The organism is Halomonas sp. A3H3 (genome assembly GCF_000982975.1).
GTDB lineage: Bacteria > Pseudomonadota > Gammaproteobacteria > Pseudomonadales > Halomonadaceae > Vreelandella > Vreelandella titanicae.
Genome location: NZ_HG423344.1, coordinates 30,745 through 83,715, shown reverse-complemented (window position 1 = coordinate 83,715; position 52,971 = coordinate 30,745). Strand labels below are relative to the sequence as shown.

Genomic DNA, 52,971 nt, shown 5'->3' with positions numbered 1-52,971 from the left:
GCAGATCGTGGCGTTGGCCATGCTGATGGTGCCCTCGGCGGCGCTGACCGTGCCCTGGGTGATGGCGGCCCAGGCGCTCTCGGGCATCGCCAAGGACCTCAACAAGATGAGCGCCAAGAGCGCGGTCAAGGTGCTGGTGCCGAAGGACAGCCCCAGCGCCGGCAGCGCCCTCTACCGCTGGGTGGCGATCCTCACCGGCTCAAAGAACGCGCTGAAAGGCGCCGGCTTCTTCCTGGGCGGGCTGCTGTTGACCCTGGTCGGCTTCCAGGGGGCGGTGGGTCTGATGGCGCTGATGCTGGTCGCGGTGCTGGCCATGTCGCTGGTCCGGCTCAAGGCCGACCTGGGGCGTCAGAAGCGCAAGCCGAAGTTTTCCGAGGTGTTCTCCAAGTCGCGGGCCATCAACGTGCTCTCGGCGGCGCGGCTCTGCCTGTTTGCCTCCCGGGACGTCTGGTTCGTGGTGGCCCTGCCGGTGTTCCTCTATGACCAGCATGGCTGGAGCCACTGGACGGTAGGCGGCCTGCTGGCCGTGTGGGTGATCGGCTACGGCGGCGTGCAGACCCAGGCGCCACGTCTCACCGGCCTGGTGAAGGGCGGGGCGCGGGGCGTCACCGTGTTCTGGGCCCTGGCGCTTGCCGGCCTGCCGGCGCTCCTGGCGCTGCTGCCGCTGGCCGAGGTGGGCTGGCTGGTGGTGGGGCTGCTGGCCTTCGGCGTGCTGTTCGCCATCAACTCCAGCTGGCACAGCTACCTGATCGTCCATTACGCCCGCGCCGACGGCGTCTCCATGGACGTGGGCTTCTACTATATGGCCAACGCCATGGGGCGCCTGCTAGGCACGTTGCTCTCCGGCTGGGTCTACCAAGTGTATGGGCTTTCCGCCTGCCTGTGGATCTCCGCCGCCCTGGTGGCGGCCAGTGCCTTGATGGCCCTAGCGCTGCCGCGGGAGACGGCGGGACGATGAGCCGGTGACAGGCGGGGGTTCGCGGACCGGGCTGACGCTGACCCTGGGTACCACCCAGACCCTGGCGTGGGCCTCCAGCTACTATCTGCCGGCGATCCTGGCGATCCCCATGGCCAGGACGTTGGGGGTATCGAGCGCCTGGGTCTTCGGCGCCTTCTCGCTGGCCCTGGTGATCTCGGCTCTGTTGGGCCCCTTCGTGGGTCGCTGCATCGACCGACGGGGTGGCCGCGACATGCTGGTGACCTCCAACCTGGTGCTGGCGTTGGGGCTTTTCGTCATGGCCATGGCACAGGGGCTGCCGGGCCTGCTGCTGGCCTGGGTGATCACCGGTATCGGCATGGCCATGGGGCTCTATGATGCTGCCTTCGCCACTCTTGGGCGGTTGCTGGGGCGCGAGGCCCGCGCCTCGATCACTGGTGTCACCCTGATCGCCGGCTTTGCCAGCACCATCGGCTGGCCGCTCTCGACCTGGCTGGAGCTCGAAACGGGCTGGCGGGACACCTGCCTGACCTGGGCCGGCCTGCACCTGCTGTTGGGTCTGCCCCTCAACTTGCGTCTGCCTCGGGCAGGGGCCATCGAGGCGCTGGAGGGGCACGATGATGACGCCCCGCCGCCCAAGCGGCCGCGCCTGGTCATGGGCCTGCTGGCCTACGTGTTTGCCGCCGGCTGGTTTGTCTCCACGGCCATGGCAGCGCATCTGCCTCGCGTGCTTCAGGAGACCGGCGTGTCGCTGGCGGTGGCGGTGGCAGCGGCCGCCCTGGTCGGTCCCGCCCAGGTTGCCGCTCGCCTGGGGGAATTCGTCCTGCTGCGCCATTTCCACCCATTGGCCTCGGCCCGCCTGGCAACCACCCTCCATCCGCTGGGCGCCGCCTTGTTGGCACTCTTCGGCATGCCAGCGGCGGGCTTCGCGCTGCTGCATGGCGCAGGCAACGGGATGATGACCATCGCCTCGGGAACGCTGCCACTGACCCTGTTCGGCCCCAGGGGGTTCGGTCGTCGCCAGGGCTGGATCATCGCCCCAGCCAGGGTCGCCCAGGCGGGGGCACCGCTGGCCTTCGGCCTGCTGCTGGAGAGCCGCGGCGCCGGCGCCCTGTGGCTGACATCGATGCTGATGCTGGCGGGATGCCTGGCGCTGCTGATGGTCCGACGGCCGACCTGAGGCCTTGTGTCGCTGTCGAACGCGCGGCGTTTGGCGTAAAATTCGATATTTAACTGGAACATGGTGGAAAAACCCTTGATCCCGCTCGAACCCGTTCGTCTGTTCAAGTGCCTGGGCGATGAAACGCGCCTGATGCTGACGCTGCTGATTCGCCGCGAGGGGGAGCTGTGCGTCTGCGAGATGACTCATGCCCTCGACGAGTCACAGCCCAAGGTATCGCGCCACTTGGCACAGCTTCGCACCTGCGGGCTGCTGAGCGATCGCCGCGAGGGCCAATGGGTCTACTATCGGCTTGCCGACACGGTGCCGGACTGGGTCGGCGAGGCGCTGCTGGCGGCCGACAAGGGCCAGGGCGAGCGCCTCTCGAGCCTGCAGGTTCGTCTGGCTGGCATGGGCAACCGCCCCGAACGGCAGCTGGCAATGTGCTGAGGCGAAGTGAGTGCCTGATGTCCCTTTCCCTGACCGATGCTTCCCCCGCGGTCCGAGCATTATCGACTAGCCTTGAACAATACGGCGGAATCCTTGCAGACCCAGTCGTCTGTCGGCGTGCTGCGAGATGCCTCCCATGCCATCTGCAGGGCTTTTGCAGATGGAAGTAACGCTCGAAGCTGTTCCGGCGACAGGTCTTCGGGGAGGCGCTGTGAACCCCTCCCTGGGCGCTACCGATGCCATCCCTGGTATAGGACCTCCCCTTCGACCTGTCCCCGGCGCCTCTCGCTTCGGGTAACTACGATTGCCCTGATGCCATCTGCCGGAGCTTTGACAAGTGGAATTCAAGGATTACTACCAGGTGCTCGGGGTGGCGAAGACCGCGACGGCCGAGGAGATCAAGAAGGCCTACCGCAAGTTGGCGCGCAAGTTTCATCCGGATGTCAGCAAGGAGCCGGAAGCCGCGCAGCGGATGCAGGAGATCAACGAGGCCAAGGCGGTGCTGTCCGACCCTGAGAAGCGGCTCGCCTATGACCAGCTGGCCCAGCAGTATCGGTCCGGCCAAGACTTCCAGCCGCCACCGGACTGGGATACGGGCTTCGAGTTCAGCGGTCGAGGTTTCGAGGAGGCCGATCTCGGTGAGTTCAGCGACTTCTTCGCCAACCTGTTCGGTCAAGGCGGCCGCGCGGGACGAGGGGGGCGTGGTTATCGGGTGCGTGGTGAGGATCGTCACGCCAAGATCAACATTGATCTCACCGATGCCTACCAGGGCGCGACCCGGGCGATCACCCTGCAGGTGCCCCAGGTCGATGCGCAAGGACGTGTGATCTCCCGCGAGCACACCCTCAACGTGCAGATACCCAAGGGCATCAAGGCCGGCCAGCATATCCGCCTGACGGGGCAGGGCAGCCCTGGTGTTGGCGGTGGGCCGGCGGGTGATCTGTACCTGGAGATCCACTTCACGCCGGATTCGCGCTATCGCGTCGAGGGACGGGATGTCCATCAGACGGTACCGGTGACGCCCTGGGAGGCCGCCTTGGGGGCCAGCATCGAAGTGCCGACGCCTTCGGGCGTGGTGAAGCTCAAGGTGCCCGAGGGATCACAGACCGGTCGCCGATTGCGCCTTAAGAGGCGCGGCATCCCCGGGACTGAGCCGGGCGATCTCTATGTGGAGCTCGAGGTGGTGCTGCCCCCGGCCGATACCGACAGGGCCCGGGAGCTCTATGAGACCATGGCGCAGGAACTCGCGTTCGATCCGCGCCAACGGAAGGGAGGCTAGCCCATGACGCATCAACCTATCGTCAGCGGCGAACTCATCGACGAGGCGACCCTTTCCCTCGAGGAGCTGGCGCGTGCCTGCGCCGTGGACACCGAGTGGGTCGTCGAGCGCATCGAGAGCGGCCTGCTGGCCGATGGCTCGCCCTATGTGGCGAGCTGGCGTTTCACCAGCTATGACCTGACTCGCGCCCGACGCCTGTGCCAGCTCGAACGTGACTTCGAGGCAGCACCCGAGCTCGCCGCCCTGGCGGTCGACCTGATCGAGGAGAACCAGCGCCTCAAGGAACGACTGCGGGCCGCCGGTCTGCCTGATGACCCACCCTGAGTCAGCACCGCTCACCGGTGGGGCAGCGAGCGGCATATTCCCTGGACTCCTGCTGCAGCACGCTGTGGCGTAGTGCGAAGCGCTCATGCAGCATCTCGGTCGCCTGCTCGAGCAGGGCATCACGGTCGACATCCTCGGCGTCGATGACCAGATGGGCGGTGAGCGCGTTGTCCGAAGTGCTCATGGCCCAGGCGTGCAGGTCGTGGACGTCCACCATCCCGGGCAGCGCCAGCAGGGCCTCTCGCACCGCCTCCATGTCGAGCCCTTCCGGCACACCATCGAACAGCAGGTGCAACGAGCGATGGAACAGCGACCAGGTGCCCACCACGATCACCAGGGCGATCGCCAGGCTGACCACCGGGTCGATCCAGGTCCACCCCCGCCAGAGATAGAGCCCCCCGGCCACCACGACGCCCAGCGAGACCAGGGCATCGGCGGCCATGTGCAGGAAGGCGCCGCGAATGTTCAGGTCCTGCCGGCTTCCGGCCAGAAACAGCCAGGCCGTTACTGCATTGATGACCACCCCGATCCCGGCGACCACCATCACCGTGCCGGCATCGATGCTTGCTGGGGTCTGCAGGCGCTGCACGGCCTCCCAGGCCAGGATGCCCATGGCCACCAGCAGCAGGGTGGCGTTGGTGAAGCTGGCCAGGATCGAGCCTCGCTTCCACCCGTAGGTGTGACGGGCATTCGGACGGAGGCGAGCGGCGCCGAAGGCCGCCCAGGCCAGCAGTAGGCCCCCCACGTCGCTCAGGTTGTGGCCGGCATCGGCCAGCAGGGCCAGGGAACCGGTCTTCCAGCCGTAGAAGGCCTCGACCAGCACGAAGGCCAGGTTGAGCGTGATGCCGATGGCAAACGCCTTGCCGAAGCTGACCGGGCCGTGGTCGTGGTCGTGAGTCATTGGCGTCGCATCACGCCGGTGAGCCGGGTCCCCTGGGCCACGGTGTTGAAGACGGTGCCGAACTTCCTGACGTTGTCGTGCAGCCGCTCCAGGCGCTGGTCGCTCTCGTCAGTATCGACCCGGATCTCATAGTCGATGCTTTCCATGCAGGGTGGAGCATCCTGGCGTACCCCGTGGAGGCGGACCTCCACGCCCCTCAGCTCGAACTTGAGGATGGGCGTGACGCGCTCGATGCTCTTGAGCATGCAGCCGGCGAGTGCTGCCATCAGCAGCTCCGCGGGGTTGAAGGCGTCGAGCCGGCCGGCCAGGTCGGTGTCGAGGGTCAGGGTGGCCGACTTGCAGCGGGCCTCGCTGCCGTGGGCGTCGAGGCGTCGGGCGCTGACCTCGAAGGTCATCTTGGTGGCGGGTTCGTTCATGGTGGCCTCCGGCAAGAGGGGGCGACGATGAGTGCACCCCCGGTTATCAAGACAATGACTCGATGAGGCATGGCGGGTTTCAGCCGTCACCAGGTTTTCCTGCATTCAGGCTTGCCAACGGGGGAATTCGTATCCCTCGATATACCTTACAACACGACGGCCATCTCGTGTGATGCTCGTCGATCACCAAGGTATGCCGGTGCTGGTGCCGGTTTCCGGGGTGATGGTGGGGAGAAGGTCGCCGGCACCATCACTCGGGCCGCCAGTGCATGGTCGGTGCTGTTGGAAGCCAGCTGCATCAGGTAATGATGGCCAATCATATCCCGGGTGATCATTCATCCGGCATGAGAGCTATCCTTCATGCTGCGGTAGCCTAGACTATCAGCGTGAAGTTCAGGGTCTGAGTCGGCACGCGGATAGAGAGTCGTCGATAAAATGTAGTCGAAGCCTAAAAGGAAAAACTGTCATGTATGAAACGATGCCTGGTTCGGGAATGTGGCCCTTTGGCCCGTTTGTCATGCTGATCATGGCAGTGATCATTATCATTCCGTTCTGGTTTATCTTCTCGAAGGCGGGCTATTCGAGATGGCTCAGCCTGCTGATGGTCGTCCCCATCGTCAATCTCATTGCGCTTTATTTTCTTGCCTTTTCCGCCTGGCCCAGCTTGCGAAAGCATGACTGAGCGACATCGCCGGATATCCGGCAGCCAGAGTTCAAGATGATGAAAACATGACGCGAAAACGCATGCTCCCATGGGTGCTGATGCTGTTGGTCGCCGCAGTGGCTTCCGCCGGGATCTGGTTGATATGGCTCAAGCCCGTGGAGGTGCGGGTCGCCAAGGCCGAACACGACGTGCCCATCACGGTCTTCGGCCTCGGGACGATCGAAGCAGAGGTCCGATCCGATATCGGTTTCGAGACGGGGGGAACCCTCGTCGAGCTTCTCGCCGACCATGGCGATAGCGTCAAGCGTGGCGAGGCACTTGCCCGGCTCGACAGCCGCGAGCAGGAGGCGCGTGTCGCCCAGGCCAAGGCGGCCGTCCAGCAGGCCGAGGCGGCCGTAGCACAGGCAGCGGCGAATGTGGAGCGCGCAGACGCCATACTCGATGAGAAAAGGCTGACAAATAATCGCGTGCAGGCGCTCGTTCAGCGCGGTACGACGTCGCAACAGCTGGCAGATGAAGCCCAGGCCGCGTTCGGTATCGCCACCGCCGACCTCGCCCAGGCGCGCAGCGCCGTGACCGTGGCCCAGGCCTTTGTCGAGCAGACCAGGGCGGCGCTGGCACTCGAAGAGACGCGACTCGCCAGATACCGCCTTCATGCCCCCTACGACGCCCTCGTCATCAAGCGCCATCGCCAGCTCGGCTCGTCTCTCAACGCGAACGAGACGGTCTTCACGCTCGTCGACCCTGCCACGATCTGGGCGCTCGCCTACATCGACGAGGCACGGGCGGGCGCCATCGAGGTCGGCCAGCCGGCCGAGGTGATACGCCGATCGGCATCGGATCTGCGCATGCCCGCCGAGGTCGTGCGCATCGAGATCGAGAGCGACCGCGTCAACGAGGAGTACCGGGTCTACGTCCGCTGCCGCGGCTGTCCACTGCCGTTTCATCTGGGCGAGCAGGCCGAGATTCGGATCACCGCCGCGACCCTGCCGATTGCCCATCTCGTCAGGATGAACGCCCTCGCCAATATCAGGGGTAACAGCGCGACCGCCTGGACCGTCGAGGATGGCCGGCTCCATCAGCGCCAGGTGAGGCTCGGCCACCGCACGCTCGATGGCCGGGTCGAGATCGTCAGCGGCGTGCCGGAGGGCGCGAGGCTCGTCGATGGTCCCACCCAGGAGCTCCAGGCGGGGCGCAAGGTCACGATCGTCGACGGAAGGGAAGCGGAATGAACCTCGCCTGGCGCGATATCCGCCACAACCTGGGACGCTTCCTGCTGACGTGCCTCGGCTTGAGCCTGCTGCTTGCCGTGGTGATCACCATGGCGGGTATCTATCGGGGCCAGACCGCCGATGCCCTTGCGCTCACCCAGGCCGTTGACGCCGACATCTGGGTGGTCGAGGCAGGGACGAACGGGCCGTTCGCGGAAGCGTCGCGCATCCCCGGTGACACGCGGGAGGTTGTGTCGCGGATCAATGGCGTTGCCGAGGCTGGGGCCATCACCTTTCAGAACGTGCAGATGGAACATGCCGGTCGCAAGCTGCGCCTTCAGATCATCGGCTATGAGCCGAGCCGGCCGGGTGGACCCCCGCGTATCGTCGCGGGCCGCGACATGACACGAAGCCATTATGAGCTGATCGCCGACCGCAAGACTGGCCTTGCCGTGGGCGAGGTGCTGCAGCTGGGACGAAGAGGCCATGACTACACCGTCGTCGGCTTGACCTCGGGCGTTGTCAACCTCTCGGGGGATGCGATTGTCTATGCAACGTTGAGGGACGCCCAGGAGCTGCAGTTCGAGCAGGCGCCGGCGGCAGTGCGGCGGGAATCGTCTCGCGGGCCGCAGCGCACGCCCAGCGATCTGGTCAATGCCGTGGTCGTCAGGCTTGAGCCCAACTTCGCCGCCGCCGAGGTGGCTGATACGATCCGCCGCTGGAAGCATCTCTCGGCCCTGACGGACACGCAACAGGCGGAGCTTTTGACCCGCACGGTCATCGAGCGTGCGCGTCGCCAGCTCGGGCTTTTCATGGGGGTGCTCACGGCGGTGTCCGCCGTGATCATTGCCCTCATCATCTATACCCTGACCATGGACAAGATCAGGGCGATCGCGATGCTGAAGCTGATCGGTGCGCCCGATCGCACCATCGTCGGCCTCATCCTGCAACAGGCCCTGTTGATGGGCGGCGTGGGATTCATGGTGGGCACCCTGCTGGTCTACGCGTTCAACGGCTTTTTTCCCAAGAACATCGCCATGCTCCCCGAGGACCTGGCCATGCTGTTCGGGGTCGTCGTGCTGGTCTGCCTGCTGGCGAGCCTGCTCGGCGTGCGTGCGGCACTGCGCGTCGATCCCTCCCAAGCGCTGACGGGCTGATGGCATGACGGAGACACTCAAGCCTCACCCGCTGGTGGAACTCAGGGGCATAACGAAGCATTTCGGCGAAGGCCAGACTCGTGTTTATGCGCTGCGTGGCATCTCCATGACGGTGTTATCGGGTGAGGTCGTTGGCCTGCTGGGGCCATCGGGTTCAGGCAAGACCACTCTGCTCAATGTCATCGGTGCGATCATTGCTCCGAATGAGGGCTGGATGAGGCTGGACGGTGAGGTGGCGTACGACAACCGCTGGCTGAGGCGGGACCTGCGCCGCCTGCGACTGGAAAAGATCGGTTTCATCTTCCAGAACCACAACCTGCTCTCCTTCCTCAACGCGATCGACAATGTCGCCTTGGTGCTGCAACTTGCCGGCCTGCCTCGCGAGGAGTGCACCCGACGCGCCATGGAGTTGCTGGACTATCTCGAGGTCGGGCATCGCAAGCATGCCATGCCCTCACAGCTCTCTGGCGGCGAGGCACAGCGCGTCGCCATTGCCCGTGCGCTCGCCAACCGGCCGCGCATCATCCTCGCCGACGAGCCGACCGCGGCGCTCGATTCGGTGCGCGCCGGCATCGTCATGGACCTGCTGCGGAAAGTTGCCGTCGAGCAGCAAGCCGCCATTGTGGCAGTGACCCATGATGAGAAGATCTTCGATCGATTCGACCGAATCTTCAGGTTGCGAGACGGGGTGCTGGCTGGCGCCGAGGAGCAGGCCTGACACCGGACGCTCCAGGCGCTGCGCCACCGGGAATCATATCCGCCGCTCGGCGACCAGCTCGCCATCACGCACCGCGATGACACTGCCCCGTGGCAGCGGCTGCCAGCCACCCTCCGACAGCGGCACGCTGGAGAGCAGCATGGCACGCTGGGACTGGTCGGACTGTGGCGACCGGGGCCTCTCCAGCAGCTCGCTGGCCGACTGCCTGGGACAGGCCAGCCGATAGAGCCCGGGGGGCTCGACGCGCCCGGTGTCGGGATGAAGGCGGCGGTCGGCATGGGCGAACAGGGTGTCGCCATCCGCATAGAGGAAGTTGGCGGGGCCGAGGCGGCGCAGGGTGGCGGCCATCTCGGCGACCACTTCCAGCCGAGCCTCCAGGGAGGGCAGGGCGTGAGGCGGTGTGGAAAGCCTCTCCATGCCCGACAGCAGTCGGCAGAAGGCCAGTTCGGAGTCGGTGGCGCCCACCGGTCGATAGTGTCCCGTCGGGGCCTCGGCCTCTTCGAACAGGCGCGTCAGGTTGCCGTTGTGGGCGAAGCCGTGGATCCGACCGTTGAGCTCGCGAAGGTAGGGGCCGGTATTGGCCAGCTCGATCTGCCCCTGGGTGGCGTGCCGGATGTAGCCCAGCGAGAGCCGCGTCGGGGGGCCGTTCGCCTCCAGCCAGCGGACCATGGCGCTGGCATCGGCGGCCTCGGTGCCGCGATAGAGGGCCACATCCCGGCCCTGGTAGAAGGCCAGCCCCCAGCCGTCCCGGTTGCGGCTCTCCCCCCGGGCATGGGAGGCCAGCGCGGTCAGCGAGGAGGTCAGCCGCGTCGGAAGGCGGCATGACAGGGCGAGCAGTTCACACATCGCGATTGACCCTCTGCAATGCCATGGACGGCGGCGGGCCTTGTCGCTGGCCTCACTCGTCGAGGTTGACCCAGCGGATCGGCTGGTAGTCCAGCTCTCCCTGGGGCGGCTGCCTGCCGGGGTGGACCTCCAGGATACGCAGTTCCCAGGTCACCGTCCTGCCCGCCAGCGGGTGGTTGCCGTCGAGCATGGCGCCGCGCTCGGTGAGGCCGACCACCTTCAGCGAGAACTTGCCGCGCTGGCCGCCCGGGGTCAGCGTCATGCCGACGCGGATCTCCCGGCCCGGCGGCAGGTTGTCGCGCACCGCCTCGAAGACCAGCTCCGGCCGGTGGGGGCCGTAGGCCTGCTCCGGCGTCAGCGTCACGCGAAGCGCGTCGCCCGCCCGGCAACCCTCCAGTGCCGCCTCCAGCGCCGGCAGCATCTGCCCCGTGCCGTGCACGTAGCGCATCGGTGCCTCGGGCGTCGAGGCCGCCAGGCGTTCGCCATCCTCGCCGGTCAGCACGAATTCGGCGGTGATCTCGCACATTGGGCCGATGCGTGTCATCGCGGTCTCCTCTCGGGTCATCTCTGCCTCGCCTTCAGGCCGGCCCCGGGCGGGCGCATGACCGCGGCGTCATCCCGGCCGTCGCGACAGCGCGGACACACGGCGAGGTGGTCGGCGCTGACGCCGGCCGCGGCAAGCCGCCGGCGTATCTCCGCCATGACCGGGTCGCTCTCGAAGGCCTCGCCGCAGGCCCGGCAGATGAGCGTCTCCCGCGGGGCCTCGCTGGCCTCGAAACGCGCCATCGCGACGCTGGCATCCGGGCGTTCCGGGGCGGGAGAAGCTGCCTCGACCGGGCCGGGCACCCGGGGCTCCAGACGGGCGAGCTGCCATTGCAGGTGGGATTGGGTGAGTTCGACCAGCAGGCGCCAGGGCCGGGTGGTGGTATCGCCGTCGGCCTGGACCACCTTGCGGCGGATGCCCGCCAGAGCGGGCAGGGTGACGTCGCGCAGCATGGCGACGGCGTCCGTCAGGGCGGGGGTGGCGTTCGCCCCGGCTTCCCGGGCCTCCAGGGCGGCGCTGTAGACCCAGGCCAGCCACTGCAGGTTGAGGGAAAGGTGGTCGGGCAGGTCGCGGAAGGCCGGGTCGCGCTCCAGGCCGTGACGTCGATACAGCGTTTCCATGTGCGTCACGCTGCGCGCCATCAGGCCGCCGTCCAGGTAGGCGCCAAGGTTGAGCGGGGCCGGGGCCGGCGGCGTCAGGAACAGCCGGCTGTAGCCGAGGATCAGCTGCTGGGTGTCGGTCAGGGCCGCAAGCGCTATATCCAGTGCCGCCAGGTGCTCGTCATCGAGCTCCGGCAGCGCCTCGGTCAGGTTGTGCAGGTCATCGAGCAGGGGGCCGCGGGTCTCCTCCAGGGTCACGCCCGTGTGATGGGCGAGGAAGGCCCGGGCGAGGCACAGGTTGAGCTCGGCGGCCGGCAGCAGTTCAGGGTGTGGCGAATCGTGTGTCATCTGGCTGACGGGGCGGCCTGCCGGCTCGACAGGCCGCCCCTGCTCCTTGGGATGCGGCGGAAGGGAGGTCAGGCGGGGCTTGCCGCGGTCTTGTCGGCGGCTTCGGCCAGCCTTGGCGGCATGTCGCCGAGGTTCAGGAATCGCTCACCGAGCACGAACAGCACCAGGCACAGCGCGGCGCCAAACAGCGTCAGGGCCCATTCGGTGGCGGAGGGCGCATATTCGATCAGGTTGGGTACCCAGCTGCCCTTGAACAGCGGCACCACCTGACCGCCGACCACGAAGAAGACCCGTTCGGTGAACATCGCCAGGGTCACCAGCAGTGCCGCCAGCACCTGGACGCCGGGGCGCTGGCGTAACCCGGTCAGCAGCAGCGCGAAGGGCAGCAGCAGGCCGATGACCAGCGCGGTCAGGTAGAGGCCGGAGTCCAGCAGGTAGTCGGTCCAGACCACCCGGATCTCGGGGTTGTTGCTGTAGAGCCCGGTGATGGCGCGTACCAGGATCAGCACCAGGGTGGCGCCGATCAGCGCGGCGAAGAGCCTAGGCAGCGCCCCGGTGAGCAACGCCTGCAGGGCGGCGGGCATGCGCCGACGATCGAAACCGTAGGCCAGGTAGGTCAGCACGATCAGCACGGCCAGGCCGCTGGTGATGCCGGTGGCGTAGAAGTAGACCGGCATCAGGGCATCGAACCAGAAGGGCCGCATGCTCATCATGCCAAAGATCAGCGCCAGGTTGCCGCTGGCCAGCAGCACACCGATGAAAGAGGCGATGCCCACCTGCCTGGCGGTACTGCTGTCCCAGTGCCCGCCCTGCAGCTTGCCGAACTTCCACAGCAGGAACAGCAGGTCCAGGGAGTAGAAGACGCCCATCCAGAACATCGCCGACTGCACCTGCAGGTTCGCCGGGATCACCCACAGCATGCGGAAGGGGTGACCCAGTTCCAGGGCCAGCACTGCCATGCCCGAGACCAGCAGGGCGAAGGCCAGGAAGATGCAGCGCTTGGCCAGCGGGTAGTAGGCCTTGAAGCCGAATACCAGCGGCAGCGCGGCGACCAGCCCCAGCCCCGAGGAGGCCAGCGCGAAGTAGACATAGGTGGCGATGGGCTGCCCCCAGGGCAACACCGAACTGGTATTGAAGGAGGTGTGGCCATGGGTCGCGAGCTGGGCGAAGGCGAAGCCCAGGCTGCCCAGCAGGACCACGCCAGCGATCACCAGCAGGCCCCAGCCCAGCGGCCCCTGGAGGGCGTTGTCATGAGTGCGAGTGGTCATGCGTCATTCTCCCTGTCGGCGGGGGTGAATGCGGGAACGCCGGCGCCGGCGCCGAGGTAGTAGACCTGGGGCCGGTTGCCGGTATGGTCCTTGAGGCGTACGCCATGCTTGTCGCCGATCAGCTGGTTGACCTGGCTGTCGGGGTTGTCCAGGTCGCCGAAGTAGCGCGCCTTGGGGGCGCAGGTGCGCACGCAGGCCGGCACGTACTCCTTGACCTCGGGGTTGTCCTCGTCGAGGTCGGCGACCCCTTCCGGGGCATGGCGCACCTTGTGGTAGCAGAAGGTACACTTGGAGACCACCCCCGCCGGCTGGATGCCGATCCCGCGGCGCCAGTCCTCCTCCGGGTTCTGGTAGGGCGGGCTCCACAGCTGGCCGTTCTCGCCGGGGAACACCTCGCGGATGTCGGGCTCGATCAGCGGCTTCTCGTCGGCGTAGAAGCGCACGCCGTAGGGGCAGGCGATCATGCAGTACTTGCAGCCGATGCACTTGTTCCAGTCGACGAAGACGATGCCGCCGGCCTCCGGGTCCTTGTAGGTAGCCCGGGTCGGGCAGACGTGCACGCAGGAGGGGTTCTCGCACTGCATGCAGGGGCGCGGCAGCCACTTCATCTGGCCGCTGGGGTTGTCGCCCTCCGTGTAGTAGAGCACGTCCTGCCAGGTCTCCCCCGGCAAGGTGTTGTTCTCCATCGAGCAGGCGGTGGTGCATGCCTGGCAGCCGGTGCACTTGTCCAGGTCGATGACCATTCCCCACTTAGCCATAGTCGTTGTCCTCCAGCCGTGTTCGGTCAGGGTGAGCGGGATCAGGCGCGTTCCAGCCTGACCTTGCCGGTGTAGTAGCTCGCCAGACCCGAGATCGGGTCTGACACGTTGGCGGTGATCTCGCTGGAGTTGCCCGGCCCGCGCCCCTTGGCCCAGCGTCCCTGGGCCCAATGGCCGAACTCGAAGGGCAGCACCAGGGTGTCGCGGCGGTGCGAGGCGACGAAGCGGCACTCCGCCTCGATGCTGGCCACGTCGGAGATGATCCGGACCCGGTCGCCGTTGCGGATGCCGCGCTCCCTGGCCGTGTCGGGGTGCACCTCCAGGTAGACGGTATTGCGGCCGCCGACGATCGGCTGGTGCACCATCATCTGCTGGGGAATGTTGGCGCCGCGCCCCTCGGCGTGCAGCGGGGTCTTGGGCGTCACGAAGTGCAGGTCGCCGTCGCCGCCGGTGTAGACGGGCGCGACCCACTGCACCAGGCCGACGCGCTCGCGTGGGATGCCCAGTTCGCGCTCGATGTAGTCGGCATGCTGTTCCAGGTAGCCGGAGCGCACCTCGAACTTGCCGGAAGGCGTCTTGAACAGGTGCTCCTTGACCTCCTCGGGGCTCATCTGGCGAGCGTAGCGCTGGCCATCCCACTCGTAGAACTCGCCGCGGATCTGGCGCCAGCGATAGGGCTTCTTGTACCAGACGCCCTTCTCCTTCCAGCTCTCGAAGCCGTCGACGCCGTTGTCGCCCGGGTCGTTGGCGAAGCCCGCCGCCAGGTGGCGGATGTAGTTCTCGACGCTGCCGAGCTCGCGGTAGTAGTCGCCCGTGGGTCCCTCGATGCGCTTGCCCAACTCGATGATCACGTCGCCGTACATCCTGGTGTCGTGGATGGGCTCCACCGCCGGGGTGCGCAGCTCGGCCATGGGCCAGCCCTCGAAGGGGTAGGTCGGCACGTCCTGGGTGCGCTCCAGATAGGTGCAGTCGGGCAGCACGATGTCGGCGTACATGGCCGTCTCGCCGGGGAAGGGCGAGGTGTCGATGATGAAGACGTTCTTCAGCGCTTCCTCCCAGACCTGGGGGTTGGGCGCCGACCAGATAGGATTGGTGTAGTAGAACATCGCCGTGTCGATGGAGTAGGGATCGGCGTCGAGATGGTTGCGGGCACACTCCTGCATCATGTTGCCGACCATCGGCCAGCGCTCGGTGCCCTTCATGTCGAGGCGTGGCTGCTCCTTCCAGGCGCCGTTGCGGGCGTAGTCGTCCTGGTAGTCCTCCACCTCCACCGGCAGCTTGCCGTAGGAGGGGCCCACCTGATAGCCCAGGCCGCCCTCGGCGAACAGCGATCCGACCAGGGCGTTGAGGCTGTGGATCGCCATGCCATTGTAGGTACCGTTGGAGTGGCCGGTGGCGCCACGCTCGAATAGCGCCACGGCGGGGCGGGTCGAGCCGAACTCCATTCCGGTGCGGCGGATGTCTGCGACGGGAATGCCGGTGACCTCCTCGGCCCACTCGGGGGTGCGGTCCTTGAGTTCCTCGTTCCACCAGTCGGCCAGACCGTGCACCCACTTCTCGGAGAAGGTGACGGACGAGATGCGCTGGCCGGCCAGGAACCTCAGCCGGGGGTTGGTGAAGTCGCCGACAAACTCGCGGTCCCAGAGCCCCTCGGTGAGAATCACGTGGGCCACCGCCAGCGCGAAGGCACCGTCGGTGCCGGGCTTGATGTAGAGGGCCCGATCCGAAGCGGCCATGGTCGGGCTCATGCGCACGTCCACCGTGGTCACGCGTGTCTTGGGGCTCTTGGTACGCATGTGGCCCCACATCTGCATGACGTTGTTGTAGGGACGGAAGGCCTCCAGGAAGCTGGCGCCGATGATCAGCAGGTAGTTGACGTTACGGTAGTCGTAGGAGCTGTAGGAGTTGTTGCCGTCGGTGGCCTGCTTGGCCTTCTTGGAGCCGTCGGCACACATCGAGGAGTGGCCGATGGCGGCGTTGGGCGTGCCGTAGAGCTGCCCGAAGGGCCCCTGGATGCCGGCATCCGAGGCCCCCCAGCCGCGGCCGTAGAACATGGCGAAGCGGTGGGACTCCTCGCGGCGACGCAGGTCGTTCAGCCGCTCGGCCACGGTATCCAGGGCCTCCTCCCAGGAGATCGGCACGAAGCCGGGGTCCTCGTCGCGCCCCTTGTTGGGGTTGGTGCGCTTCATCGGTCCCTTGAAACGGTCCGGGTCGTAGAGGAAGTAGCTGCCCAGGTGCCCCTTGGGGCAGAGCTTGCCGTTGGAGATGGGGTTGTCGCTGGTGCCGTAGATGGCATGCACCCGGCCGTCGGTGGTATAGACGTCGATGCCGCAGCGCGCCGGGCACTGGGCGCAGACGTTCTTGGTGATCGTCGTCTCTCCGCGCACGGGCTGGGCATGGGCCTCCCGCGCCGGCATCAGGCCATGCAGGCCGGTGAGGCCGGCGCTGACGGCGCCAGCCGAGGCGCCGACGGCAGCCGACGACTGCAGGAAGCGGCGCCGGTTGATCAGGGTCTGGAACAGTTTCATCGGGTCTCCCTCGAGGTGCTCGTCCTGTTGTTCGAATCGTGCGGGTGTCGCGGGTGCTTGAGTGGCGAGAACGCCTCGCCACCGGTCGTCGTCTGTTGTTGGGCCCGTTGGCCCGTGTCAGCCGAAGAGGTCATCGAAGCTCTCCTGCATCAGTGCAGACTCGCGCCGGCAGGCCGGACAGGTGGTGGTGCTCTCGGTACCGTCCCGGGCGCTGTCGTCACCGGTCGGCATGAAGGGGCGCCCGCACTGAAAGCACGCGATGCGCCGTGCCTGTCGCAGCGTCACCGCCGCCCCGTCGCTCGTCGGGCTTGCCTCCAGGGCCCCCTCCGGGCAGGCACTCAGGCAGTGGCCGCAGTCGAGGCAGGCCTCGGGAGTGAAGGCCAGTTCGCCCTCCCGTGACTCCTGAAGCGCCTCGGTGGGGCAGACCCGCGCGCAGACGCCGTGAGCCCGGCAGGCATCGAGAGCCAGGCCGAGCCCCGGCATTGCCGGCGCCGCCTGCGGCTTGCCCAGCGCCTCGGCGGCGGCCCGCTGGCGTGCCGGACGACGCGCCCGGGGGGCGGCGTCCTCGGCGGCGATGGTCGGCAGGCGAGGCGCCGGGCGGCCGCGCAGCAGGTCGCGGCGGCTCACCGCGGCCCGGGCGGCGCGGAAATCACGGTCGGCCGGCACCTCGCCGACCGTGGCCAGTTCCTGGGCGTGCTCTCGCCAGCGGTCCTTCCCGTCGGCCGGGGCGGCCGGGCAGTCGCGGCAGCCCTCGGGCAGGGTGAGCGTGAGCGCCGCGGGAGCAGCGCGTGCCGCCAGCCAGGCCAGCAGGTCGGGGCCCAGGGCACGCAGGCAGTGCAGGCGGACCCGTTCGGAGGCCTCCTGGGCGCGGTGGCAGGCCAAGTTAAGTGACTCGCCCTGGGCCTGGCCTGTCAGCAGGGTGTCGATCTCGGCGCTTACCAGGGCCTCGCTGGGGCAGGCCGGAACGCACTGGCCGCAGCCGTGGCAGGCATCGCTGGCCTGCAGGGCAACGCCGCCGTCGCCATCTTCTTGGAAGGCGAGGGCCGCGACCGGGCAGGCGTCGGCGCAGCGCGTGCAGGCCAGCGGATGGGGCGGCGCCTGCAGGCAGCGCGACGCCACCCATCCCAGGGCGCCGTTGCCGGGCGCAAGGGGGGCGGGAGTGAGCGGGGCATGAGTGTCACGGTGCGACATGTGGGATCGCCAGCTGTGGCTGTTATGGTTATATATGTATTGACGTATATATAGGCTGAGCGTGGCAGAGGGCGCCTCTCGTTTCCATGCCGATTAGCCCAAAGTCAGAGAGCTCAGGCAGGAAAGGTTGTCCTGGATCAATTTATCTTCACGCTCAACGGGAGACGGTGGAGAGAGCATCACGCGAGGAGATGGGATGGCAGTACTGGTGGAAGCAACCGCGGTGATCGTGCGTGCGGCAGCGGTGGAGCAGCGCATTTCGGGAGGCTGGGAAGCGCTGGGTGATTGCCTTCCCGAGCAGGGCGTCTGCTCCGACGACGAACTGGTCAGCATCAGCCTGGTGGACCCTGCGGAGGTACGCAGGCTGGTGGATCGCCTGGTGGCACTGGGCTTGCGCTTCGACTGGGAGGGCAACCTGGAGGACATCGCCTTCGCGGACCAGAAGCGCGGCCTGATCACCCCCTGCGACTGGCTGACCTTCGAGACGGTCAACATCGGCATCGGCGGCACGCCGCCCGGCGTGGCGATCTGCCGCCTGGCCGGCAGCCACAGCCACGAGCTGCGGGTGCCGGACGGCTGGCGCTACCAGGGCTCGCTCAGCGAGGCGTTCGGTACGGAGGGCTCCGCAAGGTCCTGATCCCCGGGGAGTTGGCGCTGCTCAGACGGCGAAGGAATCCACATGCACGGTGCGCCTGTCGATACCCTGCCGATCGAGGAAACGGGTCAGCTCGCGCAGCATGGGCGTCGGACCGGCGGCATAGATATCACGCTGCTGTGCCAGCCAGTCCTTCCGATTGAGCACCTCCACCACATTGCCCCGGGTGACGGCGAGGCGCTCCAGCGCCGGGGGCGTCTCCTCGGGTTCGGTCGAGGCCAGCACGATGGTCAGCCCCGGTGCCTTCTCGGCAAGGGACTGCAGGGTATCGAGGGCGTAGAAGTCCGCCACGCGACCCATGCCCCAGAGCAGCACCATGTCGCGATCGGGGAACAGCTCGACCTGCTGCTCCAGCAGCGCCAGGATCGGCGCCAGCCCGGTGCCCCCGGCAATCAACAGCAGGGGAGCGTCGGGGGCGGAGCGCATGGTGAAATCACCCAGCGGGCCGCGCGCCTGCAGGACGTCGCCGACCCGCATGTCGGCAAAGGCCCAGGCCGTGAAGCGTCCCCCCTCGACGCGGCGCAGGTGCAGGCTGATGCGGCCACCGTCATGGGGCGCGTTGGCGATCGAGTAGGCGCGGGATAGGTAGGCCGAGCCCGGCTGCCATACCTCAAGGTACTGTCCGGGCACGAATTCGCAGAAACACTCGCCGGCGGTGACCGGGGCCAGGGTCAGGCGAATGACGTCCTGTGTCGCCGGGTCGATCGCCTCGACGCGCAGCTCGATGATGCGGTCAGGGTGGGGAATGGCCAGCGGCGAGGCCAGGATGTCATGGCGCGCCAGCAGGTCATCCTCGATGGCATGACGCACCTCGGCTCGGCCCTCCAGCGCCAGCACGCTGCCCAGGGGCGGGAACTCGATGGCGTTGGCGGGGCAGGTATTGGCACAGGTAGTGCAGCCGACCATGCAGTTGAGCGGGTCGACGACCACGGGTTTCTTGCGCTCGAAGTCGTAGCGATACACCAGGCGGCTGCAGCCGGTGACACAGGTGCCGCAGCCGATGCAGGCGTCCTCGATGACGGTGGGATTCCAGTGGATCTCCTCGCGTGGTACGCCGTGCCAGGGCTTGGTGAACTTGGGATCGGGCATGTTGGGGCCTCCTGAAACTGCCACTGACAGCTGCGTGGCCGTGAGTTGGACAAGCGAATGCCGGGGCAGGGTGTTGAAGCATCAGGGGCGGGAGTCTCCACTCCCGCCCCTGATGGGTGAGACATTGCCGGTGTCAGGAATAGCGCCGACGCTTGAACGAGACGTCTCGCAGGTAGGCAGGGTTGGAGCCGATGCGGCGCAGGTTGGCCCAGGTCCCCTTGTAGTAGGGAATGATGTTGCGGTCCGTCCATTCGCTGATCACGTCGCCCTGGACCCCGTTGGGGTAGCCGAACATTATGAAGACCTGTCCCCGCTTCAGGTCGGGTTCCAGGTAGGCCATGGCCATGGTCGCACCGTAGTCGTTGTAGACCTCGACGATATCGCCGTTGGCGATCCCCAGGGCCTCGGCATCCTGTGGGTGGATCTCGATCGGAGCCATGGGGTAGCGGCCCTTGCGGAAGGCCAAGTGCTGATCGTGATAGGCCGACTGCCAGATGTGGTTGGTGCGACCGTTGTTGATCCAGAAGTCGAACCTCTCCTTCTGCTTCTGGACCACCTCGGGAAGCCCGTTCCAGGGCGACGGCTGGAAGTGCGCCCTGCCATCCTCGGTATCGAACTTGCTGTCGGTATACAGCATCTCGGTGCCGATCAGCTTGCCGTCCTGGTACTCCTTGATGGGCAACTGGACGCCGTTGTTGCCGGCCTCGCGCAGGCGCTCGTAAGTGGCCAGGTGTCCCGTCGGCCCGCCCTGGCTGTCGATCTCCTTCTCATGGGCCATGCGGAAGCCGTCGTTGAAGGCGTCCTCCTCGGTCGTCCAGTCGAACCCGGCGAAACGCTCGGCCATCGCCGCGTTGCCTGCCGCTTCGTAGCGCTGCTTGAGGGCGTTGGCCATGTCGGCGGCGATCAGGCAATCCGGCTTGGCGATGCCGGGAGGGTCCATGAAGCGCTCGGACAACCGCAGCCGCCGCTCGCCGTTCATGGAGGTCAGGTTCATCTCGCCGGGATGGGTCGCCGGCAGTACCAGGTGGGAGGACTCGGCGAACTTGGTGCGGTAGAGGTCGATATCGACGATGAACAGGCCGCCCTTGTTCTTGACGGCGTCATAGACGATATCGATCAGTTCCTCGGTGGTGGCGCCCCGCGCCTCGGCTAGCGCCTGGTTGACGATGGCGGCTCGCCGCTTGATCACCTGGCGATAGGTCTCGGCATTGACGGTGGTCTGGAAGGCATTGCAGGCCCAGACCGTCAGCATCATGCCGTTGCCCTTGATCAGCTCCTGGTCGATGTAGGGCGCCGGGCGCCCGCCGGGATAGGGCGGGCGCGTATAGCCCTCCTGGTGGCCACCCATGCGCACGACGCCGGTGCCGCGGCGGCCGACGTTACGGGTGGCCACCACTAGGTTGACGATGGAAGACTGGATTCGATAGTTGTCGTTGCCCCAGATCACGCCCTTCTCGTAGGCGTGCATGGTGCGCGGGGCATGGCCGCTCTCCTTGGGCTTGTAGGCCCACTCGGCGGCCTTGATGATATCGGCTCGATCCAGCCCGGTGATCCTTGCGCACTCGTCCAGCTCCAGGCGGTTGGCGGCGAGCATCTCCTCGAAGCCGCTGGTGTGCTCGTCGATGAAGGTCTGGTCGTGCCAGCCCTGGTCCAACACGTAGGTCAGCAGCCCATTGAACAGCGCGGTATCGGTGCCCGGCTGAATCGCCAGGTGCAGGACATTGTCCTTGCCGGCGATGGTCTCGCAGATCGCCACGGTAGGTGTGCGTCGCGGGTCGACCAGGATGACCCTGCCCTTGCCCACGCTCTCGTCGGGGAACCATTCCCGCTTCTTGCCGACGTTGGCGCCCCTGAGGTTCGGCTCCCAGTGGGCCAGGAACCAGTTCGACTGCGTCTCGTAGGAGTTGCCGCCGATGGAGAAGATGACGTCGGATATCTCGGCATCCTCGTAGCTGTTGTTGAGCTCGCCGATGCCCATGTCGCGGGTCGCGTGGCACTCCGAGTTGTAGGCGGGACGGTTGTGGATGCGCACCATCTTCGTCTGCAGGCCGCTGAAGATCAGCTTGCCGGTGCCCCAAGTGTTCTCGAAACCGCCGCCGGCGCCGCCATGGTCGAAGAGGTTGAAGAACAGCTGGTCCGGGCCGTCGTTGTCGAGGATGCGCTGGGTCAGGCCGGCATAGAGGGCCATCGACTGTTCCCAGTTGCTCTCGACCCAGTCGTCACCGGTGTACACCAGGGGGTACTTAAGCCGTCGCTCGCCGATCGGGGTCGCTTCCGAATACATCACGCTGGCCATCTGGCCGCCCCGCGTCGAGGACAGCCCCTGGTTCACGCTGCACTCCTTGTCGGGAAGGATCATGATGTTGTATTCGCGACCGTCGTGATCCTTGATCCGGTTGACCATGGCCGGCGTCATGGTGAGCTGCATGGCAGGAAGCTGGCGGGTGAAGTCGAGCCCCAGCGCATTCTGGTCAGCAGCCCTGCCACCTTCCCGGTTGGCGGGCCACTTGTAGACATGGTAGCCGCAGCCGACGATGCAGAAGTGGCACGCCATGTTGGTCTTCTGGGCATCTGCCGGCGGCAGGGGGATGCGGTCCTTGAACTGCGTCATTGTTGTTCTCCCGATTCAGATGATGTTGGCCTGACGACCATAGATCAGCCCATCGACCGACACGGCAAGCAGGGCGTCTTCTGCCTCGTCATACTCCAGAATGATCCGAGGCAGGCTCTCGGTGGCATGGCCGATCACCATCTGGCCGGCGTTGTCGGGATCGAAGACGCTGTAGTGACAGGGGCACTTGAAGGTCTCGGCCTCCTGGTCGTAGTTGACCGGGCAGCCCATGTGCGTGCACTGGGTACTGTAGGCCACCACGTCCCTGTCCGGCCCCACCCCGCCCTTGACCTCACGGCCCTTGCGAATCAGCACGCAGGGCGAGCGAGTGTCGGGATAGTTGAAGTGGACGGGCTGATTGACGGCGACGTCTCCCAGCCTGGCGACCACCTCTCGCGGGTAGGGGAGGGTCGTGCTGCCGGTGGCGCCTGGGCTCTGGTCCTGCTGGGCCTTCGCAAGCGGTGACAGGGAGAGGGTGCCGACGGCAGCGCTGCTGCCGGTCAGCTTGAGGAAGTTGCGGCGGCTCAGTCGTGACATCGTTTAGGGTTCCAGGGTGTTGTTGTAGGGAAGCCGGTATCGGGCAGGTGCTTCAGAGTTATATGGATATTTGAATCATCAGATCCATTTCTCAGATTAGTTACGCCCCGGCAGGTGTGCAAGGAGGGTTGATGCCGTCGGCGCACTACTTCCACCAACAGCATTGCCATTCAGAGGGTTGGGCCAAGGCGGAGGCATCGCCCTGGGCGGGGCTTGATGGAGATCAAGATAGTCCGGTGGGGGCATCTCGGAAGAGGGCCCGTGTGAGGTATCCTCCCGGGCCCGGTATGCCGTGTTCAGCCTTTCAGCAGGCTCTCGATCCTTTCCCGGTTCGGTACGCTGCCGCTGTGAACGAGGGTGCCGTCGATGGCCACGGCGGGTGTCGACATGACCTTGTAGCCCATGATGGCCGCCGGATCCGTGACCTTTTCCACCTCGACCTCGATGCCCAACTCGCCGGCCACGGCCTCGATCTGCTCGGCGGTGGTGACGCACTTCTTGCAGCCGGTACCCAGTACTTCGATCTTCTTCATGGTCTTGCTCCTTTGCGCTTAGAGAAGTCCGCTGAACAGCCAGGGGCTCAGCAGGTTGATCAGCCAGCCAACGATCATGAAGTTGACCAGCAGGATGACGAAGATGGTGGCCAGCAGGCGCCACTGCATGACCTGCTTGAGCATGATGAACTCGGGGAAGCTGGCCGCCACGGTGCTCATGCAGAAGGCCAGGGTGGTGCCCACCGGCAGCCCCTTGAGGATCAGGCTCTCCATCACCGGGATGACACCGGTGGCGTTGGAGTAGAGCGGAAGCCCCGCCAGCACGGCGACGGGCACGTTCCACCACTGGCCGCTGCCCAGGTTCTCGGCGAACCAGCCGTCCGGCACGAAGCCATGCAGGCCGGCGCCCAGGCCGACACCGATGATCACCCACTTCCAGATTCGCCCGACGATCTCCTTGAGCTCGTCCCGGGCAAACTCATGGCGATCCTTCAGGGTGAGGGAGGGCGCCTCGGGGGCAGGCTCGTCGTCCTGGGGTGTCGCGGCGGCCTGCTGGTAGGCCTTGGCCGCGAAGTCCTTCAGCCAGCGCTCGCCCTTCATGGCATCGAGGAGCATGCCGCCGCCGATGCCCACGCCCATGCCGATGGCGATGTAGACCAGGGTGAACTCCCAGCCCAGCAAGCTCCACAGCATGATCACCGCCACCTCGTTGATGATCGGCGAGGTGAACAGGAAGGCCATGGTGATGCCCAGCGGAATCCCGGCGCTGGTGAAGCCCAGGAACAGCGGGATGCTCGAGCAGGAGCAGAAGGGGGTGATGGCGCCGAAGCCGGCGCCCAGGCCGTAGCCTGCCAGGCGATGCTTCTGCTGGATGTAGTGGCGCACCCGTTCCAGGTTCAGCGAGGCGCGCATCAGGGCGATGACGTAGATCATCACCACCAGCAGCGCGAAGATCTTGGTGGTGTCTTCGACGAAGAAGTGCAGCGAGTCGCCGAGCTTGCTCTCGGGGTCCAGGCCCGCGACGCCATAGATCAGCCAGTCGGCCAGCCAGGTAAAGACCTCCAGCATGTCATCCTCTCCCTGTGTGTTCGGTCGGTGTCACCCAGGAAGACGCAGCAGGCGGCAAAAGGATACCGGCGCGATGCAAAAAATCTCGCTTATCCTTGGTGGGCGCGATGGCAGCAGATGCCGCCCTGATCGTCGAAGACGATGCCGCACTGGGCGATGAGACGCTTACGCAGCCGCTGTCGGGCGCGGCGCAGGCGCGCCTTGGTGGCCGGCAGGCCCAGGCCATGGTCGTCGGCGTAGTCCGCCTGGCGACGCCCCTCCAGGTCGCAGCGACGCAGGATATCGCGATCCTCCGCTCCGAGATGGGGCAGCGCACGTTCGATGCAGTCGATCAGGCTCTCCACGGGGGAGGCCGTCGGCGACTCCGTGGCGATCTCGGGGGGTGCCTCGTCCGTCCAGTGTTTCGCGCGCCGCTGCTGATCGATCCACTGGTGCCGTGCCACGCGGAACAGCCAGGCACGGGGAGAATCCAGTTCGCAGAACTGCCGGCGGTGGGTCAGCGCCTTGGCATAGACGGTCTGCAGGAGGTCGTCGGCGGCATCACGATCGCCGCTGTGTCGGATCAGGAAGCCACGGAGCTCATTACGGTGAGCTTGCCAGGCGGACTCGATGCAGGCGTGTGGGTGCGGCTCGGCCGTCATCGTTGCTCTCTGTGGGTATCAGTGGGAGGTGAGGGTAGCCGCGGGTGCGCCCAGGCGCACCCGCGGCCGGCCATCAGAGGATTTCCAGCGCCAGGGCGATGCCCTGACCACCGCCGATGCACAGGGTGACGATGCCGCGGCGCTCGCCGTTGCGCTGCATGGCATGCAGCAGGCGGGTGGTCAGCACCGCGCCGCTCGCCCCGATGGGATGCCCGTGGGCGATGGCGCCCCCCTCCACGTTGACGATCTCCTGCGGCAGGCCGAGCTCGCGCTGGCAGGCCAGGGCGATGGCGGCGAAGGCCTCGTTGATCTCCACCCGGTCCAGGTCGCCCACCGACCAGCCGGCACGCTCCATCGCCTGCTTGACCGCCGGCACCGGGCCGATGCCGAAGTAGCCCGGTTCCACGGCGCCGACGCCGAAGGAAACCAGCCGGGCCATGGGCGCGAGGCCCTGTTTCTCGGCCCAGTCGCGTTCGGCGACGATCATCGCCGCCGCACCGCTGTTGAGCCCCGGGGCATTGCCGGCGGTGATGGTGCCCTCCTTGCGGAAGGCCGGTTTCAGCCGGGCCAGGGATTCCGCGGTAGTATCGCCACGGTTGTGCTCGTCGCGGGCGAAGGTGGTGGTGCCCTTGCGGGTGGTGAGCTCCACGCCGGCGATCTCGGCGTCGAAGTGGCCGGCCTCCTGGGCCTTGGAGAAGTTCAGCTGGGAGCGCAGTGCCCAGGCGTCCTGGTCGTCACGGGAGATGCCGTAGCGGGTGACCAGATCCTCGGTGTGCCAGCCGGAATGCTTGCCGCTGAAGGCGTCGTTGAGGCCGTCGAGCAGCATGGTGTCGAACATGGTCACGTCGCCCATGCGCGCGCCCCAGCGGCCCTGGGGCAGCACATAGGGCGCGCGGTCCATGTTCTCCATGCCACCGGCGATGGTGCAGTCGGCCATGCCGCTCCAGATCTCCATGGCGGCATTGGCTACGGCTTGGGCGCCGGAGCCGCAGACCCGGTTGACGGTTAGCGCCGGGACCTCCACCGGCAGCCCGCCGCCGATGCCGGCCTGGCGGCCGGAGTTCATGCGGCAGCCGGCCTGGATCACGTGGCCCATGATCAGCGACTGTACCTTGTCGGCGGCGAGCCCGGAGCGGGAGAGGGTCTCCTGAATGACCCGCGCACCGAGGTCGGTCGCGGGTGTGTCCTTGAGGCTGCCGCCGTAAGTGCCGATGGCGGTGCGCACGGGGTGGCAGATGACGACATCGCGAGATGACATGGTGTTCTCCTCATTTCGTTCGGGCAGGTGGCGGAATTGGCCGCCGGTCAGGACATCTCACCTATAGCACGCAGTTGGTGGCGAGTCCCTGACAGGTATCACTCAATGGTGATCGCCGCTGCTACGCCCTCGCCTTGGGGACGATCAATACTGGGCAGTGGGCACCGCGGGCGATGGCCTCGGCGGTGCTGCCGAGCAGGAGCTCCTGGATGCGGTTGCGCCCGCGCTTGCCGATCACGATCAGGTCGGCGTGTTCGCGCCTGGCTTCCTCGATGATGGCACGCCGCGGGTCACCGTCCAGGACTCGAGTCTCGAGGCCCTCTATGCGCTGGCCGATCTCATCGAGATGGCGTTGGGCATCGGCGATCTCGCGGTCGCACCCTTCGGAGGCACAGGTGGCCGTTACCGCCAAGCAGCGCTGGAAGCTTGGGGCGAGTCGCTCGGCCAGGGCCTCGGCGCCGCTCACCGCTTCGGAGCCATCGGTGGCCAGCATCAGCAGGCGCGAGTCGGCGCCGACCAGCGTCTCGGCCACCGGCTCCAGCCATAGCGGCAGCGCGGTCAGGCGGGCCGCATCCAGGGCCGTGCTGCCGAGGAAGAACTCGTGCAGGCGGTTGTGGCCGCGACAGCCCAGCAGCAGCAGGTCGGCACCGAGTTCGCCTGCGGCCTCGGCGAGCACGGCACCAGGCTCACCGCTGCGCACCTCGGTGTCGATCGTCAGTCCCGGGGCGGCGAGGTCGCCGGCGAGTTCCTTCAACTTGGCCTGGTAGTGCGAGCGATGGGTCTCCTCCGGGGTGGCGGGATAGCGCGAGCTGAGCACGTGGACCAGCGTCACCCGCTCGGTGGCCCAGGCGGTTAGCGTCTTCAGGCGCGCCTGCAGCAGCGGCCAGGCGGGGGAGAAATCCACGGCGACCAGGATGTGCTTGAACATGGTGGCTTCCTTTCATGTCTGGAGTATGGCGCCAATCGTGACGTTCGATTGGCGGAAGGCTTCTGGACGAATCATTCGGTGGAACTTGTCTTAGTGCTCACTCCGACCTCTGAGGCGGCCCCTGCCTCATCAAGGTGCGCGGCGGTGTGGCCTGTCAGTGCCATCAGTCGCTCGGGTCCAATGGGTTCCTCTTCGAGCAGAGGAACGAGTGCATAGCGTTGTGCATGCCGAGTGGCGACTTGCTCGATCTGGCTGACTTCATGGTGCGCACGCTGCAGCAGCAAGGGTGATTCAGGATGGCTGGCAGCAACGCTGTTGTTGATGATCCAGGCCCAGGGCTCGATATTGGCGCGACGCAGGTCGTTCTGCAGGTTGACTGCCTCGAGAACCGGCGTTGTCTCGGCTAGCGTGACCAGCAGTACCTTGGTCTGCCGGGGATCCTGGAGCTGCATCATCGGCGTCGAGAAGTGCATGCCGGTGTTGCCCAGCTGACGCGCGATCTCGCGATGGTAGGCACCCGTGGCGTCGAGCAGCAGCAGGGTATGCCCCGTGGGCGCCGTGTCCATGACGACGAATTTCTTGCTTGCCTCGCGAATGGTGCGAGAGAACGCCTGGAATACGGCGATCTCTTCTGTGCACGGTGAGCGAAGATCTTCCTCGAGCAGTGCCCGGCCTTGATCATCCAGGGCTGCGCCCTTGGTGGTGAGCACGTGCTGGCGATAACGCTCGGTTTCGGCGCTGGGGTCGATCCTGCCGACCGTCAGGTTGGGCAAGACGCCATCCAGGGTTTCGCTCAGGTGAGCGGCGGGATCGGAGGTCGTCAGATGGACCGGAAGGCCACGTTGGGCCAGTTCCACGGCGATGGCTGCCGCCATGGTCGTCTTGCCGACGCCCCCTTTGCCCATCAGCATCACCAGCCCATGACCATCCACGGCGATCTCATCCACCAGGTGAGCGAGTGTGGCTTGCCCGATCTCGGGCAATGCCTCCCGCGAGTCGGTGGCCTGTGGGTCCTGGGCTGGGCAATCGGTCAGCATCTGGCGCAGGGCATCGAGTCCGATCAGGTTGAAGGGCTTCAAGGGCAGCCGATCACAGGGCAGGGCGTCGAGCGCGCTCGGCATGGCGGCCAGGGCTGCGTTTTCGCGTTCGTGGATGGCGGCCGCCAAGGAGTCCTGCTGTGCCTCCTGGGGAGGGAGAACTCCATTGATGACCAGATACTGCTGCGACAGACCCAGTGCGGCGAACTCTTCCCGGGTACGGGCGACTTCACGCAGGGTCGATTGTTGCGGTCGGGCGACGAGTACCAGTCGCGTGCGCATCGGATCGGCCAGGGCGTCGACGGCGGCCTGGTACTGGTTGCGCTGCTTTTCCAGGCCGGCCAAGGGCCCAAGGCAGGAGGCATCGCCCTTGCCGGCTTCCAGGAAGCCGCTCCACGCGCCGGGAAGCTGCAGGAGACGAATGGTGTGCCCGGTGGGTGCCGTGTCGAACAGGATATGGTCGAAATCGGCCGTCAGCGATTCATCGGTCAACAGGGCGGTGAATTCGTCGAAGGCGGCGATCTCGGTGGTACAGGCGCCCGAGAGCGACTCCTCGATGCCCTTCACAACCTCGTCAGGCAGCTCGCCGCGGACAGGCTCGATCAGGCGGTCGCGATAGGCCTGGGCGGCAGCCTGCGGATCGATCTCCAGAGCCGACAGGCGGGGCACCGCAGTAATCGGTGTGATCCGGTTGCCGATGGTGGCACCAAAGACGTGGCCGACATTCGAAGCCGGGTCGGTACTGACCAGCAGTACGCGTTTGCCCTCGTCGGCCAGTCGAATGGCCGCGGCACAAGCGAGGGAGGTCTTGCCCACGCCCCCCTTGCCGGTGAAGAAAAAGAAGCGGGGGGACTTTTCCAGAAACTGCATGACGAATCCTCCAGGGTCAGCTAGCAGCGGTTTCCTGCACAGCAGCCCTTGCTGGGTGTTGGCTGCGCCAAGGACTCGCCCAGGCCAGTCCAGCGAGCGAGCTCGCCGCGATTCGGGTAGCGTCCCGCCAAGGCGATCTGGCCGTCGATCAGGATCAACGGCAGTGCCTCCTGTCCCGAACGGGCGAGAAAATCCTTCACCACACCATGGTTGGCAAATGCCAGGGGGTCCCTGGCGAGATTGAAGCGCTCGATGGCGATTCCATTTTGCTTGGCCCACTCCAGATCGGCGGCAAAGTCGACCAGCGCCTGGTCGACATCGACGCCACAGACGCCGGAGCTGCAGCAGAGGCTGGGGTCGTATACCTGAATGGTTTGCATCACGTCACTCCTTGGAACGGGTGGGGGAGGCGCCCCCCACGAAGAGATGCCTGAGGCCCAGGAAGCCCGCGACGTCGAGCCTCAGGCCCTGGTCGAGCAGCGTCGGGTCGATATGCACGGTCACGCCGTCGAGGTCGAGGCGGGTGAAGTGCTCCGGCGCCTTCGGTGCACTGGCCTCGGCCACCGCGATATCGGCCCCGCCGCCGCAGCAGCCGTGACGGGGCGAGAGGCGCACCGTGGCCACACCGCCCTTGGTCTTCAGCCACTCGCGGGCGCGGGCGCTGATCTCGATGGCCATGGCTCAGCCCCTGGCCTCGGCGGCAGCTGGTTCTTCACCCTCGGGAAAGTGGTGACGCGTCTTGTTGGCGATTCGTACCAGGGCCAGCATGATAGGCACCTCCACCAGCACGCCCACCACCGTGGCCAGCGCCGCACCCGACTGCAGGCCGAAGAGGGCGATGGCGGCGGCTACGGCCAGCTCGAAGAAGTTGCTGGCACCAACCATCGCCCCGGGGGCGGCCACGTTGTGGGGGACCTTCCACGCCTTGGCCCAGCCGTAGGCGATGAAGAAGATCAGGAAGGTCTGGATGATCAGCGGGATGGCGATCAGCACGATATGCAGCGGATTGGCGATGATCACGTCGCCCTGGAAGGCGAACAGCAGCACCAGGGTGATGATCAGCCCGACGGGGGTGATCGGCCCCACCTTCTTCATGAAGACGTTGTCGTACCACTCGATGCCGCGGCGGGCGATCAGGATCCGCCGGGTCAGGTAGCCGGCGGCGAGCGGGATGACGATGTAGAGCACCACCGAAAGTGCCACGGTGTCGTAGGGTACCTGGATGTTCGACACGCCGAGCAGCAGTATCACGATGGGTGCAAAGGCGAACAGCATGATCAGGTCGTTGAGGGCAACTTGCACCAGGGTGTAGGCGGCGTCGCCGCGGGTCAGGTAGCTCCATACGAAGACCATGGCAGTACAGGGGGCGGCCCCCAGCAGGATGGCACCGGCCAGGTACTGGCTGGCCAGGTGTTCCGGGATCAGCGGCTGGAACACCACCATCAGGAAGAACCAGGCGATGGCGAACATGGTGAAGGGCTTGATCAGCCAGTTCACCGTGGTGGTGATGACCAGTCCCTTGGGCTGGCGGCGTACGCCGAGCACGGCGGTAAAATCGATCTGCGCCATCATCGGGAAGATCATCGCCCAGATCAGGATCGCCACCGGGATGGAGACCTGGGCGTACTCGAAGCGCGAGAGCGTCTCGGGCACCGCCGGGGCGAACTGGCCCAGCAGCACCCCGGCGACGATGGCTAGCGCCACCCACAGAGAGAGGAAGCGCTCGAAGAGCCCCATGCCCTCCGTGGTGCTGGGTGATTGGGATTCCTGATGTTTGGTCATGGTATGGCTCCTGTCAGATGGCGCGCTGGTTGACCCGGGCAGAGAGCTGATCGGCCGACTCCTTGCGCTCGGAGTAGCGGTCGGTGAGCACTTCGCTGCGCCCGCGCACCAGCAGCGTGAATTTCACCAGCTCCTCCATGACGTCGACGATGCGGTCATAGAAGGGTGAGGGCTTCATGCGGTCGTTGTCGTCGAACTCCATGAAGGCCCTGGGCACCGAGGACTGGTTGGGGATGGTGATCATGCGCATCCAGCGCCCCAGAACGCGCAGCTGGTTGACCGTGTTGAACGACTGGGAACCGCCGCACACCTGCATCACCGCCAGGGTCTTCCCCTGGGTGGGGCGCACCGCGCCCAGCGCCAGGGGAATCCAGTCGATCTGCGCCTTCATGATGCCGGTCATGGCGCCGTGGCGCTCCGGCGAGCACCACACCATGCCTTCGGCCCATTCGGCCAGCTCTCGCAGCTCTGCCACCTTGGGGTGGGTCGCCTCCTCGGCGTCGGGCAGCGGCAGGCCCCGCGGGTCGAAGATGCGGGTCTCGGCGCCCATGGCGCGCAGCAGCCGGGCGGCCTCCTCCACCGCCAGGCGGCTGAAGGATCGGCTTCGCAGCGAGCCGTAGAGCAGCAGGATGCGCGGTGCATGGTCGCGGTTCATGGGGATGCCCAGACTAGCGGCATCGGGTGCCCGGAACAGCTCGCGGTCGATATTGGGCAGGTCGTCCAGGGGATGGGTCGTCATGGGGTGTCTCCTTGAGGGGCCTCTTCCCGGGAGGCGCGCTGGTGGATCTCCTCCAGGGCCTGCTGCAGTGCGTCGGAAGGTAGTTCATCCAGCGGCAGGGCGAGCATGGCCTCGATGCGCCGGCGCAGGGCGCCGAAGGCGCTGGCGAAGGCGGCCTCGATCTCGGCCTCGCTGCCCTCGGCCTTGGAGGGGTCCGGCACGCCCCAGTGGACGCGCACGGCCCTGCCGAGGAACAGCGGGCAGGCCTCGCCGGCGGCATCATCGCAGACGGTGATGACGACATCCGGCGTCACCTCGAGATCGTCCCAGGACTTGCTGGTGAGTCCACGGGTGGAAATGCCCGCCTTCTCCAGCCAGATCAGCGTCAGCGGATTGACCTCGCCGACGGGATGGCTGCCACCGCTCCAGGCGCGATGCCGGGTCTCGGTCAGGTGGTTGAACAGGGCCTCGGCGTAGATGGACCGGCAGGAGTTGCCGGTGCACAGAAACAGTACGTTCATGGTGTCTCCATCGAGACAGGCGTTGAGGTCAGGGGGTCAGGCTGTGTTGTTGCTTAGCATATATGGAGAAGAATATATGGAAAAGCATATATGTTCAATATCAGTCTCCGGATGACGGCGCGTTGCGCTGGTCCGGGGCGCGCTGAAAGGCCGGCGAGACCTCGTGGGGGTCCCGGATGTCGCGCTGCCTGGCGGCGGCCTCGGCCCACCACCCGAGCTGGCCCAGGGTGCGACCGAAGTAGCCGGCCCAGCGGTCCGGGTCCTCGCGGAAGCATCCGTCCTCGTCGAGGGCTTCCTGGGCCTTCGGCACATGGATCATCGCTGAGACCGGCAGGCAGCCCAACTCGGCGAGGAAGGTGCGCATGTTGACCGCGGCCCGGGCGCCGCCCCACTGGCCCGCCGAGTAGGTAACGATGGCGCTGGGCTTGAAGGCGTAGAGGGAACTGCCGAAGTGGTTGAGCAGGTGGGCGAGCGCCGGGCTCATGGAGTGGTTGTACTCGGGGCTGACCATCACGTAGCCGTCGGCCGCCGCGATCTTGTCGGCCAGGCTCGCCAGGGCCTCGGGCACCTTCGACTTCGCGTAGGCGAAATGGGGCTTGAACACAGCGCTGAGCTCGATCGCAAGCGGGTCGATCAACTCCACGCTGGCTCCGTCGGCCTCGAGCAGTTCCACGCAGGCGCGGGCCACGCGCAGGCCGAGCCGGGCGGGGGCGGGCGGGGTGCTGTCACGGGCCGAGCCCAAAAAGACCAGAAAGCGGGACATGGGAATCTCCTGCAGAGTGGGAGTGCCGCCACGATAGCAGCCCCACAGATAAGATAACGTGGCGGCTACCTGATACCTTGGCTCACCATAGTTGTTGGCTTTCAGGTCCCGTGTGATTGACCACCCGATTAGTAACAACCTCAGGGCATCTGGCCCCCCATTCCCTTACCCTGCGTCTTCCACGCCTTCCGATAGATCAAAGGCGCTGACATCGAGCTCAAGCAGCTCAACAGGGCGGCTCTTTCGGATACTGATCTTACCCAGCATTGGTGGAAACCGATCTAAGCGATCATTCGGGCCTCGAAGGCCTCTGGGCTGATCATCCCGATCGCACTGTGCCGGCGGTGCCGGTTGTAGTCCAACTCAATGTACTCGCACACCTTCCGTCGCATGGATTCTCGGGTCGCGAATCGCTCGCCGTGAATGGCTTCGACCTTGAGATTGTGAAAGAAGCTCTCGGCTCAGGCATTGTCGTAGCAGTTGCCCTTGGCACTCATGCTGCACCGGAGGTCGTGCCGGGTCAGCAACGACTGGTATAGGGACGAACAATACTGGCTACCACGTCGCTATGCACGATGACTCCCTTGGGCATCTTGCGGCTCCACAGCGACATCTGGAGGGCATCGCCGACAAGGCCCGCCGTCAAGCGCTCGCTCATCGCCCAGCCGACCACCTTGCGTGAGTACAGATCAATCAGCACCGCCAGGTAGAGCCAGCCCTCACCGTGTAGTGGTCAAGTGATGTCGCCGACCCATTTCTGGTTCGGCGCTGTAGCGCTGAAGACCTGCTCCAGCAGCTTCGGTGCGACTGGCAGGCCATGCCGTGAGTTCGTCGTGGCCTTGAACTTACGCGCGGCTTTCGCCCGCAGGTTTTGCCGACGGAGGCTGGCGGCCACGGTATTGCGGCAGATGACCACGCCGGCATCGTTCAGGTCATGGGTCAGCCTGGGGGCACCTGAGCGCCCCTTGCCCTGTTTGAAGGCCTGAGCTACGCGCTGATCGGTAAGCGCTTGCCGGCGGCGGCGGGGAGACGGTTCACCTCCCCGCTGTCGCCAGGCGTAGTAGCCGCTGCGGGCGACACCAAGAAACGCACACATTTGTTGAATGCTGAAGGCCTGACGATGCTGCTCAATGAAGGCGTACTTCACTTCAGGCTTTTCGCGAAGTACACCGCGGCTTTTTTGCAATTTCAAGCTCTTCCGACTTCTCAGCCAGCTGACGCTTGAGCCTCGCGTTCTCTTCCGCCAAGGCCTGCTCGCGAGCCGAAGCACTCTGCTGCTGCTGAGCCTTGGCTCACCATTGGTAGAGCTGGCTGGGTTGAAGACCCAGCTCGCGGGCGGCGGCACTGGCACCAACACTGTCCGCGAGTGCCAGGGCTTCGTCCTTGTAGGCCTGGGAGTAACGGGTACGGGTCCTCTTCATCGACGTTGCTTGCCTTGGCATGAGGGTCACCTCGTTCAGTGTACTGCCTTAACGGGGTGCCCACTGTTGGTGGGCAAGATCAACCAAACGGGACCCGACATCTACGGATAAAGTCAGGGTGCGAGAGGACGCTACCCCAATCGATACCGGGATGCCCATGCAGCGCTGAACCTGCTGACGCAGATCGCGGGAGTGCGATTGCAGAACCTCGGGGGTAAGAACCAACATCTCGAAGAACAGCTCATCGATTGGGTACGGCTCAACGGGGGCGGTGAATGCCTGCATGATGGATACCACACGCCGTGAGCACTCCCCGAACAGCGGGTAGGCCGAACTCAGCAACACGGTCTGCCGGCGCACCTAATGAGGCAGATTGAATACCGGTCTGCCGTTGGTCACCCCCATCGCCTTCAGCTCGTTCGAGCGGGCTACGAGGCAGCCATCCCCTGAAGAGAGACCCCCCACCGGGCGACCCAGCAGCTCCGCCATGAACACCCGGAAGCAGCTGACGTAGAAGTTGTTGCAGTCGCAGTACCCGATCATCACCGGCCTCGGCGACGATGGGAATGGATGTTGTGGGTGACCACGCCCCAAGTCTCACACTCCACGCCACGCAGCGCGATGGGCGGATACTCGGGGTTCCCCGACAGCAACGCCGGCTGGCCATGCCACCGGCCCATCTGCTTGCAAGTCAGCTCCCCGTCGAGGGCGACTACAATGATGTCACCCGTCACAGGCGCCAGCAATCGGTCCACGATGAGTAGATCCCCGTCATATCCCCAGCCATCAGCGGCAGGGCATGGCGGGAATCGCAGGCCGATTGGCCCAGGATCTCAAGGCCCCAGGCGGTAACGTCATCATGCTGAAGGGGTGGCATGGCTCTCTCTCATAACTGTACATATGCACAGTATCGGAGAGACAGCAGGATTGCTGCAAGCCAGCCTTACATCCCAAGGGGCGCCGGGCGCCAGCAACCTACCCCCCCCCAGTAACGCCTATGGCTACACGTATAGACATGAGCGTTACAGAGTGCTATCTTAACCTTGTCACTGGACCAAGCCAGCTGACCTCGATGACGAAGAGCCTGGCTACTTCGCACGATATAAACCAAAAGGAGAAAGACATGTGTAAATCAAATATCGCCATGGACAAGCTGCGGATATGCAAATCGCGGCGGATGTAAACCGGCCCGCCAGGGTCAAAGGAGAGCTTATAGCCCATCCACTGAGCAGGTAAATATTATGAGCCAAGTTGCAGAGGCGCGAGACAAGTTGTTGCCTCTCAATATGCGCGTTGAGAGTCGTAAACGCGCCCTTATTGATAGGGCTGTCGCCGAGTTGGGTGGAGATCGAACCAGTTTCGTTCTCGAAGCAGCATGCCGCCGTGCCGAAGATATTTTGCTGGATCGGCAGGTATTTATGCTGGATGACGACTCGTTTGAAGCCTTCGAAAGGGCGCTGGAAACCCCTATCGAGGATAACCCATGTGTAGTGAAGCTGATGAACCGAAAGAAACGCTGGACGTAAAGATTAAGGCTCCCGAAAAACTCGGGGAGCATCATGATATATCTGAGTTTGACTGTGGCCGCCCCTCGCTCAATGACTTCCTGAAGTTGAGAGCATTGAAAAACGCCAGGCGTCGGGCGACCGTTACCTATGTGGTCTGTTATGAAAGCGGGGATCAGGTGGCTGGCTATATATCGCTGGCCACGGGGGCAGTGATGCGCCAAAGCGCCCCCAAGAGGATGCAGCGCAACATGCCCACGGAAATACCCGTGGTAGTGCTGGGCAGGCTGGCGGTAGACCAGCGCTGCCAAGGGATTGGGCTCGGTGCCGACCTTCTGGCCGAAGCGGTCGATCGCGCCCTCGCTGCTGCTGAGCATGTTGCGGTGCGTGCATTGCTGGTCCACGCGCTTGATGAAGAGGCGGCGGCGTTTTACAAACGTCACGGATTCATCGAGACGCCATTCGACCCCATGGTGTTGATGCTGTCCTTGTCGGGGTAGAGCCCCCGAAATGACAGATGGGAGGCTCCTGCCTCCCATGGCTAAGGCAGGCGGCTAGTAGTAGAAGGCCGCTTTGCCCTAGCTGCCGCTTAACCAGTCCTCCCACACACCCTGGCCAAGAAGGAATTGCCGGCTTTGCTGGCGCCAGCTGCCCATGGCTTACGACGCCAAAATCCCCTATGGCCTGCGAGATGATCGCCTTGTCCATGTCAGCCAGTTATCTCGAGGCGAACGCGGGAGCCGTTGCGGCTGCGTCTGCCCTGAGTGCAAGTCGCCACTGACGGCTCGTATGGGAGAGGTGAACCGGCACCACTTCGCCCATTCAGGCGGGAACCGGCCCTGCGCCGGAGGCGCAGAAACCGGCATTCACCTCGCAGCAAAGCAGATGATTGCCGATAACCTGGCGATTCCAGTTCCTCTTTTGCAAGCATCACTCGAGGGTAAGGACAGCCTGGGATACTCGGTCAGGGAGTCCAAGGTCATCTTCAAGGGGTGCGATCGTCAGCCGGTCGACAGGGCCAAACTGGAGCACCACCTGGGCGACATACGCCCAGACCTCATTGTGACCCTGGCAGGAAACGAGATCCTGATCGAGGTCGCCGTAACGCACTACATCGATGATGAGAAGCTGCGTCGTCTGGAAGCGAGAGGACTACGGTGCATCGAGATCGATTTAGGCGACATCCCCCGGACAGTGACACCGGCCGAGCTGGAGTCTTACGTTTATGACCGGGGACGCGCCTACTGGATCGTGAACCCCAAGCTCGCTGCGGCCGAAGCCGCTCTACAGCCCAGACTCCAGCAAGCCATCGACCGAGAAAACGCTCGCATCGAGAAAGCTCGCCAGGAGCGCGAGGAGGAGGGTCGCCGTCTCCGCGAACACTATGCCCGCATGGAGGCGCACTACCAGAAGCTGGAGGAGGCGGCCGAAAAGCGCCGTCAGGAGGACGAGAAGAAGCGCCGCCAGGAGGAAGAAGAGAGGCGCCAGCGAACACAAAGGGAACTTCAACAAGCGGCAGAGGCCAGGCAGCGCCGGGAGGCCGAGGAGAAGCAGCGCCAGCAACTCGCCTGGGAAGAGGAGCGCAGCCAGTTGGACCTTGACGGCATGCGCGGGAAAGCACAGCACCTCCTCAATGCTTGCCAGGATCTGGAGGCGCAATGGCGTCATGCCTCTGTGCCGGAGCGATTGGCGCTACCGATGGCACGTCGCCATGTGCCCCGCGCTATGGCGAAGATGGAGGTCACCGAGACCCCACGCGCCCTGGCGACTTCCATTGCCTATGACTGGATGTTCAACGTGTCGCCTCAGGAGTGGAAGCTGGTTGCCTTCTTCGAGGAAGTCTATACCCATAGTCACCTCCGCAAGCAGGAGTGGGTGTCCATTCTCGACGTTGAGCGCTGCATCAAGGAATTCGGCTATCGACCCGCGAGACCTCTCCTGGCTGCCGAAGAGCTGCTGAATACTGCCCAGTATTACCGGGTGCTCTCCGATGACCCTGGAATACTGGCGCTGGCACAACTCCCCAGGCCTCTCGGCGCGGTCGCTGAGTTCCTGGGCGAGCTAGCCAGTCATGGCATGATCCAGCTGCGACCTGGGCCGATTGACCAGCTGGCGCTGATCCCAGAGCTACCACATCGCTGGCGCTGAGCCACAGCAGGGTGAGGCGTTGATCAGCCGAGGCGTCTCGCCTCGACTCCGCCCTGTGTGGCTAACCGCTGCCGCAACCGTTCGTTCGCATCCAGTTCGTGCTCGCGCTCTCTGAACCAGTGGTCCCGGCGCTCAATGGCCTGGGCCTTCTCGTCTTCCAGGCGGGCTACACGTCTTGCCAGGCGAATGCACTCGCACCGCAGCTCTTGCTCCGACATGACGTGGTAATGTGCGATCGCAGCTCCCATCTCAACACCTCCTTGCCTTCTCAGCCCCTCCCCATCACGACTTCGGCTTGGGGATCTTCACACCTTCCAGGTTGTAGTGCTCGCCCAGCTCGATAGCCCGACGCACAGATTCCAGTACCGGCTTACGCACCGTGCGATAGCGGGTCGACTCCGGTGAGGCAAACCAGCCCTTCACCGTCTCGACGCTGTAGCCCGTCAGGGTCGCGACATGCTCTTGCTTCAGCCCATGGCGCTCCATGAGCTGGCGCAAGGCCTCGTTGTTCGATGTGGTCGATGTCTCCGATTTGCTCATCTACGTCTCTCACTCAGGGCCGCCCACCTCGGCGAGTGGCCAGGTTCATGGAGGCGCCTGCGACATTCTGCTGGCGCCAGGGAAGGGTCACGCCTCAAGCCCCCAGCGCTGGCGGGCACGATCCAGCGCCGACCCGGGCGCGGGCTCCTGGGCCTCCTCAGCGTTGAAGTGCGCCAGCAGTTCGCCGAATAGTTCTCGGTCGTTCAGATCGAGGTCGATCCCTACGAGGCGGTCGACAGCCTGATGAATCTCGATAGTCGTCCAAGGATCGAGCTGAGCGACCTCCTCGTTGTCGCGGATGAGGCGCTGAATTTCGGCGTGGCCCTTGATCGTCGCCAGCTGGCGGTCACGCATCTCTTCACCCGACATATAGCCTCCGGTTGCACGGCTTGAACATAACGCGAATGTTATATGTGCAATGCACACCTTTGCAAGTGTGCCCCATCCCCACGATAGCGCCTGATAGATATTTATGAACATCGGAAACCTATCTTCTTTCCGGCAAAAAAAGTGTGCGCCCTCCTTGAAAAAGTGTGCATTGCACACTAGAATAACAGTCATCAGGTGGAGGCCAGGGCCTCCCGAATAGCGCCAACACAGGACGAGCATCGATGACGACCTACTTCATCCCCCTGTTCTCTCTTCCCACCATCGTGGTCGAGCCCGGCCACTACCTGACCCGGGCCGGAGAGCGCGTCCTGGTCGAGCGGGTTTCCAGCCGGCACGACTTCAACTGCACTGGGCGCTATGCCAGCTGCGGCACCGCCGAGCGGTGGCACAAGACCGGAAGAATCATGGCCACCTCTGAGACGCCCAACGACATCGTGAAACGCCTGTAACCAGCTACCAACATCCAAACGTGAGGAAGCCCCATGAAGCTCAACATCATGCACCCGCTCTATGTCGTCGCCGGCCTCTCCAGCCAGAGCGAGCCCGGGAACCAGTGGATGCCGATCTCAACGCAGACCTACCCGGTGCAGGAAGTCGCCGAGCGCGAGGCCGAGAAGATGGCCCGCCGTGCTCGTCCTCACGAGCAAGTCGGCGTCATCGAATACAGCGCCGATGGGGCGCGGCTGGTCGGCCAGGTCCATCAAGGCGCCAGCGCCTGAAGCACGACCACGCATCGCACGAGCCGAACAACGACAAGGGAAGGGAGTAGACCATGAACCTGGCGATCAACCTGGACACCGAAACCGCAGCACCGACCACTTTCGAGCCGGCCGCGGCGCCGCTGCCCCAGCGGGCGCGTCAGGCTATCGACCTCCTCAAGGCGATCGTCACCGAGCAACCCACCTCACTGCTGATCGCCTATTCGGGCGGCAAGGACTCCACCGTGGTCACCAGCCTCGCGCTGGCGGCCCTGGCCGAGCTGGCGCAGGAAGGGAAGCTGAGTGCAGACATCGAGCACATGGCCGTGACCTCCAACACCGGCATCGAGAACCCCGTGATCGAGCGCCATGTCGGCAGCCATCTGCGAGCCATGCGGACGTTCTGCGCCGAGCACGCCATCCCCCTGAAGGCACAGTGGGCCTTGCCGAGCCTGGCCGAGAGCTGGCAGGTGAGCGTCCTGGGTGGCCGCCGCCAAATGGCCTGGCCCAGCGAAGGGCAGAGCCAATACTGCTCTGTCGACTGGAAGATCAAGCCGATCGACACGCTCAAGCGCCAGCATGCCAAGTCCCTTCCCAAGGGAGTGCGTCAGGTGACTCTGCTGGGCAGCCGGTTCGAGGAGTCCGCTCGCCGTGCGGCGAACATGGCCGACCAGGGCGCCGGGAGCGGCGTGGTGGATCACCAGGGGCGCCTGCTGGCTTACCCCATTGCCGATTGGACGACCAGCGACGTGTGGGACTACATCCTGTTCGCCCAGCCCTTTGGACAGGGAGGGCCTTTCCCGAGCTACGCCACCTCTCTGGCGGACGTGCTGGAGGTCTACAACAGCGCCAACGGCGAGTGCTCCATCGTCGGCGACAGCGGCAAGCGGACCCCGTGCGGCGCTCGCACCGGCTGCTGGGCGTGCCCGTATGCCGGCAAGTCTGACGAAAGCCTCACCAACATGGCCAAGGACAACCCGGAGATGGCGCCGCTGCTGGCGCTGCGCCAGTACATCGTCTCACTGCGTCATGACGTGGGCGCCCGGAACTTCATCGGCACCGACATCAAAGACGGTGGCGACATCAATATCAGCGCTGCTGGCTATAGCGGCCGAGTCTTGCTGGACCTGCTGCGGGCCTGCCTGACCCTCGACGCCGAGGAGATGGAGCGCTCTGACAACCCGGCCTTCCAGATCATCACCCCGCAGGAGCTGGTCGCGATCGAGTGGAACTGGGCAATCCGTGGCATCCAGGTGCGCCCGTGGGAGGCCACCCGCGCCTGGGTCGAAGTCCACCACCAGGGCAAGCGCTTCCCCATTCCCAGCGCCAGCACCGCAGCCCCGGCTCAGGCAGGCGGCCAATCACTGCACCCCTTGGAAGGGGAGACCCTGGGCTCTGTCACCACCCCGCTCATGGCCCATGCTGGCGTCACGGTGGCCACCGGCTCTCGCCTCGAGGTTGACCCCGAGGGCGCCATGGAGATGCTGAGCATCGAGGGCGACATGCTGGCGGCCGACACCGAGAAGGCCCCGGAGAGCGTGGCCAACTCGCTGCTCATGCGTGGCGTGGTCAGCATCCCGGCCAGCCGCCGTGGCGAGCTGGATCGCCGCCTCACCGCGGTCGCCCGGCTGCGCGAGGAAGGCGTCATGCAGTGGGCCTTCCACGGTGGCCGCCCTGAGCTGGCCAGCAATGAATTCCAGCTGGCGATGGTGGGATAACCCACCAACTGGCCCCGGGGCAGCCCGGGGCCTCAGTTTCGCATGCGAAATCGTCACTGAGCGGTGACCTGGCGCCAGCAGGTAAACTCCAGGCACACGGATCAAGCGACCAACCGGAGACAATCCCATGAGCTGGACTATCGACTCAGCCTCCCTCGAGGCTCAGGCCCGGCTGTTCACTCGCGGCGCCTATGCCGGATCAGAGATTCGCCCCAATCTGGCGGGCCTCGAGGAGAACTCCCATCCCAGGGCAGTGCTTCGGCTGCTCGAGCAGGCCAACCTGTCCTCGCCTGAGACCCGGGCCGCGGCCTGGCTGCTGCCCGCTGTCGAGCGCACAGCCACCATGATCGAGGACATTCGCGAGGTATTCGGTAGCGAGGTCGCGGATCTGGTCCGGGCCGCCGTCCCGGAGAAAGAGCCCAGCGAGGCAACGACCGTGGAGGAGATGCTGGCGCAGGAGCGGGCGATCGTGGCCGGCAGCAGCTCCCTGGCTCAGACGCTGGCGGTTTGCTCGATCATCGCCGACATCGAGACAGACGCTGACGGGGCGGTGGACATGCTCGACCACTATGCCGCCTGGCTCGAGGGTGCCACTCAGGCGCAGCCCTTCCTTCGGCGCCGCGCCCAGCGCAGCATCGAGGCTGGCTTGGCCACCGCTGAGGAGTGATCGACGCCAGCGAGAGGGCTCCGCGTCAGCAGGCGCTTGCGTCCTCATGAAAGTAGGTATGATCGGATCACTGGCCTGGACAAGAACACGGGACACTCGCCATGGAACTCATCATCAAGCTCCTCCTCTGCGCAGCCGGTTTCGGCGGCCTCTCCTGGGCCTCTTGGGGCTTCGCTTCGAGCCACGATACGGGCATGACGTTGATGGCGCTGGTTCTCGGGGTCGCCGCGTTCATCTGCGGCTTTTTGGCCATCGCCAAGGTCATTCACTACAGCAAGTGGGCGGCCACCCTCTTCTGGATCGCCATGCTGGGCACGCTGACATACACCTTCCCGCCGCTTGGCCTCACCCAGCTAGGCTGGCTTGGCTGGGGGATCATCGCCTTCCTCGCTGTCTGGTCTCTCATCGTCGTCGCCTACAAGCCGGCTGCTGGCGCCAGCAAGAAGTCCTATCTCGGCAACTATGACGTGTATAGCGGTGATGGCTCCCCGACAGGGATCGACTACAGCGGTTACCCATCGGCAAGGGCTATCCGCCATGGCACCTACAGATCGACAAACGACCTATGAAAAAGGCCCCCGGGAGTGATCCTGGGGGCCTTTCAGCTTGTGGGGTGGAGCCTGCGGCTTACCAGCCCCAGGGGGATTGCAGCTCGCTGGAGACCGCCAGAAGCTCGCGTAGCCCGGTAATCTCGTCAGTAACGGCGATCTTGTAGGAGATCCGCTGGTTCATCTCCAGGGTCTCATCGGGCTCGCCTTCGGTGTGGAAGTCGACGCGGGTATCCTTCATCTCGTACTCACCCTCGTTGTGGAACCACTCCACGATATGGGTGGCGCCACTCAGCAGAGACAGCTCCTCCTCGGGCAGGCTGCTCTCTGCGACGAACTGCTCATTGAAGCCGTCGACCCCCTCGAGGTCGCACTCGTACCGCACCACCTCACGACCACGGCTGTCCTCGATCACCTCCCAGCTCGTGCTGGCGCACACGGCCCGGCGATCCAGAGCCTGCTCATAGGTCAGCGAGGAGCCCACCGGAAAGGTCTTCTCCTTGAGGTCAGAGATCACGGCGCTGTCACCGCCACAGCCGGCGAGGGTCAGCATCGCCGCGGCCGGCAGCAGGGCAATCAGGTTCCGCTTTCGCACAGTGTCATCCCTTCTATTCAGGTTGTGTGGGCGCCTCACGCCCTTCTGTTATCCGAGGGTGGGTCACCCTCAGCTGTCACCCGGGGAAGCTCCGGGCACGTCACAGAGGCCTCTCCGGTAGGGGCTCCATGATTCGTTCTACCCATCCACCACCAGGGTCCGGCCGTTATCACCACCACCGATGGCACCTTGCATGGCCGCGTAGATGCGCTTGATCCCCCGGTCGGACTTGAGACGCCTGAGCGCCTTCGGGGCGAAACGCCAGAGCCCCATCATCTCGTCGGGCAGGTCACCGGCTACCCAGGCCTCCTCCACGGTCTCCTCGTCCAGCTTGAAGCCCACAATCTTGAGATGGTGATCGGTGCCGGCCGCGACGAGACTCCGGTAGTAGGCTCCCGGCTCCTCCAGGGGGTCAGCGTGCTTGTACTGGTCCCAGGGCTGGTGGTAGAGCACATTGGGCTTGGGCACGGTTTGCCAGGTCGACAGCACCTCCTCGGGGCCATCCCACTCGACCACCAGGGCCGCGCCAGCTGCCTCCACCTGCTGGCCATCCGGGGCCTGGGCGGCGGGCTTGCCGCGCACCACCGTGGCATACAGGTTCAGGCAGGCATCCGTGTTCATCGGGTCAACCGAGAACGGGACATACCGGCCCGCCTTCGCGATCTGGTAGGCCTGCACCGGCCCGGTCACATGGAACAAGCATGTCGCCATGGGTTCTCCTCAAGTAGTGGTGGGCGGCCGGGTCACTCCATCTCTTCCCGAAGCTCGGCCAGTAACGTCTCGCGTTCCTTTTGTGCTGCCTGGAGGTCAGCATCATCGAAGGGGAAACCCCGACGCTCGGCTGCCGCCATCAATGCGTCTCGATCTGCGGGATCACCCAACATGTCGTGCCAGCGGCGAAGCTGCGTCACGACCTCGGAGTGATAAAGCTCGTAGTGAAGTCCGCAGCCAGACCCAGCCCCTTCCTCGGCCATTTCGACAAGTCGGCGAGGCTTGATGAGGCAGCCAGGTTGGCTCTGCCTGGGGTTCGCAATGAATCCGTCAGGGGTCACGTCTATCCTCCTCCATCCCTCAATGGCTGGCGTCAGAGGGTCAGTCATCGTCCTGCTGCGCCTGGAGCAGGGCGGTGATCTCCCGTTCGACCGATGCCACGGCTGGCGCCAGCGTCTCGTCCACTTCCTCCCTGCCCAAGCGGGCGACTTCTTTCCAGCGCTCCAGGGCATCCCGGGACACGAGGTAGGTTCGGGCACAGTCGCCCTCGGGCACCTGCATCTGAAGCGACTCCAGCAGCTCGAGGTCGCGCATGGAGAAGACCTGGACGGCCGGCACCAGCAGCCCTGCCTCTTCTGCCTGGCGGCCTGTGGAGGCCTTGTCCCAGTCGCGCTCGGCGCTCTCGAAGGCAGGGTGGGTGGCGGTCTGGTAGCCACAGCGCTGGCAGGACAGCCAGTGGGCATGGAACCAGTCGGTCACTCGCCGCAGGTAGTCCGGGCTGTCCTCGCAGCCGCAGACAGGGCAGGGCGCTCGCTCTGCCATGACACCTCCCGGTGCTTGCTGGGTGATGGGTTCTTGAGACCGGACATTCATGCGAAGCCCCCGGAGAGCTGGCTCAGTGACTGAGCCCGCGCATTGGCGCTCTCGCGCACGATGTCGGGAGAGAAGCCGGCACCACAGTGGACCTCATCGATCATCACCAGCTGGAGGTAGCCGCGGTTGATCAGGTAGTTGCCAAAGCCCTGATCGGAAATATCGCGGTGCGAGAAAGCCCCGGAAGCCTCCATCTCGTTGATCTGCTCGATGGTCACCAGCCCCTTGTTGAGGGCGTCGAGCGTCCCCTGGCGATAGGGCGCCTGGCGGCAATACTGCTCGGCCAGCTCGCCCAGGTTGAGATCCACGAGCGCCCGGTACAGGCCGCTGCACTGGTAGTAGGTGGTCCCACCACTGGAGAGCGCCAACAGCTCTCCCTTACGGTGACTCGGCTTCGCCATCATTCGGTCCCCCTTGGTGTTCTTGTGCCCCTCTCTCGAGGCCGGCATGCGCCATGCGGTGAGCGCTGACCATGCAGGCATAGGCGGAATGCAGCGCATCGCCGATGATGCGATCCGCAAGCTCGAGAGGGGTGGTATCGGTAATGCCGGCCCGCCGAAGATCCTGTTCGATGACGGCGCGGTGGCGCTGGTACTCCTGGAGACGACCGGCCAGAGACTCGTCCGGGGCCTGCTCCGGTGACGGGTTCACGGTATGCAGTGAAGTGCCCATCTCTACCTCCTACGTTGCAGCACGGCTCATCGGTTGCGCGTCGATGATGGAGGCCAGTCGCTCCAGGGCCGTGATGGAGATCGTCCTCTCGCCTGCCGCGCTACGCGCCTCATGGCGGCGCAGCAGGGAGAGATCCCGTGGCGAAACCCCGTGGTCTCGGCAAAACGCCGCCTGGGTGGTCCCGCGCTCTTCCAGCAGCTGCTCCAGGGCCTGTCGCAGCGCGACAATATCGGCGTACTCGAAGTGGCCCTTGCTCAGCTCGCTCTCATCGTTGGTCTCACTCATGCTGGGCTTGCCCAGCCTGGGCTCGAGGTTGAAGGTCACGGCCTCGGGAGATGGGGTGCTCGGCACGGCCACATCCTCTCCGAGGCCAGCAGTGCCCTCGGCCAACCTGTCGCCTGAAGAGGTAGGGCCACCGCTGACAGCTGGCGCGGGCACCGGCCGCCCCATGCGCGACAGAGACGTGATCGCCAGCACGGCCGACAGCTGGAAGATGATCAGCGCCAGCGCCTGCATCACGACCAGCGCCTGCTGGCGCCAGGTCATGGCCTCGGCCGGGGGCGTCGACAGCAGCTCGGCCAGCTCGGCATCGACCTCGGTGAGCCGCGCCTGGGCCTCCTGGATGGGCGTGAGCCAGCCTGCCCGGGCCTCGCTGTTCTCCCGGAAGGTCACCAGGCTCTCCTCCAACCGCGCTGCCTCCTGGGTCAGCCGCTCGATCCGCAGCTCACGGCCGGCGTCGACATGCGAGGCCGCCTGCCACTCCTCCACCAGAGGCTCACAGACGGTGTAGACCGGGCCGGTGAGCGCGAGCACGCTGGTCACCAGCGCCAGCGCTCGTCGCGCCAGCTGGCGCTGATACCAGAGCCACAGGGCGACGACCTCGAGGAGCACCGCCCAAGCCCAGCCCATCGGGCCGACGAACTCGGTCCAGAACTGGATGGCGTGCAGCTGAAGCAGGGCGATCGCGCCGGTCAGCACCAGCAGCGCCGGCAGCTTTTCCAGGTATCGGGTTGTCGTTGTCTTGTCTCGCACAGGCTCACTCCCACACACGAATCTCACACCAGCCGACGAGGCCACCTCCCCTTGCCAAGGAAGGGGCCGAGGTCGTTCACAGCGAAAACGTCACCACGCCGTTGCGCATGACCGGCTGCATGGCCATGTCCACCGGCTCTCCCAGCCGCGGCGCCGGGGGCGGCTCGGGTGTCTCGGGCTCGGGGGCGGTCATCCGAATCGCGGTCGACAGCGCCAGCATGGCGGCCCAGGCCACCATCCAGCGGATCAGGAACGGGCGATCGGTCAGGCGGGCTCGCCGGGTGACCAGCTTCGCCGTCAGGAACAGGGCATAGAGGAGGGCGGCTACCCACACCAGAACCAGGAGGCGCGTCATAGGCCACCTCCTGCCACGGCAGCATCCGGGCCGATTTCGCATGCGAAATCCCGGTACTGGCCACCGGCCGCCTTGTGCTGGCGCAGCTTGGCCGTCAGCGCCAGCCCCGCCTCACTGAAGGTCAGGGTGGTGCCGGGCTCGACCTGCACGGGGCCGACCGTGAACAGTCCCTCGGCGGCGAAGTCCTGCACGCAGCTCCAGTCGTCGTGCCACGGGTCCGGCTGGGTGCCGTCCGCCAGCGTCGTGGCATGCTCCGGCCGCATCACCATGCCCGGGCGAACCGGGTGACTCGGGCGCTTGGGGCGCGGGCACTGCTCGGCCAGGACGCGGTAGTGTCTACGATTGGCGGTCATGCGCGGATCAGCGCCCACCTGGAAGCCGGCCATCTCCACCATCACGGCTTCGACGTAGGCCAGGCAGCGCCAGTGGTCTCGGCCCCACCGGGCCATCGGAACGTAGGCTTGCTCCATCTGGATTCTCCATCTTGGTCAGGGGCGAGGGTCGCCGTTGTCTGTGGCGGCTGGCGCCAGCGCCAGCTCGCGATCTCGGTCTTCCCAGCCGTGCAGCCAGGCATTGCGGAAGGCCCGCGAAAAGGTCAGTCGGCCGCAGTCCTTCCGGTAGTCGTTGTAGGGGCAGGCATGCCGGGGGTCGCCACGGTCGCGTGCTTCCCACCCCTTCCTCTCGGCGCCATCAAGCGCTCGGTTGGCCATGGGGCTCTCCTTCTTCTATTGCAGGGGTGGGCTGGCGCAGCCACAGCGGCAGGGAGGTCAGCCGCCGCTGCCCGGTGACGTGCCGGGCCGCTCGCTCGATGGCCGAGGGGTGGCCCACGAGCACCACGCGGCGCTTCCCCCGGGTGATGCTGGTGTAGAGCCACTGCCGCTCGAGCATGTGCCAGTGCGATCGCGCCAGCGGGATCACCACGGCGGGGAACTCCGACCCCTGGGCCTTGTGGCCGGTCATGGCGTAGGCGAGCTGCAACTTGCCGAGGGCATCGCTGGTGAACAGCACCTCCCGGTCCTCGAATCGCGCCAGCACCGTCTTTTCCTCGGGGTCGGCCGCCACCACGAACCCGAGGTCGCCATTGAAGACCTCCCGGTTGTAGTCGTTCTCGGTCTGCACGATCTTGTCGCCGGCCGCCCAGCGCCGGCCATTGATCGTCACCGAGCCCCGGTCGCCGGGGATGTGATAGGCCCGCAGCGCGTCATTGAGCGATCGGGTGCCCACCGGGCCGCCGTGCATGGGCGTCAACACCTGCACCTCATGCAGAGTGTCGAAGCCATGCGCCAGCATCTCGGTCGTGGCCACGCGGAACGCCTCCTGGAGGACCAGCTCCGGGTCACTGCCCTCGGGCACCGCGACAATCTCGAAGTCGCTACCCGGGACAGACTGGGGCGGGTGTCCCTGATTGACGGCGTGCGCCTGGACGATGATCTGGGAGCCTTCCCCCTGGCGGCGGATCTTCTGCAACCGGGCGACAGGCACTCGCCCCGAGGCGATCACATCCCGCAGGACGTTCCCCGGGCCAACCGAGGCCAGCTGATCTTGGTCACCGATGATGTAGAGCCGGCAGTGGTCGGGCAGGGCGACGACGAGGGCGCGGAACAGCTGCACGTCCACCATCGAGGCCTCATCGATGATCACCACGTCCGCCTCGATCGGGTTGTCCGCATTGAACTCGAAGCCGTTGGCGCCAGCCCCCAGCAGCCGGTGAATGGTCGTCGCGGGTCGCCCGGTCGCCTCGCTCATCCGGCGTGCGGCTCGCCCGGTAGGCGCACACAGCGCCAGCTCATAGCGACTGTCATCCAGGGTCTGCGCCAGCACCTCGGTCACCGTGGTCTTGCCGACCCCCGGGCCGCCCGTGAGCACCGCCACGCCATAGGCCAGACAGGTCACCAGGGCTTCACGCTGCTCGTCGCTGAGCACGCGCCCATCGGATAGCTCGCCATCGACACTGGCCAGCCCGCTGTCCTCCCAGGGGACCGATCGCGCCAGCAGGGCAGCGGCGACCGTGCGCTCTGCATTGATCAGCGCCGGCAATCCCACCAGCCCGCCATCCACCTGCTCCAGCTTCTCGTGCGCCAGCAGCAGCTCAACCACCGAGGTCGTGCGTGCCACATCCACCTCGAGGAGCTTCGCGCCTTCCGAGGCCAACTCCCCCGAGGTTGCCAACGTGTGGCCCGAGGCTGAGCGGGCATCCACGACATGACGCAGGCCGGCGATGATGCGATCCCGGTGCGTCAGCTCGAAGCCCATCGACCGCGCCATGGTGTCGGCGATGCGAAACCCGATGCCGCGAGTCTTGAGCAAGGTGCGGTAGGGGTTGGCCGACACCTTCGCGATGGTGTCCTGGCCCAGCTGGCGGAATACCGACATGGCCCGCGAGGCGCCGAGGCCGTGCCCCTGGAGGAAGATCAGGGCTTCCCGGGCTTCCTCATACTCGTTCCAGCTGCCGGCGATCCGTGCGGCCTTCTTCTTGCCGATACCGGGCACCGCTCGCAGGGCTTTCTCGTCGCCCAGGACATCCCGCAGGCCGTCACCGAAGTGCGCGACCAGCCGCTTGGCGAAGGTCGGGCCGACACCGGCCACCTTGCCGCTGGCCAGGTAGGCGCCCAGGGCCTTCGACCCCCGGGGCACCTGGGTCACCAGCCTCTCGGCCTTGAACTGCTGCCCGAAGCGGGGATGGGTCGTCCAGGCGCCATGAGCCTCTACCGACTCCCCCTCGTTGAGCGGCTGGCACACCGCCACGAGGGTCACCTCGCGTTCCGCCTCATCGCGCACGGTCAGGATCTGGAATCCCTCCTCGCCCACGAAACGGACATCGGCAACCACTCCGCTCAACTGCTCCAGGTTGTCCATGGTGCTACCTCACAAAAAAAAGCCCGGCTGGGGAGAGCCGGGCAAATGCAGGGTGGGAGTCAATAGGCTCTGGCAGAGCGGCGCGGCCTATTAGCACGCCCGGGACACGCCCGACTGAAGCGCTGGTTCTACTACGGGGGAGCCCACTAAGCGGTGTGAGAGAGAGAAGCCGGATCAGGGCTGCTCAGTGGGCTCTCCGGTAGCCCCGGTGACCGGGACGACCAGGCGGCTGATGCGCATCCCCAAAGCCGCGTCAGGGGAGAGAGAGGAGTCACGGGCGCACTCCGCGTAATTCGATCGGCAGGGGTTTCGCTGTTTCCTCTGCCTATGTGTTGCTATACTAGACGACGATTTATAGGAATGCAACACACCCAGGGAATGGAAGACATCGTATTGTCGGCATGCTCCCGAGCGGGGCGATATTCCGCTCGACAATCCCTACCGAAGGACAACCAACAGGATGACATCACGAGCACTCATTCTGTGTGAGAAGCACTCGGATCAGGCAGACAAGATAGCCCCTGCCCTGGGGCTGACACGCAACGGCTCTTCCTATACCGGCACCTGGAATGGGGTCTCCCTGACGCTGGTATGGGCGGCTGGCCACCTGCTGGCGCCGGTCGAGCCTGCCGTTGTGAGCCCTGAGGCCAACTGGCGTGATCCACGCAGCCTGCTGCCGCTGCCTACCGCTTTTCCGCAGACCCCGACAGACCGGGGGAAGAAGTACCTGGGCAACCTGAAGAAGGCCCTTTCCCAGGCCAGTGAGGTGTGGCTGGCGACCGACCCCGACCGTGAGGGGGAGGCGATCGGCTACGAGGTTCTGCAACACGCGAAATACCGGGGCACGGTGAAGCGCATGTGGCTCACCGGCTCCATGGAAGCGTCAGACGTGCAGGCCGCGGCCAAGCGCCTCCGGGAAGGTGGGGAGACCATCTCCTACTGGCGAGCCCAGCAGGCCCGCGCCAACGCCGATGGGTTCTGGCAGTACCTCGTTCGGGCCTACACCGCGTCCGCCCGCATCGGGCTCATGGGCAAGGATCTGGGCAAGGGGAAGGGCAAGGCCGGCGTCGTTTCTGCCGGCCGTGTGCAGTCCGCCACCCTGGGGCTGGTGGTCGATCGCGATCGCACGATTGAGGGCTTCATCCCGGTCGACCACTACCAGGCGAAGATCACCCTGGGCGGTGGCGAATTGAGCTATGCCCCGGTCGATCCGCCTGCTGGCGCCAGCGGCATCAAGCTCCAGGACGATGGCAAGCCGCTGTTCCTGGACCGGGACGCCATGGAGGCCTTCACACAACGCCTCGAGGGCGCCGACACGGCCGACATTCTGGCCGCGGACACCAAGCAAACCGCCAAGCACCCGCCGCTTCCCTACAGCCTCACCGCGCTCCAGCGGGACATGTCCAAACAGCACGGGATGACGGCCACGCAGACCCTCAAGGCGGCCGACGCCATGCGTAGCGATGGCTACCTGACCTACCCCCGGACAGAGCACGGGGAGCTGCCCGCCAGCCTCTACAACCGGGATGACCTGCTGGCGATCCTGGGCGGCGCTGCCAAGGCCGATGACGGGCTCATGGCGCCAGCACGCCTGGCGGGTCGCCGGCACTGCTTGGAAGGGGCCGATGTGCCGCGCCCACGGTGCTTCACCGACAAGCCAATGAACCACCACGGGATCATTCCCACGCACAAGACGCCGGACCTGTCGGCACGCTCAGACGCCGAGCGAAAGGTCTACCTGGCGTGTGCCCAGCAGTTCATCCAAGCGCTGCTTCCACCGGCCACAGTAGAGTCTCTGAAGGTCAGCGCCAGCGTCGATGTGGAAGACGTGCTGGAGCGCCAGCCAGCGCTGTTCGCCGGCACCTTCAAGCGCGTCGTTGACCCGGGCTGGATGACCGCGTTCCAGGCGCCGAAAGCGCAGAAGGATCTCCCCCCGCTGGTATCCGGCGCCAGCCTGCCCATCGAGGCCGTGAGGCTTCACGAGGCCCGCACGGAGCCTCCCAAGCACTTCACGCTGGACACCCTGCTGAGCGCCATGCTCAACGCTGGACGACAGGTAGAAGGCGAGGATGCAGCGGCCCTCAAGAAGGCCGAGGGGATCGGCACCCCGGCCACCCGCGACACGGTGATTCAGACGCTCTTCGATCGCGAGTACATCGCCACACAGCGCAAGGGTAAACAGCAGCTGATCGTGTCCACTCCCCGAGGCCTCGCCTTCATCGATAACACCCCGCGCATGCTCTCCGATGTCCGCGTGACGGCCGCCTGGGAGCGCGAACTCGACGTGATCCAGAACGCCTCCAGCGATGCCGAGGCCAAGCGGCTGCGCGACACCTTTATCACTCAGCAACGCGACTTCATCACCACCCGCATCAACGAGGTTATCGAGACCATGGACAACGCCCCCGAGGCCGTTCGTGAGGCCACCAACGCACCGACCGAGAACATGATTGCCGCTGCCCGGAAGATCGCTGCCTCGCGTGATCTGGAGCTACCTGAGGGCATTGAGCACAGCTTCGACACCTGCCGCGCATTCCTGGATGAAGTGATGCAGCAGACGCCCCCGCCCACCGACAAGATGAAGGCGTTGGCGATGCGCCTGGCGGACGAGAACGGCGTCACCTTGAATGGTGAGCTGACCTCCTTCAGGGAGTGCAAGGCGTTCATCGACAAGCACCTCCAGAACGGGGAGCCGACCCCCAAGATGCTGGCCGCCGCTGAAGCCGCCGCCAAGCGCTACGGGGTCAAGATTCCCGAGGCCGCCCGCACCTGCGTCAAGGAGTGCCGCCTGTTCCTGAGCGAGCACCCCCGATAGCCGCGCACGAGGCCCGCCCGGGCACCCCCTGGGCGGGGATAGACACACCAGATCGACAACCTGCATGCCGCTCGAATAGGCCCTTCCCCTCGCCAAGGAAGGGCGCGAAAGAACACAGCTTGAACCCTCTCTCACTGGGGGGAGAGGAACCAGCTCTGGACATGGTAGGTGACACAGGAATGACGCATGACCGATAGCGTATCCAGCAACACAGAGGGGGCTTCCCCGACACAGCGCAAGTCGCGTTATAGACGCACGGTAGACAGGCAAACCTACCTGGACGAGTCCGCCCAGATGATAGGCGCCCTGAGTCATGACATCACGGCCATCATGGGGGAGTACAACCGCCAGCTAGTAGACCTCCATGAGCGGTTGCGTGACGCTCAGCCGCGCTCACACGGCGCCGTTCTTATGGACCTCAACCGCTGCGGGTACGGGTGCCTTGGGTGCCCCCATCCGGTGTGGGTGAAGTGGATGGACAAGCAGAAGAATAACCGCCAGTCCGCCTCCAAGTGGATTGCCGTTCGACTGTCTCGCCCAGGCACCGCCGCACGCTCGAAAAGCATCCCCGATGAGGCCCGCGAACTGATTGCTGAAGCACAGTCGCTGATCGAGCGTAGAGCCCGTTTTATCGATCACCTGAAGCGCATCAACAAGGCCATCGGTGCAGCTCGCAGCACACGTCCCGACCTAGGGTTTCAGCACACAGGGGAGGGTGGGTAGAGCACCCTGATACGGTATCGCTGACAAGTGACGAACAGGCTCCCGGGGCATCTCGTGGAGCCTTTTTTGTGGCTGTCTGATTGAGCGATAGGACACCGCCAGAGCGTCCCATAGAGCGCTTGCCGGTATGGCTTATACCAGCACTACAGGCGTCATGGGTGTGCGATCTCCTGGCAGCATCCTTGGGGGTACGAGCGCCCCACGGGAGAGTATTCCCAACGGGCAGTGGTGACGACAGTGCGAACGCCTATTCGGCGCGTGAGCGACCACGGCGAGTGTGTGCCTGTCGGGGTGTGGGGAAGCGTTACCACCGTGCCTGCGGCTGGCGCTTTCGGTGCGTGAGCAGCCACGGCGAGTGTGTGCCGTTCGGGGCGTTGCCACCGAGCCTGCGGCTGGCGCCTTCGGTGCGTGAGCGACCACGATGAGCGTGTGCC

Annotated in this window: 60 protein-coding genes and 3 pseudogenes; 21 read left to right on the top strand and 42 right to left on the bottom strand. The window is 65.5% G+C overall.

Features of this window, described 5'->3' with window-relative positions; genetic code table 11:
• From arsJ to HALA3H3_RS25375, 5 genes are all read left to right on the top strand, one after another.
• A partial coding sequence (gene arsJ / locus HALA3H3_RS25395) for an organoarsenical effux MFS transporter ArsJ (RefSeq protein WP_238326136.1) occupies window positions 1–958 on the top strand: 958 nt, incomplete at its 5' end.
• A gap of 109 nt (window positions 959–1,067) precedes the next feature.
• Window positions 1,068–2,117: an MFS transporter gene (locus tag HALA3H3_RS25390; RefSeq protein ID WP_370657683.1), complete on the top strand. Its 1,050-nt coding sequence runs from the start codon at window positions 1,068–1,070 to the stop codon at window positions 2,115–2,117.
• Between the two features lie 132 nt (window positions 2,118–2,249).
• Window positions 2,250–2,546, top strand: a complete 297-nt coding sequence (locus tag HALA3H3_RS25385; protein WP_238326140.1) for a metalloregulator ArsR/SmtB family transcription factor — start codon at window positions 2,250–2,252, stop codon at window positions 2,544–2,546.
• A 337-nt stretch (window positions 2,547–2,883) separates the two neighbouring features.
• Window positions 2,884–3,825 carry a DnaJ C-terminal domain-containing protein gene (locus HALA3H3_RS25380; protein ID WP_022524240.1) on the top strand — a complete coding sequence of 314 codons (942 nt, stop codon included), beginning with the start codon at window positions 2,884–2,886 and terminating at the stop codon, window positions 3,823–3,825.
• 3 nt (window positions 3,826–3,828) lie between these two features.
• Window positions 3,829–4,149: a chaperone modulator CbpM gene (locus HALA3H3_RS25375; protein WP_022524239.1), complete on the top strand. Its 321-nt coding sequence runs from the start codon at window positions 3,829–3,831 to the stop codon at window positions 4,147–4,149.
• 1 nt (window position 4,150) lies between these two features.
• On the opposite strand, the gene HALA3H3_RS25370 is transcribed toward HALA3H3_RS25375, so the two are convergent.
• Window positions 4,151–5,050, bottom strand: a complete 900-nt coding sequence (locus HALA3H3_RS25370) for a cation diffusion facilitator family transporter (protein WP_022524238.1) — start codon at window positions 5,048–5,050, stop codon at window positions 4,151–4,153.
• A complete protein-coding gene (locus tag HALA3H3_RS25365) occupies window positions 5,047–5,466 on the bottom strand; it encodes an OsmC family protein (protein WP_022524237.1) in 420 nt (139 codons plus the stop codon). Before HALA3H3_RS25365 ends, HALA3H3_RS25370 begins: the two co-directional genes overlap by 4 nt.
• Before the next feature lie 466 nt (window positions 5,467–5,932).
• Between HALA3H3_RS25365 and HALA3H3_RS25355 the strand changes: the two genes are divergently transcribed.
• Genes HALA3H3_RS25355 through HALA3H3_RS25340 form a run of 4 tightly spaced genes read left to right on the top strand, consistent with a single transcriptional unit; the run spans window position 5,933 to window position 9,216 of the window.
• Window positions 5,933–6,148, top strand: a complete 216-nt coding sequence (locus HALA3H3_RS25355) for a hypothetical protein (protein ID WP_022524235.1) — start codon at window positions 5,933–5,935, stop codon at window positions 6,146–6,148.
• A 47-nt stretch (window positions 6,149–6,195) separates the two neighbouring features.
• On the top strand, window positions 6,196–7,362 hold the full coding sequence (locus HALA3H3_RS25350; RefSeq protein WP_022524234.1) for an efflux RND transporter periplasmic adaptor subunit: 1,167 nt from the start codon (window positions 6,196–6,198) through the stop codon (window positions 7,360–7,362).
• Window positions 7,359–8,498 (top strand): ABC transporter permease, encoded by a 1,140-nt coding sequence (locus HALA3H3_RS25345; RefSeq protein WP_022524233.1) that lies wholly within the window; start codon window positions 7,359–7,361, stop codon window positions 8,496–8,498. Before HALA3H3_RS25350 ends, HALA3H3_RS25345 begins: the two co-directional genes overlap by 4 nt.
• Before the next feature lie 4 nt (window positions 8,499–8,502).
• Window positions 8,503–9,216, top strand: coding sequence for an ABC transporter ATP-binding protein (locus tag HALA3H3_RS25340; RefSeq protein WP_022524231.1), 714 nt, complete (start codon window positions 8,503–8,505; stop codon window positions 9,214–9,216).
• Window positions 9,217–9,249: 33 nt separating this feature from the next.
• Here HALA3H3_RS25340 and HALA3H3_RS25335 read toward each other — a convergent pair whose 3' ends face one another.
• From HALA3H3_RS25335 to HALA3H3_RS25305, 7 genes are all read right to left on the bottom strand, one after another.
• Window positions 9,250–10,062, bottom strand: a complete 813-nt coding sequence (locus HALA3H3_RS25335) for a class II glutamine amidotransferase (protein ID WP_022524230.1) — start codon at window positions 10,060–10,062, stop codon at window positions 9,250–9,252.
• A gap of 52 nt (window positions 10,063–10,114) precedes the next feature.
• On the bottom strand, window positions 10,115–10,606 hold the full coding sequence (locus tag HALA3H3_RS25330) for an FKBP-type peptidyl-prolyl cis-trans isomerase (RefSeq protein WP_158414257.1): 492 nt from the start codon (window positions 10,604–10,606) through the stop codon (window positions 10,115–10,117).
• 17 nt (window positions 10,607–10,623) lie between these two features.
• The gene (locus tag HALA3H3_RS25325) at window positions 10,624–11,553 is read right to left on the bottom strand and encodes a molecular chaperone TorD family protein (RefSeq protein ID WP_022524228.1); all 930 of its coding nucleotides are present in this window, start codon (window positions 11,551–11,553) and stop codon (window positions 10,624–10,626) included.
• Between the two features lie 68 nt (window positions 11,554–11,621).
• Entirely contained in the window at window positions 11,622–12,821 is a 1,200-nt protein-coding gene (nrfD, locus tag HALA3H3_RS25320; RefSeq protein ID WP_022524227.1) for an NrfD/PsrC family molybdoenzyme membrane anchor subunit, read from the bottom strand.
• The gene (locus HALA3H3_RS25315) at window positions 12,818–13,579 is read right to left on the bottom strand and encodes a 4Fe-4S dicluster domain-containing protein (protein WP_022524226.1); all 762 of its coding nucleotides are present in this window, start codon (window positions 13,577–13,579) and stop codon (window positions 12,818–12,820) included. The genes nrfD and HALA3H3_RS25315 overlap by 4 nt, the downstream gene beginning before the upstream one ends.
• Before the next feature lie 41 nt (window positions 13,580–13,620).
• Complete coding sequence (locus tag HALA3H3_RS25310; RefSeq protein WP_022524225.1) at window positions 13,621–16,107, bottom strand: molybdopterin-dependent oxidoreductase; 2,487 nt, start codon at window positions 16,105–16,107, stop codon at window positions 13,621–13,623.
• A gap of 117 nt (window positions 16,108–16,224) precedes the next feature.
• Window positions 16,225–17,298: a 4Fe-4S dicluster domain-containing protein gene (locus HALA3H3_RS25305; RefSeq protein WP_022524224.1), complete on the bottom strand. Its 1,074-nt coding sequence runs from the start codon at window positions 17,296–17,298 to the stop codon at window positions 16,225–16,227.
• Window positions 17,299–17,494: 196 nt separating this feature from the next.
• Here HALA3H3_RS25305 and HALA3H3_RS25300 point away from each other — a divergent pair, with 196 nt between their 5' ends.
• A complete protein-coding gene (locus HALA3H3_RS25300; RefSeq protein ID WP_022524222.1) occupies window positions 17,495–17,935 on the top strand; it encodes a hypothetical protein in 441 nt (146 codons plus the stop codon).
• 21 nt (window positions 17,936–17,956) lie between these two features.
• Here HALA3H3_RS25300 and HALA3H3_RS25295 read toward each other — a convergent pair whose 3' ends face one another.
• From HALA3H3_RS25295 to HALA3H3_RS27565, 19 genes and pseudogenes are all read right to left on the bottom strand, one after another.
• The gene (locus HALA3H3_RS25295; protein WP_022524221.1) at window positions 17,957–19,042 is read right to left on the bottom strand and encodes an FAD-binding oxidoreductase; all 1,086 of its coding nucleotides are present in this window, start codon (window positions 19,040–19,042) and stop codon (window positions 17,957–17,959) included.
• 133 nt (window positions 19,043–19,175) lie between these two features.
• A complete protein-coding gene (locus HALA3H3_RS25290) occupies window positions 19,176–21,653 on the bottom strand; it encodes an arsenate reductase (azurin) large subunit (RefSeq protein WP_022524220.1) in 2,478 nt (825 codons plus the stop codon).
• 15 nt (window positions 21,654–21,668) lie between these two features.
• Window positions 21,669–22,190, bottom strand: a complete 522-nt coding sequence (locus HALA3H3_RS25285) for an arsenate reductase (azurin) small subunit (protein WP_022524219.1) — start codon at window positions 22,188–22,190, stop codon at window positions 21,669–21,671.
• Window positions 22,191–22,486: 296 nt separating this feature from the next.
• The gene (locus tag HALA3H3_RS25280) at window positions 22,487–22,723 is read right to left on the bottom strand and encodes a thioredoxin family protein (RefSeq protein ID WP_022524218.1); all 237 of its coding nucleotides are present in this window, start codon (window positions 22,721–22,723) and stop codon (window positions 22,487–22,489) included.
• 18 nt (window positions 22,724–22,741) lie between these two features.
• On the bottom strand, window positions 22,742–23,752 hold the full coding sequence (locus HALA3H3_RS25275) for a permease (protein WP_022524217.1): 1,011 nt from the start codon (window positions 23,750–23,752) through the stop codon (window positions 22,742–22,744).
• Window positions 23,753–23,841: 89 nt separating this feature from the next.
• On the bottom strand, window positions 23,842–24,393 hold the full coding sequence (locus HALA3H3_RS25270; protein WP_022524215.1) for an RNA polymerase sigma factor: 552 nt from the start codon (window positions 24,391–24,393) through the stop codon (window positions 23,842–23,844).
• A 73-nt stretch (window positions 24,394–24,466) separates the two neighbouring features.
• Window positions 24,467–25,651: a thiolase family protein gene (locus HALA3H3_RS25265; RefSeq protein ID WP_022524213.1), complete on the bottom strand. Its 1,185-nt coding sequence runs from the start codon at window positions 25,649–25,651 to the stop codon at window positions 24,467–24,469.
• A 121-nt stretch (window positions 25,652–25,772) separates the two neighbouring features.
• On the bottom strand, window positions 25,773–26,579 hold the full coding sequence (locus HALA3H3_RS25260; protein ID WP_022524212.1) for a universal stress protein: 807 nt from the start codon (window positions 26,577–26,579) through the stop codon (window positions 25,773–25,775).
• A 71-nt stretch (window positions 26,580–26,650) separates the two neighbouring features.
• The gene (gene arsA, locus HALA3H3_RS25255) at window positions 26,651–28,486 is read right to left on the bottom strand and encodes an arsenical pump-driving ATPase (RefSeq protein WP_022524211.1); all 1,836 of its coding nucleotides are present in this window, start codon (window positions 28,484–28,486) and stop codon (window positions 26,651–26,653) included.
• Between the two features lie 20 nt (window positions 28,487–28,506).
• Window positions 28,507–28,866 carry an arsenite efflux transporter metallochaperone ArsD gene (gene arsD, locus HALA3H3_RS25250; protein WP_022524210.1) on the bottom strand — a complete coding sequence of 120 codons (360 nt, stop codon included), beginning with the start codon at window positions 28,864–28,866 and terminating at the stop codon, window positions 28,507–28,509.
• Between the two features lie 4 nt (window positions 28,867–28,870).
• Window positions 28,871–29,164: a CC/Se motif family (seleno)protein gene (locus tag HALA3H3_RS25245; protein ID WP_022524209.1), complete on the bottom strand. Its 294-nt coding sequence runs from the start codon at window positions 29,162–29,164 to the stop codon at window positions 28,871–28,873.
• A gap of 3 nt (window positions 29,165–29,167) precedes the next feature.
• On the bottom strand, window positions 29,168–30,268 hold the full coding sequence (gene arsB, locus HALA3H3_RS25240; protein WP_022524208.1) for an ACR3 family arsenite efflux transporter: 1,101 nt from the start codon (window positions 30,266–30,268) through the stop codon (window positions 29,168–29,170).
• Between the two features lie 13 nt (window positions 30,269–30,281).
• The gene (gene arsH / locus HALA3H3_RS25235; RefSeq protein ID WP_022524207.1) at window positions 30,282–31,007 is read right to left on the bottom strand and encodes an arsenical resistance protein ArsH; all 726 of its coding nucleotides are present in this window, start codon (window positions 31,005–31,007) and stop codon (window positions 30,282–30,284) included.
• Complete coding sequence (locus HALA3H3_RS25230; protein ID WP_022524206.1) at window positions 31,004–31,507, bottom strand: arsenate reductase ArsC; 504 nt, start codon at window positions 31,505–31,507, stop codon at window positions 31,004–31,006. Before HALA3H3_RS25230 ends, arsH begins: the two co-directional genes overlap by 4 nt.
• A 100-nt stretch (window positions 31,508–31,607) precedes the next feature.
• A complete protein-coding gene (locus tag HALA3H3_RS25225) occupies window positions 31,608–32,270 on the bottom strand; it encodes an NADPH-dependent FMN reductase (RefSeq protein WP_022524205.1) in 663 nt (220 codons plus the stop codon).
• Window positions 32,271–32,551: 281 nt separating this feature from the next.
• Window positions 32,552–33,712: pseudogene (locus HALA3H3_RS25220) on the bottom strand (IS3 family transposase).
• A gap of 27 nt (window positions 33,713–33,739) precedes the next feature.
• Window positions 33,740–34,234, bottom strand: a pseudogene (locus HALA3H3_RS27770) (Y-family DNA polymerase).
• Window positions 34,234–34,425 carry a LexA family protein gene (locus HALA3H3_RS26485; RefSeq protein WP_238326139.1) on the bottom strand — a complete coding sequence of 64 codons (192 nt, stop codon included), beginning with the start codon at window positions 34,423–34,425 and terminating at the stop codon, window positions 34,234–34,236. Before HALA3H3_RS26485 ends, HALA3H3_RS27770 begins: the two are co-directional and overlap by 1 nt.
• Window positions 34,422–34,568: a hypothetical protein gene (locus HALA3H3_RS27565; RefSeq protein WP_238326135.1), complete on the bottom strand. Its 147-nt coding sequence runs from the start codon at window positions 34,566–34,568 to the stop codon at window positions 34,422–34,424. The genes HALA3H3_RS26485 and HALA3H3_RS27565 overlap by 4 nt, the downstream gene beginning before the upstream one ends.
• A gap of 364 nt (window positions 34,569–34,932) precedes the next feature.
• Here HALA3H3_RS27565 and HALA3H3_RS25205 point away from each other — a divergent pair, with 364 nt between their 5' ends.
• The 4 genes and pseudogenes from HALA3H3_RS25205 to HALA3H3_RS25195 all read left to right on the top strand — a co-directional run bounded on the left by HALA3H3_RS25205 (window position 34,933) and on the right by HALA3H3_RS25195 (window position 37,344).
• The gene (locus HALA3H3_RS25205; RefSeq protein ID WP_022524195.1) at window positions 34,933–35,217 is read left to right on the top strand and encodes a type II toxin-antitoxin system TacA family antitoxin; all 285 of its coding nucleotides are present in this window, start codon (window positions 34,933–34,935) and stop codon (window positions 35,215–35,217) included.
• The gene (locus tag HALA3H3_RS25200; RefSeq protein ID WP_022524194.1) at window positions 35,175–35,696 is read left to right on the top strand and encodes a GNAT family N-acetyltransferase; all 522 of its coding nucleotides are present in this window, start codon (window positions 35,175–35,177) and stop codon (window positions 35,694–35,696) included. Before HALA3H3_RS25205 ends, HALA3H3_RS25200 begins: the two co-directional genes overlap by 43 nt.
• Before the next feature lie 154 nt (window positions 35,697–35,850).
• Window positions 35,851–36,012: pseudogene (locus tag HALA3H3_RS28025) on the top strand (hypothetical protein); the annotation flags it as partial.
• A 105-nt stretch (window positions 36,013–36,117) separates the two neighbouring features.
• Window positions 36,118–37,344: a hypothetical protein gene (locus HALA3H3_RS25195; RefSeq protein WP_158414256.1), complete on the top strand. Its 1,227-nt coding sequence runs from the start codon at window positions 36,118–36,120 to the stop codon at window positions 37,342–37,344.
• A gap of 282 nt (window positions 37,345–37,626) precedes the next feature.
• On the opposite strand, the gene HALA3H3_RS25185 is transcribed toward HALA3H3_RS25195, so the two are convergent.
• The gene (locus tag HALA3H3_RS25185; RefSeq protein ID WP_022524191.1) at window positions 37,627–37,884 is read right to left on the bottom strand and encodes a helix-turn-helix domain-containing protein; all 258 of its coding nucleotides are present in this window, start codon (window positions 37,882–37,884) and stop codon (window positions 37,627–37,629) included.
• A gap of 87 nt (window positions 37,885–37,971) precedes the next feature.
• Window positions 37,972–38,364 (bottom strand): hypothetical protein, encoded by a 393-nt coding sequence (locus HALA3H3_RS25180; protein ID WP_144410465.1) that lies wholly within the window; start codon window positions 38,362–38,364, stop codon window positions 37,972–37,974.
• 131 nt (window positions 38,365–38,495) lie between these two features.
• Between HALA3H3_RS25180 and HALA3H3_RS25175 the strand changes: the two genes are divergently transcribed.
• The 5 genes from HALA3H3_RS25175 (at window position 38,496) to HALA3H3_RS25155 (ending at window position 41,926) form a co-directional block, all read left to right on the top strand.
• The gene (locus tag HALA3H3_RS25175; RefSeq protein WP_022524189.1) at window positions 38,496–38,723 is read left to right on the top strand and encodes a hypothetical protein; all 228 of its coding nucleotides are present in this window, start codon (window positions 38,496–38,498) and stop codon (window positions 38,721–38,723) included.
• A gap of 33 nt (window positions 38,724–38,756) precedes the next feature.
• On the top strand, window positions 38,757–38,993 hold the full coding sequence (locus HALA3H3_RS25170) for a hypothetical protein (protein ID WP_022524188.1): 237 nt from the start codon (window positions 38,757–38,759) through the stop codon (window positions 38,991–38,993).
• Between the two features lie 53 nt (window positions 38,994–39,046).
• On the top strand, window positions 39,047–40,690 hold the full coding sequence (locus HALA3H3_RS25165; RefSeq protein ID WP_022524187.1) for a phosphoadenosine phosphosulfate reductase domain-containing protein: 1,644 nt from the start codon (window positions 39,047–39,049) through the stop codon (window positions 40,688–40,690).
• A 127-nt stretch (window positions 40,691–40,817) separates the two neighbouring features.
• Window positions 40,818–41,357: an HD domain-containing protein gene (locus tag HALA3H3_RS25160; RefSeq protein ID WP_022524186.1), complete on the top strand. Its 540-nt coding sequence runs from the start codon at window positions 40,818–40,820 to the stop codon at window positions 41,355–41,357.
• 101 nt (window positions 41,358–41,458) lie between these two features.
• Window positions 41,459–41,926 (top strand): hypothetical protein, encoded by a 468-nt coding sequence (locus HALA3H3_RS25155; RefSeq protein WP_022524184.1) that lies wholly within the window; start codon window positions 41,459–41,461, stop codon window positions 41,924–41,926.
• 58 nt (window positions 41,927–41,984) lie between these two features.
• On the opposite strand, the gene HALA3H3_RS25150 is transcribed toward HALA3H3_RS25155, so the two are convergent.
• The 11 genes from HALA3H3_RS25150 to recD2 all read right to left on the bottom strand — a co-directional run bounded on the left by HALA3H3_RS25150 (window position 41,985) and on the right by recD2 (window position 48,999).
• Entirely contained in the window at window positions 41,985–42,500 is a 516-nt protein-coding gene (locus tag HALA3H3_RS25150; protein WP_022524183.1) for a hypothetical protein, read from the bottom strand.
• A gap of 138 nt (window positions 42,501–42,638) precedes the next feature.
• The gene (locus HALA3H3_RS25145; protein ID WP_022524182.1) at window positions 42,639–43,211 is read right to left on the bottom strand and encodes a hypothetical protein; all 573 of its coding nucleotides are present in this window, start codon (window positions 43,209–43,211) and stop codon (window positions 42,639–42,641) included.
• A 32-nt stretch (window positions 43,212–43,243) separates the two neighbouring features.
• Window positions 43,244–43,552 carry a hypothetical protein gene (locus HALA3H3_RS26855; protein ID WP_022524181.1) on the bottom strand — a complete coding sequence of 103 codons (309 nt, stop codon included), beginning with the start codon at window positions 43,550–43,552 and terminating at the stop codon, window positions 43,244–43,246.
• Window positions 43,553–43,592: 40 nt separating this feature from the next.
• Window positions 43,593–44,033 (bottom strand): hypothetical protein, encoded by a 441-nt coding sequence (locus HALA3H3_RS25135; protein WP_053857264.1) that lies wholly within the window; start codon window positions 44,031–44,033, stop codon window positions 43,593–43,595.
• A gap of 47 nt (window positions 44,034–44,080) precedes the next feature.
• Window positions 44,081–44,488 carry a hypothetical protein gene (locus HALA3H3_RS25130; RefSeq protein ID WP_053857263.1) on the bottom strand — a complete coding sequence of 136 codons (408 nt, stop codon included), beginning with the start codon at window positions 44,486–44,488 and terminating at the stop codon, window positions 44,081–44,083.
• A complete protein-coding gene (locus HALA3H3_RS25125; protein ID WP_022524177.1) occupies window positions 44,463–44,756 on the bottom strand; it encodes a hypothetical protein in 294 nt (97 codons plus the stop codon). Before HALA3H3_RS25125 ends, HALA3H3_RS25130 begins: the two co-directional genes overlap by 26 nt.
• A 9-nt stretch (window positions 44,757–44,765) precedes the next feature.
• Window positions 44,766–45,788 (bottom strand): helix-turn-helix domain-containing protein, encoded by a 1,023-nt coding sequence (locus HALA3H3_RS25120; RefSeq protein ID WP_022524176.1) that lies wholly within the window; start codon window positions 45,786–45,788, stop codon window positions 44,766–44,768.
• A gap of 76 nt (window positions 45,789–45,864) precedes the next feature.
• Entirely contained in the window at window positions 45,865–46,143 is a 279-nt protein-coding gene (locus tag HALA3H3_RS25115) for a hypothetical protein (RefSeq protein WP_022524175.1), read from the bottom strand.
• On the bottom strand, window positions 46,140–46,613 hold the full coding sequence (locus tag HALA3H3_RS25110) for a hypothetical protein (protein ID WP_022524174.1): 474 nt from the start codon (window positions 46,611–46,613) through the stop codon (window positions 46,140–46,142). The genes HALA3H3_RS25115 and HALA3H3_RS25110 overlap by 4 nt, the downstream gene beginning before the upstream one ends.
• Before the next feature lie 18 nt (window positions 46,614–46,631).
• Entirely contained in the window at window positions 46,632–46,853 is a 222-nt protein-coding gene (locus HALA3H3_RS25105) for an Rmf/CrpP family protein (RefSeq protein WP_022524173.1), read from the bottom strand.
• Window positions 46,834–48,999, bottom strand: coding sequence for an SF1B family DNA helicase RecD2 (gene recD2 / locus HALA3H3_RS25100; RefSeq protein WP_022524172.1), 2,166 nt, complete (start codon window positions 48,997–48,999; stop codon window positions 46,834–46,836). The genes HALA3H3_RS25105 and recD2 overlap by 20 nt, the downstream gene beginning before the upstream one ends.
• A gap of 460 nt (window positions 49,000–49,459) precedes the next feature.
• Here recD2 and HALA3H3_RS25095 point away from each other — a divergent pair, with 460 nt between their 5' ends.
• Entirely contained in the window at window positions 49,460–51,814 is a 2,355-nt protein-coding gene (locus tag HALA3H3_RS25095) for a DNA topoisomerase (RefSeq protein WP_022524170.1), read from the top strand.
• 186 nt (window positions 51,815–52,000) lie between these two features.
• Window positions 52,001–52,537 (top strand): hypothetical protein, encoded by a 537-nt coding sequence (locus tag HALA3H3_RS25090; RefSeq protein ID WP_022524169.1) that lies wholly within the window; start codon window positions 52,001–52,003, stop codon window positions 52,535–52,537.
• Between the two features lie 132 nt (window positions 52,538–52,669).
• Here HALA3H3_RS25090 and HALA3H3_RS27560 read toward each other — a convergent pair.
• Window positions 52,670–52,971 (bottom strand): hypothetical protein (locus HALA3H3_RS27560; protein ID WP_238326134.1); only part of this gene is annotated, 302 nt, incomplete at its 5' end.

Coding starts and splice junctions, on each gene's coding strand:
- HALA3H3_RS25095 (WP_022524170.1), top strand. CDS start 49,460: ATGACATCACGAGCACTCATTCTGTGTGAGAAGCACTCGGATCAGGCA.
- HALA3H3_RS25325 (WP_022524228.1), bottom strand. CDS start 11,553: ATGACACACGATTCGCCACACCCTGAACTGCTGCCGGCCGCCGAGCTC.
- HALA3H3_RS25130 (WP_053857263.1), bottom strand. CDS start 44,488: ATGATGGCGAAGCCGAGTCACCGTAAGGGAGAGCTGTTGGCGCTCTCC.
- HALA3H3_RS25345 (WP_022524233.1), top strand. CDS start 7,359: ATGAACCTCGCCTGGCGCGATATCCGCCACAACCTGGGACGCTTCCTG.
- HALA3H3_RS25370 (WP_022524238.1), bottom strand. CDS start 5,050: ATGACTCACGACCACGACCACGGCCCGGTCAGCTTCGGCAAGGCGTTT.
- HALA3H3_RS25390 (WP_370657683.1), top strand. CDS start 1,068: ATGGCCAGGACGTTGGGGGTATCGAGCGCCTGGGTCTTCGGCGCCTTC.
- HALA3H3_RS25275 (WP_022524217.1), bottom strand. CDS start 23,752: ATGCTGGAGGTCTTTACCTGGCTGGCCGACTGGCTGATCTATGGCGTC.
- HALA3H3_RS25090 (WP_022524169.1), top strand. CDS start 52,001: ATGACCGATAGCGTATCCAGCAACACAGAGGGGGCTTCCCCGACACAG.
- HALA3H3_RS25300 (WP_022524222.1), top strand. CDS start 17,495: ATGGCAGTACTGGTGGAAGCAACCGCGGTGATCGTGCGTGCGGCAGCG.
- HALA3H3_RS25295 (WP_022524221.1), bottom strand. CDS start 19,042: ATGCCCGATCCCAAGTTCACCAAGCCCTGGCACGGCGTACCACGCGAG.
- HALA3H3_RS25155 (WP_022524184.1), top strand. CDS start 41,459: ATGGAACTCATCATCAAGCTCCTCCTCTGCGCAGCCGGTTTCGGCGGC.
- arsB (WP_022524208.1), bottom strand. CDS start 30,268: ATGACCAAACATCAGGAATCCCAATCACCCAGCACCACGGAGGGCATG.
- HALA3H3_RS25375 (WP_022524239.1), top strand. CDS start 3,829: ATGACGCATCAACCTATCGTCAGCGGCGAACTCATCGACGAGGCGACC.
- HALA3H3_RS25365 (WP_022524237.1), bottom strand. CDS start 5,466: ATGAACGAACCCGCCACCAAGATGACCTTCGAGGTCAGCGCCCGACGC.
- recD2 (WP_022524172.1), bottom strand. CDS start 48,999: ATGGACAACCTGGAGCAGTTGAGCGGAGTGGTTGCCGATGTCCGTTTC.
- HALA3H3_RS25145 (WP_022524182.1), bottom strand. CDS start 43,211: ATGGCGACATGCTTGTTCCATGTGACCGGGCCGGTGCAGGCCTACCAG.
- HALA3H3_RS25260 (WP_022524212.1), bottom strand. CDS start 26,579: ATGTTCAAGCACATCCTGGTCGCCGTGGATTTCTCCCCCGCCTGGCCG.
- arsA (WP_022524211.1), bottom strand. CDS start 28,486: ATGCAGTTTCTGGAAAAGTCCCCCCGCTTCTTTTTCTTCACCGGCAAG.
- HALA3H3_RS25305 (WP_022524224.1), bottom strand. CDS start 17,298: ATGTCGCACCGTGACACTCATGCCCCGCTCACTCCCGCCCCCCTTGCG.
- HALA3H3_RS25115 (WP_022524175.1), bottom strand. CDS start 46,143: ATGACGCGCCTCCTGGTTCTGGTGTGGGTAGCCGCCCTCCTCTATGCC.
- HALA3H3_RS25205 (WP_022524195.1), top strand. CDS start 34,933: ATGAGCCAAGTTGCAGAGGCGCGAGACAAGTTGTTGCCTCTCAATATG.
- HALA3H3_RS25170 (WP_022524188.1), top strand. CDS start 38,757: ATGAAGCTCAACATCATGCACCCGCTCTATGTCGTCGCCGGCCTCTCC.
- HALA3H3_RS25165 (WP_022524187.1), top strand. CDS start 39,047: ATGAACCTGGCGATCAACCTGGACACCGAAACCGCAGCACCGACCACT.
- HALA3H3_RS25290 (WP_022524220.1), bottom strand. CDS start 21,653: ATGACGCAGTTCAAGGACCGCATCCCCCTGCCGCCGGCAGATGCCCAG.
- HALA3H3_RS25285 (WP_022524219.1), bottom strand. CDS start 22,190: ATGTCACGACTGAGCCGCCGCAACTTCCTCAAGCTGACCGGCAGCAGC.
- HALA3H3_RS25310 (WP_022524225.1), bottom strand. CDS start 16,107: ATGAAACTGTTCCAGACCCTGATCAACCGGCGCCGCTTCCTGCAGTCG.
- HALA3H3_RS25230 (WP_022524206.1), bottom strand. CDS start 31,507: ATGAACGTACTGTTTCTGTGCACCGGCAACTCCTGCCGGTCCATCTAC.
- HALA3H3_RS25265 (WP_022524213.1), bottom strand. CDS start 25,651: ATGTCATCTCGCGATGTCGTCATCTGCCACCCCGTGCGCACCGCCATC.
- arsH (WP_022524207.1), bottom strand. CDS start 31,007: ATGACGACCCATCCCCTGGACGACCTGCCCAATATCGACCGCGAGCTG.
- HALA3H3_RS25350 (WP_022524234.1), top strand. CDS start 6,196: ATGACGCGAAAACGCATGCTCCCATGGGTGCTGATGCTGTTGGTCGCC.
- HALA3H3_RS25185 (WP_022524191.1), bottom strand. CDS start 37,884: ATGAGCAAATCGGAGACATCGACCACATCGAACAACGAGGCCTTGCGC.
- arsD (WP_022524210.1), bottom strand. CDS start 28,866: ATGCAAACCATTCAGGTATACGACCCCAGCCTCTGCTGCAGCTCCGGC.
- HALA3H3_RS25105 (WP_022524173.1), bottom strand. CDS start 46,853: ATGGCCAACCGAGCGCTTGATGGCGCCGAGAGGAAGGGGTGGGAAGCA.
- HALA3H3_RS25270 (WP_022524215.1), bottom strand. CDS start 24,393: ATGACGGCCGAGCCGCACCCACACGCCTGCATCGAGTCCGCCTGGCAA.
- nrfD (WP_022524227.1), bottom strand. CDS start 12,821: ATGACCACTCGCACTCATGACAACGCCCTCCAGGGGCCGCTGGGCTGG.
- HALA3H3_RS25135 (WP_053857264.1), bottom strand. CDS start 44,033: ATGGCAGAGCGAGCGCCCTGCCCTGTCTGCGGCTGCGAGGACAGCCCG.
- HALA3H3_RS25110 (WP_022524174.1), bottom strand. CDS start 46,613: ATGGAGCAAGCCTACGTTCCGATGGCCCGGTGGGGCCGAGACCACTGG.
- HALA3H3_RS25180 (WP_144410465.1), bottom strand. CDS start 38,364: ATGTTCATAAATATCTATCAGGCGCTATCGTGGGGATGGGGCACACTT.
- HALA3H3_RS25200 (WP_022524194.1), top strand. CDS start 35,175: ATGTGTAGTGAAGCTGATGAACCGAAAGAAACGCTGGACGTAAAGATT.
- HALA3H3_RS25330 (WP_158414257.1), bottom strand. CDS start 10,606: ATGACACGCATCGGCCCAATGTGCGAGATCACCGCCGAATTCGTGCTG.
- HALA3H3_RS25335 (WP_022524230.1), bottom strand. CDS start 10,062: ATGTGTGAACTGCTCGCCCTGTCATGCCGCCTTCCGACGCGGCTGACC.
- HALA3H3_RS25315 (WP_022524226.1), bottom strand. CDS start 13,579: ATGGCTAAGTGGGGAATGGTCATCGACCTGGACAAGTGCACCGGCTGC.
- HALA3H3_RS25385 (WP_238326140.1), top strand. CDS start 2,250: ATGCTGACGCTGCTGATTCGCCGCGAGGGGGAGCTGTGCGTCTGCGAG.
- HALA3H3_RS27565 (WP_238326135.1), bottom strand. CDS start 34,568: ATGCCACCCCTTCAGCATGATGACGTTACCGCCTGGGGCCTTGAGATC.
- HALA3H3_RS25160 (WP_022524186.1), top strand. CDS start 40,818: ATGAGCTGGACTATCGACTCAGCCTCCCTCGAGGCTCAGGCCCGGCTG.
- HALA3H3_RS25340 (WP_022524231.1), top strand. CDS start 8,503: ATGACGGAGACACTCAAGCCTCACCCGCTGGTGGAACTCAGGGGCATA.
- HALA3H3_RS25355 (WP_022524235.1), top strand. CDS start 5,933: ATGTATGAAACGATGCCTGGTTCGGGAATGTGGCCCTTTGGCCCGTTT.
- HALA3H3_RS25125 (WP_022524177.1), bottom strand. CDS start 44,756: ATGGGCACTTCACTGCATACCGTGAACCCGTCACCGGAGCAGGCCCCG.
- HALA3H3_RS25245 (WP_022524209.1), bottom strand. CDS start 29,164: ATGGCCATCGAGATCAGCGCCCGCGCCCGCGAGTGGCTGAAGACCAAG.
- HALA3H3_RS25225 (WP_022524205.1), bottom strand. CDS start 32,270: ATGTCCCGCTTTCTGGTCTTTTTGGGCTCGGCCCGTGACAGCACCCCG.
- HALA3H3_RS25280 (WP_022524218.1), bottom strand. CDS start 22,723: ATGAAGAAGATCGAAGTACTGGGTACCGGCTGCAAGAAGTGCGTCACC.
- HALA3H3_RS25175 (WP_022524189.1), top strand. CDS start 38,496: ATGACGACCTACTTCATCCCCCTGTTCTCTCTTCCCACCATCGTGGTC.